We start from the raw sequence: 57,444 nt of genomic DNA on the forward strand, positions 1-57,444 counted from the left end.
CCGCACGGCGCTGCCGACCCTCGGCGGCTGGACCGACATCGATCGGATGCGCCGCGGCGCGCCCGTGATCGTGCACGGCGACGGAACCACCCAGTGGACGATCACGCACACCCGCGACTTCGCTGTCGGCTTTGTCGGGCTCTTCGGCCGGGCAGCCGCGATCGGGGACACGTTCCACATCACCGGCGACCAGGCGCCGACCTGGGACGCCATCTACGCCGCGCTCGGCCGGGCTGCCGGTGTCGAACCGGTGCTCGTCCACGTGACAAGCGAAGCCATCGCCGAGGCCTCACCGGAGCTCGGCCCTGGTCTCCTCGGCGACAAGGCCCACTCGATGGTGTTCGACAACAGCAAGCTGAAGGCACTCGTGCCCGACTTCCGGCAGTCGACGTTCTTCGAGGATGGCGCGCGCGAGATCATCGAGTGGTACGACGCGGAGGCCGGCCGCCGCACCATTGATCCCGACTTCGACGCTCTGTCCGATCGGCTCGCTGACCGCTTCGCGTTGTAACGCGGGGGACTCCCGGTTGCCGGGCCGCCGGGCCGCACCCCGGCAATTCACACCCCGCTCAGGTCGCGCTCGGCGCGTCTGCGACCCGATGCCGCGGGCTGTCCGGGTTCATCAGGGAGTGACGGCGGCCGTAGAAGAAGTAGATGGCGAGTCCGATCACGAGCCAGACACCGAACCGCACCCACGTCTCCCAGTGCAGCTGCAGCATCAGAAAGGCGGATGCCAGGACGCCGAAAGCGGGAACAAACGGCATCAGCGGCAGGCGGAACGTGCGCGGGGCATCCGGTCGCTTGTACCGGAACACGATCACCGACGTGCAGACCACAACAAATGCCGCGAGGATACCGATGTTGGTGAGGTCGGCGACCTCCTTGATCGGGAACACCCCGGCGAGGAACGCCGACGAGATCCCGGCGATCCAGGTCACGCGCTGCGGAGTGCCGTTCTTGTCGGTACCGGCGAACCACGCGGGAAGCAGCCCGTCGCGGCTCATCGAGAACCACACGCGTGTGACACCGAGGAGGAAGGTGAGCATCACCGTGAGGATGGAGAGCACGGCGAACACGGCGATGATCGTGGCGATGACCGGCAGGCCGACGCTCGTGAACGCGGACGCGAAGCCCGCTGTCGGCGAGATGTCTTGATAGTTCTGCATCCCGGTGAGCACGAGGGTGGCGGCAACGTAGAGCAGCATGGCGATGATGAGCGAGAGGATGATCGCCTTCGGCATGTGTTTCTTGCCGTCGGTTGATTCTTCGGCGGCGGTGCTCATGGCGTCATACCCGAACACAGCGAAGAACACCGTTGCCGCACCGGCGATAACCGGGCCGAAGCCGCTCGGCATGAACGGGTTGTAGTTGGCCGTGTCGATGAAGAACACGCCGAGCCCGATGATGAACAGGATCAACAGCACCTTGATCGCGACGGCGACGAGTTCGAACCGGCCAAACGCTTTGGTGCCGCGGCTGAGGATCCAGGTCACGAGGAGGCAGACGACGATGGCGGGCAGATTGATAATGCCGCCCCTGCCCTCGTCGAATGTCGAGGTCAGCGCGGTCGGCATTTCGATCCCGATGCCGGAGAGGAACGCCTCGAAATAGCCCGAGATGCCGATGGCAACGACGGCGACGATCGCGATGTACTCGAGGAGCAGGTCCCAGCCGATGAACCAGCCGATGATCTCACCCAGGGCGACGTAACCGTAGGTGTATGCCGACCCCGCACGGGGAATCATCCCGGCGAACTCCGCGTAGGACAGTGCTGCCGCGGCCGAAGCGAGCCCGGCGATGAGGAACGAGATCAGCACGGCGGGGCCTACGCCGGGCGTGCCCTCGCTGCCAGCGGCAACGAGGCCGGCGAGCGAGAAGATGCCGACGCCGATAATGCCGCCGACGCCGATCGCGGTGAGTTGCCACAGCCCGAGGCTTTTCGAGAGGCCACTGCGTTTGTTCTCTTCCTCGATGTCTTCGATCGGCTTGCGCCGCAGAACCGACTGGCTGGGATTTGCTGTTGTCATCGGAGTCCCCTGTCCGTCTCTCCACCTGCCTCTGTCCGGCTCCATCCGGCGGAGAGACCGCAGGTGGTGCCAGCGCCGGACAGAGCGTCAGTATCGCAAGCGGTTCCGGCGCCCGCAAGAACCCTTCCGCCGGAGCATCAGGCGCGTTCTTCTATCCTGACCGCCAGCTCCGCGCGGATGCCGTCGACAAACGCGTCGACATCAGCCTCCGTCGTGTCGAACGCACACATCCACCGGACTTCCTGCTTCGTGGCATCCCAGTCGTAGAAGTGGAATCGCTCGCGAAGCCGGTTGGCGGCATCCGCCGGGAGGACCGCGAAGACGGCGTTCGCCTGGGTCGGCTGGCTGAAGCCGAGGCCGCTAATCGCGCCGGTCGACACGAGCTGGTCGAGTGACCCGCGGAGCCGTGCCGCCATCTGGTTGGCGTGCTGGGCCGAGCGCAGCCACAGGTCGCCCTCGAGCAGGGCGATGAGCTGCGCAGACACGAACCTGAGCTTGGATGCGAGCTGCATGTTCAGCTTCCGGAGGAAGACCAGACCGTCGGATGCCGCCGGGTTGAGAACGACGACGGCCTCCCCGAACAGCAGGCCGTTCTTCGTGCCGCCGAAGGAGAGCACGTCGACACCGGCGTCTGTGGTGAAATCCTTCATCGGTACGCCGAGGGATGCCGCGGCGTTCGCGATCCGCGCACCGTCCATGTGCAGCTTCATGCCGCGCGCGTGCGCGTGGTCGGCGATCGCCCGCACCTCGTCGACCGAGTAGAGCGTTCCGAGTTCCGTCGACTGGGTGATCGACACGACGAGCGGTTGTGCCCTGTGCTCGTCGCCCCAGCCCCACGCCTCGAGATCGATGAGCTCCGGTGTGAGCTTGCCGTCCGGGGATGGCACGGTGAGCAGTTTGATGCCGCCGACGCGTTCGGGCGCCCCGCCCTCGTCGACGTTGATGTGAGCGGTGGATGTCGAGATCACGGCTCCCCAGCGGGGAAGCATCGACTGGAGCGCGGTGACGTTGGCGCCGGTGCCGTTGAAGACGGGAAAGACCTCGACGCCCGCACCGAAGTGCGAGGCGAAGACGTCCTGCAGGTGCGCGGTGTAGACATCCGCCCCGTAGGAGACCTGATGTCCTCCGTTGGCACTCGCGATGGCCTCGAGGACCTCGGGGTGAACACCGGCGTAATTGTCGCTGGCGAAGCCGCGCGAGCTGGGGTCATGCAGAGTTTCGGTCACCGTCTCAGCGTACTGCGACCGTTGTCGGCCATGGCGTTTGCGGGCACGCGCACGATCGCCCCTGTCGACGTGTCATCGAGACAGTCGCAGGGGCGACCGGATGCTGCCGGGTCGGGTGCTGGCGGGTCAGCTCTTGAGGGCGTCCGCCCACTTCACCCGTGCACCCATCTTGAGCAGCGAGTTCTGGTAGATCCGGGATCCGAACCAGATCACGCCGGCCGTCGACACGAGGAGGATCGCCAGCGACAGGAGCGGCTCCCACCACGCGGCGGTACCGAGGAACAACCGCAGGGGCATTCCCACCGGAGCGGAGAACGGCACGTACGACATGACGGCGAGCACCGTCGGGTTGTCGTAGAAGAAGATGACGAGGAAGTACGGGATCATCACGAGCATGGTGACCGGTGTCGTCGTCGAGCCGATGTCCTCCTGGCGGGAGACCATCGACCCCGTCGCGGCGAACAACGACGCCAGCAGCACGAAGCCAATGGCGAAGAACACCACGAACCACACGATCGGGGCGCCGAGTCCGGTGAGGAGGTCGGCTTGGCCCGTGATCGTCAGTCCGATGATCGAGAGCGCCGCGATCACCGCGATCTGCCCGAACGCGAGGATCGAGTTACCGAGCACCTTTCCGGCCATGAGCGCCTGCACCGGGATCGCCGACATCAGGATCTCGACGACCCTGGTCTGCTTCTCTTCGACGACGTTCTGCGCGATGGTCGATCCGAAGGTCATCGCAGACATGAAGAAGACGAGCCCGAAGCCCAGAGCGACCAGATAGACGATGAACGGGTTGGTTTCGCTCTCGTCCAGCAGTTGCACCGGTGGCGACACGCTCAGCTGCGAAAGCAAGCCGCTCGGAACGTCGGTGTTGGCGATCACGGCGATGCCGAGCTGGGTGGATGAATCGGGGACGATCGCCGCCTCGACGGATCCGTCCTTTACCAGCTCCTGTGCCTCCTCGACGCTCGACGCCTCGGTGATGTCGAGGCCGGATGCCCCGGCGACGGCGTCTGACGCGGTGCCGACGACAGCGACGGGGGTGTCGCTCGTGTTCTGGGCGGCGAATCCTCCGATCACGATCGAGGCGAGGACGAGGACGAGGAGCAGCCCCGTCGAAATGAGGAACGCCTTGCTGCGGAGGCGCATGGTGATCTCACGCTCCGCGACGAGCCAGGTGGCCTGTGCCGTGCTCGGTGCGGCTGGGCGGGTGCGCTCAGCGCGGTCCCGGGTGTGCGTTGTTGTCGTCACTTGATGACCTCCTTGAAGATCTCGGCGAGGGTCGGGCGTTGGGGAGCGAACGTTGCGACGTCGCCGCGGCTCACCGCTGTGCGGAGTACATCTTGCGCCGCGGCCTCGCTGTCGGCGTCGAAGAGTGCGAACCCGCCATCGAAGTCGACGACGGTGATCCCCGGAGCCTCACGCAACCAGCCGGCATCCCCACTGGTGATCAGTTCGTACCTGAGCCTCGAGTGTTCGGCCCGAAGCGCCTCACGAGACCCGTGGGCCCGGATCGTGCCGCCGGCGATGATGACGAGGTCGTCGCAGAGTCGTTCGACGATGTCGAGCTGGTGCGAGGAGAACAACACTGGTGCGCCGGACAGGGCCCGGTCCTTGAGCACACCGACAACGACGTCCACCGCCAGGGGGTCGAGGCCGGAGAACGGCTCGTCGAGGATGAGCACCTCGGGGTCGTGCACGAGGGCAGCGGCGATCTGGGCGCGCTGCTGGTTTCCGAGCGAGAGGCTCTCGACGGCGTCGTTGCGGCGTTCGCCGAGGCCGAGGCGCTCGAGCAGGTCGCCCGCGTTACGTCGCGCGGCGTCGGTCGTGAAGCCGTGCAGCCTGGCGAGGTAGACGAGCTGCTCCTCGACCTTCATCTTCGGGTAGAGGCCGCGTTCTTCCGGCATGTACCCGAAACGCCGACGGTCCTCGGGCGTGAGCCGGTGTCCGTCGAGGGTCACTGTGCCGGTGTTGGTGTTCAGCACGCCGAGAATGATGCGCATCGTCGTCGTCTTGCCTGCGCCGTTACCGCCGACGAAGCCGGTCATCCGGCCGGGGGCGACGTCGAAGTTTACGTCGGTGAGCACCTGCCTCGTTCCATACGTCTTGTTGACATCTCGAATCTCGAGCATCGCGAGCCTTCCTCTGAGTGTGGTTCAACGGTACGGGCGCGCGGTGGCGCACGGCATCCGCCTGACGACGAGTCTTTTGTCTCCGTCTCTCGGGGGATGCCGCTGGCATACGCTGGTCAGGTGCCACAACTTCCGCTGCTCGGTCGCCGACGTTCCGACCGTCCGCGGTTGCCGCGCGACGTTCTCGTGCTCGGCGTCGTTGCGTTCTTTGTGATGGTCGGCTTCGGGGTCGTTGTTCCGGTGTTGCCCGTCTATGTGGCGAGTTTCGGTGTCGGCTACGTCGAGGTGGGCGCCGTCGTTTCGGCGTTCGCCCTGATGCGGTTCGTGACGAGCCCGTTCTGCGCCCGGTTCATCGACTGGTGGGGCGAACGTGTCGTGCTCGCGGTGGGTATCGGGATTGTTGCGGTGTCCAGCGGACTCGTCGGCGTTGCATCGAGCTACGTCGAAGTGCTGCTTCTGCGCGGTGCCGGCGGCATCGGTTCCGCCATGTTCACCGTCGCGGCGATGACACTGCTGCTCGGCTCAACGCCGGCGACGCTGCGGGGCCGGGCTGTCGGCTTCTATCAGGGCGGATTTCTCATCGGTGGAATGGCGGGCCCGGCGATCGGCGGCGTGTTAGCCGCAATCTCGCTCACCGCCCCGTTCTTCTTTTACGCAGGCACGCTCGCCGTGGCCGGTCTCGTCGGGGTCATCCTGCTGCGACCGCGGACGAGAGACGTCGGTGGAAATACGCCGGTCGACGTCGTGCCGTTCCGGGTTGTGCTCCGTGACACGCGGTTCCGGGTGGCCGTCGTCGCGAACTTTGCGAACGGCTGGACGTCGCTCGGTGTTCGGAGCGCCCTTGTTCCGGTTTTGGTCGTCGATGTCCTTCTCGGCGAACCGGCGTGGACGGGAATCGCGTTTGCAATTGCCGCCGTTGCACAGACCCTCGCGCTCGCTCCCGCCGGGAAGTTCGTCGACACCGTCGGTCGCAAGCCGGCGATCCTCGGTGCGTATGCCGTAGCCGCTGTCACTGTGCTGGGCATTGCGTTTGCGCCGAACATCGTGGTGCTGACCATTCTGCTCGCGGTCTACGGTGTCGCCGCAGCGTTCATGGGAACGGCGCCCGCCGCTGCACTTGGGGAGGCGACGGCGGGAGCGAAGGGTGGCCGGCCGGTCGCTGTGTTCTCGATGGCGAGCGATCTCGGGGCGATCGTCGGCCCGCTCGTCGCGGGCTGGCTCGTCGATACCGGGTCGTTCCCGCTGGCGTTCGGCGTCGCGGCGGTGTTCCTCCTGGCTACGTCGGCCTACGCCGCGCGCATGCCGAGGGAGCCGCGCGCGGCGGCGTGAGTCTGGCCTCGCGGTGAGCGGCGGCGTGAGTGCGGCTTCGGGAGGAGGAACTTGGGTCCCGGGCCGGATAGGGCCGCGGACCCGGTGTTTTTCCTCCCGAAACGCGCCTGCTCGGGCGGACGGGTGCCGGATCCCGGCCTGACAGCGGCTCCCGGCGGAGAACCCGGGTCGGCGTGAGAGTGGCTCCCGGGGGAGAGCGCGGGTCGGCCTGAGTGTCGTTTCGGGAGGCGGAACTTGGGGCCCGGGCCGGATAGGGCGGCGGGCCCGGTGTTTTTCCTCCCGAAATAGCCGAGTTCAGGCCCCTGGCACCGCCACCCGGTTCTCGTACGCCCAGACCACGGCCTGGATCCTGTCGCGCAAACCGAGCTTCTGCAGCACCTTCGACACGTGCGACTTCACCGTCGCCTCGCCGACGAAGAGGTCGCGGGCGATCTCGGCGTTCGACAGGCCCTGCGCGACGAGCTGGAGCACCTCCGCTTCGCGATCCGTGAGGCTCTCGAGCGCGGGAGGCGGAGCACCCGTGGTGACGGCATCCGTTTCCCCTGGCGTTCCGAACCGTTCGATGACCCGCCGCGTCACGGCAGGTGAGAGCAGGGCGTCGCCCGCAGCGACCACGCGAACGGCGTCGATGAGCTGCTCGGGAGTCGAGTTCTTGAGGAGGAACCCGCTTGCCCCGGCCGACAGCGCCTCGAACAGGTAGTCGTCACGGTCGAAGGTGGTGAGGATGAGAACAGCGGATGCCAGCGAACCGTCAGCGATGATCTGCCGTGTCGCCTCCAACCCGTCGGTCCCGGGCATCTGCACGTCCATGCACACGACGTCTGGGTTGAGTTCGCGGGCCAGCGCGAGCGCCTCTGCGCCCGTGGCCGCCTCTCCGACGATCTCGAGGTCGGGCTGGGAGCCAAGGATGATGCGGAAGCCGGCCCGCACCATCTCGTGGTCGTCGGCGAGCAGTACCCGGGTTGCCGTCGTCATCGTGCCGTCTCCTGTGCGATGTGCTGTGCGTTGCCCTGTGGGCTCTCTGGCGTAACCTCTGCGTCCTGCTGCCCGGCGGACACGGGTGTGCCGTCCCTGCTGTCCGCGGCGGCACCGGAGGCTGCGCCGGCTGGAACACCGGGTCGCTCACCCGGCCCGCCACCGGGAATCGGCACTCGCGCGCGCACGAGGTACCCGCCGCGAGAGCGCGCGCCGGTCTCGAGCGTGCCCCCGATCGCGTCGATGCGCTCGCGCATGCCGATCAGCCCGAGACCTCCCGGCTGCGGACGCGACGGCACATTGCCGGTGTTCGTGACCTCGAGCTCGACGGTGCCAGGGAGATAGCGCACTCGAACGTCGGCCGTCGCTGTCGGACCCGCGTGTTTCCGCGCGTTGGTGAGCGCCTCCTGAGCGATGCGGTAGAGGCTGAACTGAACAAGGCCCGGCACGTTCCGGTGCTTCCCGATGACGTCGAGGGTCGTGGGCAACCCGGATGCCGTTGAATCTGCGACGAGCGCGGACAGCGACTCAAGACCGAGTGTCGATGCACTCGTCGACGCCCGGCTGTCCCCGGGCTCCGATTCCCTCAGCGTGTGCAGCAGCTTGTGCAATTCATCGATCGCCGTACGGGCACCGAGTTCCACGTTCGCCAGGGCGTCCCGGGCCATGGCGGGATCCGAGTCGAGCACCGTGCGGGCGGCACCGGCCTGCACTCCCATCACCGACACGTGATGGGCGACAACATCGTGCAGCTCCCTCGCGATGCGCACGCGTTCGAGCGCGACGGCCTGCTGTTCGGTGCGCTCCCGCTCACGCTCCAGTTCTGCCGTGCGGTACTCGAGCAGCGCCTTCTGTTTCGCCGACGCGTACGAACGGTCGCCGAAGTAATAGGCCCCACCGAAGTAGAGCAGGTTCGTGAGGATCTGGATCATCAGGTACGCGACCAGCGGGGAGAACGCCCCCGCCCGCGAAAATCCATCGAGGGCATCCGGATCCGTTGTCGTTCTCAGCATGGCGATCACCAGCCAGCCCAGCATCGCCGCGATGATGACCGCGCGCACGACCAGCGCCGTTCGGCGGTTGTCGACCCACGCGCCAACGGCATAGAGCGCCATGAACAGCGTGATGTTGCACATGAGCAGCTCGGGGACCTGCAGCTCTCCACCGCCGATGAACGCGCCAGACACGACGATCGCGACCGTGTTCGGGAACCATCGGCGGAACGCGAGCGACAGCGTGATGAGCACGGCCCAGATCAGGCACATCCACATCGGAGCTGGTTCGTCGTAGAGCCCGGCAACGCGATAGAGCATGAGACTGAAGAGAGTGCCGACGAAGAGTACGGCGGCGAGCACTGCGTCGGTGCGCAACTGGCTGCGTGTCACCGCCGGGCGGCGCCACGACGGATCGTTGGGGTCGACGAGAGCAACTTGAGCGGGCATCACAGTCTCACGCTAGCGATCCGGCGAGGTTCCGGCATCCGTCCCGCGACGGAGAGTATCCGTCCTGCGACGGAGACAACAGCCACTCTCCGTGCCCAGCGGACGATTTATTCAACGGATGCCGACGCCTGGAGCGAAACCCGCGACAGTGGCGGCCGCTCGGCGTCCCAGAGCCCCGTGATCGCCGTCGCGAGTGAGGCTTCGAGTCCGTTGAGTGCCTGAACGACGAAGATCGTGGCGGATGCCGTCGGCGCGGATTTCTCGAACCCGTTTGCCACCGCGCGCACCCACGTTTCTGCCGCAGCCTTCGCGGCAGCGTAGTTGGCACCCCCCGGCATCGGGTGGTCGAGCGTCGTACTCGAGACGATCGCAAGTCGGCCCGCGTCGGATGTGCGCAGGTCGTCGACGAACACCCGGGTGGTGTTGCGGAGGGTCGTGACGATGCGGGAGTGCAGGAAGTCCCAGTCCTCATCGCTCTGTCCGGAGAGTCCGCCGCCACCCCGCCAGCCGCCGACGAGGTGGATGAGCCCGTCGATCGGCCCGGTCAGGGAAGGGTCGTTGTGGATGCGTTCGCCCAACCGTGCCACCTCATCGAAGCGGGTGAGGTCGGCGACGTGGCCGACGGCATCCGGAACCTGGTCGATGAGGCTGTCGAGCCGGCCCTGGTTCGAGCCGACGGCGATCACCCGCGCGCCCGCGGCCGCGAGGTCGCGGCAGACGGCGACGCCCGCCGCGCTGGTCGCACCGGCAACGAGAACCCGGCGGCCAGAGACAGTGCGACCGGCGACACCACGTCCGGCCGCCCCGGCGCCCGCCGCCCCGGCGCCCGCCGCTCCCCGCTCAGCCACGACCCGTGATCCCCGCCGTGGACCCGATCACGTCGCCCATCTTCTTCGAGAGCGCCTCATAGAACATGCTGAGCGGGAACTCGTCGTCTCTCACCAGGTCGGTGTAGCCCTTCGGTAGCCCTGTGAGCACGTCGTCGGGAAGTCCACGAGCCCACGCGGATGCCGGGTGTGGTTCGACGGTGCTCGAGACGAGTTCGTATGCGGCGAGCCAGTGGGCAACCTTGGGCCGGTCGATCGAGCGCCAGTAGAGTTCGTCGATCGCGGTGCCGAGCGCGACGACGACGTCGGGCACCTCGGGCCAGTCGATGGTGAGCGCGGTGTCGGTCCAGTGCAGCACGTGGTGCTGGTGCAGCCACGCGAAGAGCAGCTGGCCGCCGAGCCCGTCGTAATTGCGCACCCGGCTGCCGGTGAGCGCGAACCGGAAGATCCGGTCGAAGATCACCGCGTACTGCACAAGCTTCGCGTGGGCGAGGATCTCGGTCTCCGCCTCGGTGAGCTCCGCCGGGCTCTGCGCCGACAGGGTGCGCTCGAGCTTCACCGATTCGCGGAAAGCCGTGAGATCGCAGCGCAGTTCCTCGAGCGAATACAGGAAGAACGGCATCCGCTGCTTGATCATGAACGGGTCGAACGGCAGGTCACCGCGCATGTGGGTGCGGTCGTGGATGAGATCCCACATCACGAAGGTCTCTTCGGTGAGCTCCTGGCTTTCGAGCAGTGCCTGTGCGTCCGCGGGCAGTTCGAGCCTGGTGATTTCGGCGGCGGCCTTCACCACGCGGCGAAAGCGCGCGGCCTCCCGGTCGGCGAAGATCGCGCCCCAGGTGAACGTCGGGATCGCGCGCATCGCAACGGTCTCGGGAAACAGGACGGCTGAGTTGGTGTCGTAGCCCGGCGTGAAATCGAGAAACCGAATCGGCACGAACAGGCTGTTGGAGTAGTCGCCCGCTTCGAGTTCTGCGACGAACTCCGGCCAGACCACCTCGACGAGCACGGCCTCGATCAGCCGGTCGGCCGACCCGTTCTGCGTGTACATCGGGAACAGCACGAGGTGCCTGCGCCCATCGGCGCGGTGCTGCTGCGGCTGGAACGCCATCAGGGAATCGTAGAAGTCCGGCACACCGAAGTCCGCTGCCGCCCAGCGCTCGAGGTCGACGGTGACCGCGTCGAGGTACTCGGCATCCCAGGGGAACAGCGGCGCCAGCTCACGAACCGCGCCGACGATCGTCGTGACGAATTCGCGGGCAGGGGCGTGGGCATCCGGTTCGGGAATGGATCCGTCTTTTATTTGAAGGGGGCGGATGCCGATGGCCGCGTTCTTGAGGCGGAGCCAGGCCGGGGAGGTGGCGAGGTTGCGGTCTTCAACGACCTCGGGCTCGCCAACGATCACGTGTGCGTGAAATTCAGACATAACAACCCTCCCGGCGTCGTTGCAAACGGTGTGCATCGAGCGTATCCGGGGGACCGTGAGCGTTTCTTTGACTATCGCGAGGTTTGGCTGCGCAGACGGGGATGGGCGCGCAGCTTAACTGCGCGAGCCGGTCCGGCGCCGGGTGTCCGGCCGGCGCTGGGGTCCGGCTGCGGAACTACACCGACTGCAGGAGCTGCCCCTCCGCTGTCCACGGCACGGCGGCATCGAGCCGGTCTGCCGCGAGCTTCTCCGCTGCCGCCAGCGTCGTTACCGACCGCGCGGCGGCATCCCGGTACACCGCCGAAAGGGTGCCGCCGATGCCGTCGACGCGGGTGAGGATGTCGGTCAGATCCGCGCCGGGCCGTGAGGCCATGTCGAGGTAGATCACGCCACCCGCGTTGACGATGAAGTCGGGTGCCCAGAGGATGCCGCGGTCGGCGAGTTGTTCCGCACCGCCCTGGTCGGCGAGCTGGTTGTTCGCCGCGCCGACGACGGCCGCGCAGCGCAGTTCGGAGATGACCTTCGCCGTCAGCGCGCCGCCGACTCCGCACGGCACGAACACGTCGGTTTCGAAGAGGTGCTCGTCGCCCGGGTCGATCCAGCTGGCATGAATCTCCTCGGCGAACGCGCGCCGTTCCGGGTTCACGTCCGTGACGATGAGCGACATGCCTTCGTCGCTCAATCGGCGGGCGAGTCGCGAGCCCACCTGGCCGAGTCCCGAGATCGTCGCGTGCCTGCCCGCGAGCAGCGGGCTGCCCGTCACCGTCTCGAGGGTGGCAACGATGCTCGCGTACACGCCCTGCGCCGTGGCGTCGCTGGGCTCACCCACCCCGCCGCGGTCGGCGGGCAGTCCCGAGACATGGCTGGTGCGCTCGGCGACGATCGCCATATCGGCGGCGTTCGTGCCGACATCCTCTGCCGTTTGATAGCGCCCGTCGAGGCTCTCGACCGCATCGCCGAGGTCGAGCATGGCGAGCCGTTTGCGTTCGGGATCGAGACTCTCGCCGTCCGGGACGAACACGACGGATTTGCCGCCGCCGCGATTTAGCCCCGCTGCGGCGTTCTTGAGGGTCATCCCCGCCGAGAGCCGGAGGGAATCCTCGACGGCGTCGCGCCAGGTTGGATAGTGCCACACGCGAGCGCCGCCTAGTGCGGGGCCGAGCCGGGTGGAGTGGACCGCGACGCTGATCGTGAGCCCGGATCGCACTCCGTGGGTGATCAGTACTGTCTCGTGGTCGAGTGCTGCTGCATGCAGGGCGTCGAAGGACGCGTCGGCGTGAAATGACGTCATTGTCGGATCTCCTTGTGGGTGATGCGGTTCGCCCGGGTCAGGGCAACGACTCACAGCGCGGGTAGCGCAGAAAAGTCGTGGTGCATCAATCACACCAGCCCAACTGGCCCGTGACAAGAGCCCACAAAGCTCAGGCAACACCGGCGCGGCACAACGGCGCGCGACAACGAAGAAAGCTAGCTCCAGCGCCTGTTGACCCAGCGTTCGAAGAGCCCAACGAGGGAGTCGGTCACCTTGCCCAGCACAGCGAGCAGAACGATGGCGAGCAGGATGCGGTCGATCCGCCCGTTGTATTGCGAATCGGTCAGCAGGAAGCCGAGGCCCATCGACGACGCGATCAACTCGGCAGCGACGAGGAACAGCCAGGACTGCGCGAGGGCGAGCCGCAGGCCCGAGACCACAGAGGGAAGAACGGCGGGCAGCTGCACCGTGGTGAACAGTCGAACGCCGTTGTAACCGAACGCGCGACCGGCTTCAACGAGCTGCCGGTCGACGTGACGAAGCGCTGCAGAGACGGTCGTGTAGACCGGGAAGAACGCGCCGATCGCGATGAGCGTGATCTTCGACTCCTCGCCGATCTTCAGCCAGAGGATGAGCAGCGGAATCCAGGCGAGCGACGGCACAGCCCTGATTGCGCCGAGGGTCGGCGCAATCAGGATGTCAACGAGCCGCGACAGTCCGACGAATGCCCCGAGGACGAGACCAAGTAGAGCGCCGATGGCGAAGCCGATGAGCACCCGCTGGGTGGAGATTGCGACGTACTGGCCGAGCAGGCCGCGCTGCAACAGGTCAATGCCCGCGAGCCAGACGGACGCGGGCGACGGCAGTTGCGAGGCGCTGACGAGGCCGAGTGACGTCACCAGCTGCCAGATCGCGAGCACCAGAAGCGGCAGCAGCGAGCCACCGACGATCACGAACCAGGTGCGGCGGGTCAGCGGAACCCGCCCGCGAGCAGAGTCTTCACGGCGAGCGGATGCCTCGGTGCGAGCGGCAGCAGCGGGCCTGGCCCGCACCGCAACAGGCTGCCCGGACAGACCCGCAGATGACGCAACGCCGGTACGCACCTCGTCACTGGTGGTGAGCTTGTCGGTGTTGCTCATGAGCGGTCCTGCCTGGGAAGCCTGCGGAAAGGGACGGGAGGGGAACGGATGCCGCACCCCTCCCGGGTGGGCTAGCCGATTGCGTCGGGGTCGGCCTTGGTGATGAATTCGTCGTTGATGATGGTGTCGAGTGCGTCGTCGACCACATCCTGGCTGGGTACGTCACCCGTCTCGACGAAGATGGGGCCGACAATCGAAAGCACGTCGATCTGTGCGTCCCCCGGGACCGGGTCGACGTCGAGGTTCGATCGTTCGGCGATCACCTTCGTGGCAACCGCGATGTCGAGCCCTGCGACCTCCGCGAGGATCTCGGCTGCTTCTTCCTCGTTCTCCGCGGCCCATTCGCGAGCGTGCTCATAGGCGTTGACGACGGCCTGGGCGAGGTCGGGCTTCTCCTCGATGAAGGTCTCCGTGGCGTTGAGGAAGCCGTAGGTGTTGAAGTCGACGTTGCGGTAGATGAGCTTGGCGCCCGCCTCTTCGGCGTTGGCCATGATCGGGTCGAGTCCGCTCCACGCGTCGACCGCGCCGTTCTGCAGCGCGGCCCAGCCGTCGGCATGCTGAAGGTTCTCGATGGTGACGTCCTCGGGGGTGAGCCCGGCGTCCTCGAGGGCCTGGAGCAGGAAGAAGTAGGGGTCGGTGCCCTTGGTCGCGGCGATCTTCTTACCCTTGAGCTCGGCGACATCCGTGATCGTCGAATCGGGCCCGACGACGAGGGCCGCCCACTCGGGCTGGGAGAAGAGGCCGATGACCTGGATCGGTGAACCGTTCGACCGCGCGAGCAGTGCAGCCGAACCTGCGGTCGACCCGACGTCGATCGCGTTGGCCCTGAGCGCCTCGTTGGCCTTGTTTGACCCGGCGGACTGGACCCAGTTGACCGTGACGTCCTGGTCGGCGAGGGCGTCCTCGAGCCAGCCCTTCTCCTTGATGATGAGGGAAAGCGGGTTATAGGTCGCGAAGTCAATGTTGAGGGTTCCGCCCTCTGTCACCGTCGCCGAGTCGCTGCCTTCTTTCGCAGGGGATGCTGCCTGGCCTTCGCCGGCGACGCAGCCGGTCAGGAGCAGCGCTGCGGTGGCAGCACCCGCGACGAGTGTCGCGAGGGAGAAGCGCTTGCGGTTCATGGTGACGTCCTTTGCTGAAAGAGGTGCTTTACGTGCTGTGGGCAGTTGTGGGGGAGAGCGGGGTATTCGGTACTCAGTACGGGAAGGTGGGCATCGCCGTGGTTTTCTCGACGCCGCGCGCCTCGCCGTGGCGGTCGATGCCGAGACCGGCGAGGAGGCGACCGCGCAGTTCGGCGAGCTCGGCGGATCCGCGATCACGCGGGCGCCGACCGGGAACGACGATCTCCTGAATGATCGTCGACCCCTCGAGACCGTCTTCGCGGCCGAGCAGGATGATCCGGTCGGCGAGTTGAAGCGCCTCGTCGACGTCGTGCGTGACGAGGAGCACTGTCGTCGGGGCCGCGGCGTGCACGTCGAGCAGGAGGTCCTGCATCTTCAGGCGGGTCAGGGCGTCGAGCGCACCGAACGGTTCGTCGAGCAGCAGGACGCCGGGGTTGCGTGCGAGGGCTCGGGCGAGAGACGCGCGCTGGGCCATTCCGCCGGAGATCTCGCGCGGTCGGTTGCTGGCGAACGCACCGAGGCCGACGAGGTCAATGAGGGTCGCAACGCGAGCATCGCCCTCGGCCTTCGGGGTGCCTCGTGGGAGGCCGAGTGCGACGTTCTGGGTGACACTCCGCCATGGCAAAAGCCGCGGCTCCTGAAATCCGACCGCGGTGCGGGCGTCGAACGGGGTGACGGGGGAACCGTCGATGAGGATCGATCCCGCTGTTGCGGAGTCGAGACCGCCGGCGAGGCGGAGCAGGGTCGACTTTCCGCAGCCGCTCGTGCCGAGAATGGCGAGAACTTCGCCGGCACTGACGTCGATGGTGATGTCGCGAAGGACCCGACGGGTCGCGCCGCGTTCGCCGGGAAAGTCCCGACGGATGCTCCGAACCGATACACCGAATGCGGCATCCGACCCCACGGCATCCGACCGGACGACCGCGGACCCCGCTGCCGGTCGCGTTGCGGACCCCGACACGGCGCGCAAGGCCCCGGGCGGACCGGCGTTCCCTTGGGAAGATGACATACGGTTGCTCCTCAGAGCGAGTAATCGGGGTGATCTCACGGTACTGACAAGGGCCGGGTGAGAGCAGGTGCACCGAAACACTCCGTAACACTCGCCGCACCACCCCCGCCGCAAGACCCGCTGCACCACCGGGCTGAAACAAAGGAACTGGAAATGGTCGTCGTCGACAACGCCGTGTATCTCAGGGGCAACCGGGTGGCCAGCCCGCCAAGCCTCGACGCGACCTATGAGGTTCTCCATGAGAAGGGCGGCATGGCGTGGATCGGGCTGTACCGGCCGGATAAGGAAGAGATTCGGTCGGTCGCGGCCGAGTTCGACCTGCACGACCTGATGATCGAAGACGCACTGTCCGGACACCAGAGACCCAAGATCGAGCGATACGGCGACACGCTGTTTGCGGTCTTCAAGGCTGCCCGATACGTCGATGCCGACGAGCGCGTCGAGTTCGGTGAGGTGCACGTGGTGCTTGGATCAGACTTCGCGATTACCATCCGCCACGCGGAGACACCGGACATCGCGGCCATCCGCAGGCGACTCGAGGGTGATCCCGCCCTGCTCGGAATGGGCCCCGAATCCGTGCTGTACGCGGTGATCGATGAGATCGTCGACGGGTACGCCCCGGTCATCGCCGGCCTCGAGAATGACATCGACGAGATCCAGGACGCTTTGTTCACCGAGGGGCAGGAGTCATCCCAGCGGATCTACGCGCTCAGTCGTGAGGTGATCGAGTTTCAGCGGGCCACCCAGCCGCTCGTCGGGATTTTCGAGGCGCTCGGCGAAGGAGCTGACAAGTACGGCGTTCCGGTCGAACTGCGGCGTTACCTCCGCGACGTTCACGATCACGTGCTCAGGGTGGTCGAGCGTGCAGACGCTTTCCGCGCGCTCCTCCAGAACGCACTCATGGTAAACACAGCTCTCGTCGGTCAACGCCAGAACGAGGCGAGCTTTGCGCAGAGTGAGCAGGTCAAGCGCATCTCCAGCTGGGCGGCGATCTTCTTCGCGCCATCGCTCGTTGCCTCGATCTACGGGATGAACTTCGAGTACATGCCTGAGCTCGGCTGGGAGTGGGGATATCCCTTCTCCCTGCTGCTCATGTTCGGCGGGGCTGTCGCGCTCTACATCGTCTTCAAGAAGAACAAATGGCTGTAACAGCGCCCGCTCTCGTCTGGTTCCGCGACGACCTCCGGATCGACGACAACCCGGCGCTCAGGGCCGCGGCCGACTCAGGTCGGCCCGTCGTTGCTGTCTACCTTCTCGACGAATCGTCGCCAGGGATTCGTCCTCTCGGCGGGGCCGCGCGGTGGTGGCTGCACTCGAGCCTCGAATCGCTGTCGGCGTCTCTCGCCGACCTCGGCGTGCGGCTCGTGCTCCGACAGGGGGCGGCGGGGATCGAGATTCCGCGCCTGGTGCAGGAGACCGGCGCCGGGGCGGTGTTCTGGAACCGTCGCTACGGGGCTGCAGAACGCGCCGTGGATGCCGCGCTGAAAACCGGACTTCGGCAGGACGGGCTCGAGGTCGCCAGTTTCGCCGCTTCGCTGCTCTTCGAGCCATGGACGATCACGACGGGGTCGGGGACGCCGTACTCGGTCTTCACCCCGTTCTGGCGGGCATGTCTGTCGAGTCCGCCACCGCGGGCGCCGCTCGACGAGCCGGAGGCAGTAGAGGGCTGGGACGGAGACGTGCCCACCGACCTGCTGGACGAATGGCAACTCGAGCCAACGCACCCCGATTGGGCGAACGGTCTCAGGGAGGCGTGGCAGCCGGGTGAGGCATCCGCTCATCGACTCCTCGACGAGTTTCTCGCTCACAACCTCGCCGCGTACGACGAGGAACGCGACCTGCCGGCGCAGCAGGCCACCTCGCGGCTGTCCCCACACCTGCGCTGGGGTGAGATCAGCCCGCACCGGGTCTGGGCCCAGGCCGATCTGGCTCGCCGTGGCGCCCCGGCTCGTGAGGCGGCGAGTGCCTCCCGTTTTCTTACCGAGCTCGGCTGGCGGGAGTTCTGCTACCACGTGCTGTTCGCCGCTCCGGACCTCGCGACGACGAACTGGCGTCGCGAATTCGATGCATTTCCCTGGCCGCCGCTCGACGCGGACGCGCTATCGGCATGGCAGCGGGGTGAAACAGGCATCCCGATCGTCGACGCCGGAATGCGCGAACTCTGGCGAACCGGCAGCATGCATAACCGCATCCGCATGGTCGTCGCGTCGTTTCTCACCAAGAACCTCCTCATCGACTGGCGGGAGGGTGAGCGCTGGTTCTGGGACACCCTCGTCGACGCCGATCAGGCTGCCAACGCGTTCAACTGGCAGTGGGTGGCCGGTTCGGGGGCGGATGCCGCTCCGTATTTCCGCATCTTCAACCCTGAGCTGCAGGCGAAAAAGTTCGATCCGCACGGCGAGTACATCCGGCAGAACGTTCCGGAGTGGGGAACGGATGCCTATCCAGAGCCGATCGTCGACCTTGCGGTCACGAGGAAGGCCGCGCTCGCCGCATACGACGTCGTCAAACGATCGGGCCAGCCGGCCTGAGGGCTCACTCGCTGCCGAGCAGAGCGGTCGCCGTGTGGTGCGTGAGCGTGCACACCCAGCGGTCGCCCCGACGGACGAACACGTCGGTGGTCCACTCGTCTGCGTCGGTTCGCGCACCGCGGTAGAGGGCGGTGTTGGTGATGCGAGCGGTGAGTACCGCCGTGTCTCCGAAGACGCTGACCCGGGTGTCACCGACGGTCGTCATGGCCGTGTGTCTCAGGTCACCGGACGCGACGAGGTCGAGCAGGCGTGAGCCGGGGGAGATCCCCGACGCCGAGACGATCGCCCAATCCTCCGTCACGAACTCGCGAATCCGCGCCGCGTCGTTGGCGACGATCGCGTCGGCCCAGTTGCGGGCGACCGTGAGCAGCTCGCGCACCGTGTTCTCCGTCGAAGAGACCGCCGAAGAGCTGGGTTCCGCCGCCATGGTTCACAACCCGTGCTCACTCAGCCACGGTTTCAGCACCTCGAGAAACTGCCGCGGATGCTCGACGCTCGGCAGGTGTGCCGAGTTCGCGAAGATGTGGCGGCTCGCGTGCGGGATCGTCTCGGCCAGGTACTCGAACTGGATGAGAGCCGGGGTGATATCGAACTCACCCACGGTGACCAGGGCGGGAATGTCGAGATCAACCACCCGGTCGTACGCCGGTGGTTCCAGGTCGGCCGCTGCGCCGACCGTGGCTGACCGGTGACGGAGATTCAGCCGGTTGAGTTCATAAGCGGTCCGAACGAAATCCGGGTCGAGGTCCGCTTCGTTCCGAAGTGGACCAATCGACCAGAGGCGAACCTCGAGGTCGGCAAACCTGGCATGGTCGTTCGCCTCCGACGCCCGGTCCAGCTGGGTGCAGAGCTCCTCTTCGGCGTCGGTGAGTTCGATCTCGGGGAAACCGCTTGGACCCGATCCAATGGTGACGATCCCGGCGACCCGGTCGGGAGTCTCCACAGCGACATCGAGACCGATGCGCCCGCCGCGCGATGCGCCGATGACCGTCGCCCGCAAGACGCCAAGATGGTTGAGACACGCCCTCGCGTCGTCGCGATCGGAATAGGGGTCAGGTCCGCAGGTCGTCGCGCCGAAGCCCCTCGCGTCGTATCGGATCACGTAGTGGTCTGACGCGAGAGCGTCGACGATGGGGTCCCACATGCGAAGAGTGGCTATTCCCGCGTGGATCAGGAGCAACGGCTCGTCCGACGCGTGACCGTCGGTCTCGTAATACAGCCGGGCTCCCGGCACATCCAGGTGGGGCATGCTCTGACACTACCGACGAGCATGGCCCGCGGCTAGAGGTGGTGGGCAGCGACGAACGGATGCCACCGGTGCTGACACAATGGACGAATGTCTGGGGTCCTGACGGGGTTTCTCGTGATCGGCGTGATCATCGCCGTTGGGTACGTCGTTGGTCGCACCAGTCTGCTCGGCCCACACGGGCAACCGGTGCTGGCGCGTGCAATCTTCTTTGTGCTCTCACCGTGCCTGTTGTTCACGGTTCTTGCCGAGGCAGAGGTGAGCCGCCTCTTCTCGCCTCTTCTCGTCGTCTCGCTCCTCGCCGCGGTCTCGGCGTTCGGGATTTTCATCGCTGTTGCTGCCCTGCTCTGGCGTCGGGCTCTGCCGGAGGCGACGATCGGTGCCCTTGCGGCCGGCTACGTCAACGCCAACAACATCGGCATTCCCGTTTCGGTATACGTTCTCGGTGACGCCACGTACTCGGCACCCGTCGTGCTCCTTCAGCTGTTGATCTTCACGCCCGTCGCGCTCACCCTGCTTGACGTCGGAACCGGAGGGAAGGCATCCGTCGGCCGCATTCTCACCCAGCCGTTCCGCAACCCCATCATCATCGGGTCCCTTCTCGGGCTCGTTGTCTCGCTCACCAGCGTCGAACTGCCTGACCCGGTGATCGAGCCGTTCCGCCTCATCGGTGCGGCGGCGCTGCCGATCATGCTCATCAGCTTCGGGATGTCACTGTCGGGGACGCGAGTTCTCGAGCCGGGTTCCGGCCGGAAGGACGTCCTGCTGGCGACGACGATCAAGCTCGCGATCATGCCCGTGGCCGCATGGCTCGTCGGGCGGTTCGGTTTCGGCATGACCGGCCACGAACTGTTCGCCGTCGTTGTTCTTGCCGGGTTGCCGTCCGCCCAGAACGTCTTCAACTACGCGCAGCGCTATTCCCGCGGCGTCATCCTCGCCCGAGACACCGTGCTCCTCACGACGGTTGGTTCGGTCGGCGTGCTGCTGATTGCATCCCTGCTCCTGACCTAGAAGCCCCCCAATACAGGGAGTCGTCCGGCGACGTTGCTGTCCTCGCCGCCCGACCCTGCCATGCTGGCGGAGCAGAGCTGGATCCAGCTCAATCGACCAATGGAGATCCTCGTGGAACGAACCTATGTCATCACCGGAGCAGCAAGCGGAATCGGGAAGGCGACGAAGGAGTTGCTCGAGGCCAGGGGTGCTCGGGTCATCGGCGCTGACATCGCCGGGAGTGATGTGAATGTCGACCTGACGACCCTTCAGGGCCGGGAGACCCTCGTGACCGAGGTCGAGCGACTGAGCGACGGCAGGATCGACGCGGTTCTCGCCGTGGCCGGGCTCTCGTCTCCTACCGTCGCGACCGCCGCGGTCAATTACTTCGGCGCTGTCGCCACGCTCGAGGGGCTTCGGCCGTTGCTCGCGAAGTCGGATTCTCCGCGCGCGGTGGCCGTGACCTCCATGGCGTCACTCATGCCACACGACGACGCATTGCTTGACGCGTTCCTCGACGGGAACGAGGAGGCAGCGCTCGCTCGGGCGGCCGAGCTGGCTGCGGGGTCGCCGGAGCAGGGAAGCCTCATCTACGGCTCGAGCAAGCAGGCGCTCTCCCGCTGGGTCCGCCGTCAGGCGCCAGCGGCGGACTGGGCGGGCGCAAGCATTCCGCTCAACGCTGTTGCACCCGGGGTCGTCCTCACGCCGATGACCGCATCCCTGACAGGCACCGAGGAAGCCCGCACCCAACTGGCCGGGATGGTTCCGATGCCGCTCAACGGGTTCTTCGGACCCGAGTCCGTCGCCCAACTCCTCGCCTGGCTGTCAAGCGAGGAGAACGGTCACCTCTGCGGGCAGGTCATCTTCATCGACGGCGGTTCCGACGCAGTGATCCGTGGGGACTCCACCTGGTAGCCGCTTCAGCGCCGGTTTGTGACGGGTCCACCCAGAGCAGAGCGCTCGATCGTATCGCGCTGCTCTGGTGGCCTCGCCCGCCGGTCCCTTGACGGGGGCCAGAATCGGGTCTACCGTGATCGTTCTAAACCGGTTCAGTCAGTGAATTCGCCTCGTCTGCCCCGGTCGTAACCTCACCGCGGAGGCACGATGAGCGCTCGAAAGCCCACCATCTCTGACGTGGCCAGCGCGGCCGGAGTCAGCAAGGGCCTCGTCTCGTTCGCCCTCAACGACAGGCCTGGCGTCGCTCCAGGCACCCGCGATCGCATCCTCGCCGTGGCTGACGACCTGGGCTGGCGTCCCAGCGTCACCGCGCGGTCGCTCTCCACCCGCACCTCCTTCGCCCTCGGCCTCGTCATCCGTCGCGCGGCCGAGGTGATCAGCGCAGATCCCTTCTTCCCGTCCTTCATCGCCGGTGTCGAATCAGTGCTTTCCGAAGAGGGCAGGGCGCTTGTGCTCAGCGTGGTTCCCGATGAGGGCGCCGAGCTGACCACCTACCGCACCCTCGCCGCGGACAACCGCGTCGACGGGGTGTTTCTCACGGATCTCCGCCACGACGACAAGCGGTTCGCACTCCTGGACGAGCTGGGTCTGCCCGCCGTTGCACTCGGGCACCCGGCACGAGACGTGCAGTTCCCGTTCGTCGAACTCGACGACACCTCGGGAATCCAGTCCGCCGTCAGGCACCTGGTCTCACTCGGGCACACCCGCATCGGCCACGTGGCCGGCGACCCCGCGATGATCCACGGCAGCAGGCGTCGCGTGTCGTTCGCGGATGCCATGCGCAGCGCCGGTCTCGACGCATCGCTCGTCGTTGAGACGAACTTCTCGGTGGCTCACGGGGCGGATGCGACGCGTCGCCTTCTCGACGGACCCCACCCACCGACGGCCATCGTCTACGCCAACGATCCCATGGCGATCGCCGGACTGGGGGTGGCGCAGCAGCGCGGTCTCAGCGTTCCCCATGACCTGTCGATCACAGGGTTCGACGGCACCGATATTTCGGGGTACGTCTTCCCGGCGCTCACGACGATCACGAGCGACCCGGTCGAATGGGGCCGGGTAGCGGCCAGAACACTTCTCGATCGGATCACGACGGGAACCGCGTCCAACGTGGCGCTCCCTCCCGCCCGACTCCTGGTCCGGGAATCCACAGCACCACCCCCCGCACCTCGCGGCGCTGTCGCCGCACACAGATAAGGAGAACTCCCGTGCACCGACGCACTCTCACCACGGCAACCGCCACAGTTGCGGTCACCATCTTCGCGCTCACCGCCTGCTCCGCTGGCGGCGCGGGCAATTCCGATGCCCTCACCTCAACGGGCGACATCACCATCTGGTATTCCAACAACGAGCAGGAAGTGGCCTGGGGAAAAGCCATGGTCGAGGCCTGGAACGCCGACCACCCCGATGAGCAGATCAAGGGCCAGGAGATCCCCGCTGGAAAGTCGAGCGAGGAGGTCATTGGCGCCGCCATCACGGCAGGGACTGCGCCGTGCCTCGTCTTCAACACTGCTCCGTCTGCGGTCGGCCAGTTCCAGAAGCAGGGAGGCCTCGTCGACCTGGCGTCATTTGACGATGGCGCTTCCTATGTCGAAGAACGGTCGGGCGACGCTGCCGAGCAGTACGTCTCACCCGACGGCGGGTACTTCCAGATGCCGTGGAAGTCGAACCCCGTGATGATCTTCTACAACAAGGACATGTTTGCCGCGGCTGGACTCGACCCGGAGAACCCGGCCCTGTCGACGTACGACGATTTCCTCGCCACGTCGAGGACGCTCGTCCAATCGGGGGCGGCACCGTTTGCGATCCACCCGGCGCCGACGAGCGAGTTCTTCCAGGCTCAGTTCGACTTCATGCCGCTGTACGCCGCCGAGACCGGCGGGACCGGCCTGGTCGAAGACGGCGAGGCGACTTTCGACAGCGAGGAGGGGCTCGACGTCGCCACCTTCTGGAAGACCATCTACGACGAGGGTCTCGCGGGCAAAGAGCAGATCCAGGGGGATGCCTTCGCCAGCGGCCAGTCGGCCATGGCGATCGTCGGACCGTGGGCGATCGCCGTTTACGGTGAAGACGTGAACTGGGGTGCCGTCCCGGTTCCGACCCAGGACGGTACCGCGGCCGAGGAGACCTACACCTTCAGCGACGCCAAGAACGTCGGCCTCTATTCGGCGTGCGAGAACCAGGCAACGGCGTGGGAGGTGCTGAAGTTCGCGACGAGCGAGGAACAGGACGGGCAACTGCTCGAGCTGACGGGCCAGATGCCCATGCGCTCCGACCTTCCTGAAACCTACGCTGACTACTTCGAGGCGAACCCGGCATACACAATGTTCGGTGACCAGGCCGGCCGAACGATCGAAGTCCCGGCTGGTCCGAACACCGTAGAGATGCTGCAGGACTTCCGCGATGCATACACCAAGGCCGTCATCTCGGGTGATGGCGACCTTGAAGATGCCCTCAATGATGCTGCCGAGAAGGTCAACGCCCTCGCGAGTGAGGGTTAACCCATGTCGAGCGATACGCTCGGCCGTTCTCCGGGGGTTCGCAGCCCCCGGAGAACGTCAGGGAAGGCATCCCGAAAACTACCGGTACGGCAACGCGTCTTCGGCAAGCATCCGCTCGGTGCGCTGTTCAGTGCGCCGTACCTGATCTTCGTGCTGCTTGTCTTCGCATACCCGCTCATCTTTGCCGGCTACATTTCGGTGCACGATTACTTCTTCTCGGCACCGGGCGCGGTCGTCGACCGGCCGTTCACCGGAATCGAAAACTATGTCACAGCGCTGACCGACCCACGCGTACTGCGCAGCTTCCTCAACGTCGGTATTTTCCTCATCATCAATGTGCCGCTCACCGTTGTGCTGTCGCTCGTGCTCGCCACCGCGCTCAACAAGGTCGTGCATTTCCGGGCGTTCCTGCGCGTCTCGTACTACATTCCCTACGTCACAGCGAGTGTCGCCGTCGTTGGAGTCTGGCTGTTCCTCTTCAACGGAAACGGGCTCGTGTCCACACTCCTCGGGCCGCTCGCGCCCGATCCGGCCTGGCTCATCAACCCGTACTGGGCGATGCCGACCATCGCGTTGTTTGTCACGTGGAAGCAGCTTGGCTTCTACATCCTGCTGTACCTCGCCGCACTCCAGAACGTGCCGAACGAACTGTACGAATCCGCGTCGACCGACGGGGCAGGGGCCGTCCGATCCTTCTTCTCGGTGACCATCCCCGGTGTCAGATCGGCGACGGTGCTCGTTCTCCTCCTCGCAACGGTGACAGGGGCGAACCTGTTCACCGAGCCGTATCTCCTGACCGGAGGCGGTGGACCCAACGGAGCATCGGCATCCCCGGTGCTCATCATGTACCAGCAGGGAATCCAGCAGGGAAAGCCGGGCTACGCGGCGGCCATCGGTGTCGTGCTGGTGATTTTCGTCCTCGTGGTCGCGCTGCTGCAGTACCGCTACGCCGGTGGAAGGGATGACAAGTGATGGTTCAGAGACATCGCATTCCAGGCCAGCTCAGTCGCGGGCAGTCGATCCTCCGCGGAATTGTGCTCGCCATCGGCGCCGTGCTCTTCCTGTTCCCGTTCTACTACATGGTGATCGGTTCACTGCAGGCAGCGCCAGACACGTCACTCGGGGGCATCTTGCCCTCCCCAGGGAACATCACGGTCGAGAACTACGCGAACATCAACGAGCGAATCAACCTGTTCTCCGGCCTCGTCAACTCAGGCATCTTTACGGGCGGCGTTCTGCTGGGCACAACCGTGTTCGGTCTCCTCGTCGGCTACGCCCTTGCGGTGCTCGAGTGGCGCGGGCGCGGAGTCATCTTTGCCCTGGCCCTTCTCGTGCAGGTCGTACCGTTCCAGCTGCTCATGATTCCGCTCTATGTGATGATCGCGAGGGACTACGGACTCGGTGACACCCACCTCGGCATGATCCTCCCGTTCGCGATCAACTCGACAGCGGTGATCATCTTCCGCCAGTACTTCCTGCAGGTTCCGAAAGAACTGTTCGATGCCGCGCGGATCGACGGCGCCGGAGAGTTCCGACTGCTCTGGCAGGTGGCGATTCCGTTGGTCCGTCCTGCGCTGCTCACCGTCATTCTGCTGACTTTCATCGGCCCGTGGAACGAGTTCCTCTGGCCGTTCCTCATCACCAAGGAGGCGAGCCTGCAACCACTCGCTGTGTCGCTCGCGAACTTCATCTCGAACGTCGCGTCATCAACGTCGAATCCCTTCGGCGCGATGCTCGCCGGCGCTGTCGTGCTCGCGGCTCCCGTGGTTGTTCTCTTCATCGTTTTCCAGCGGTACTTCGTCTCGACCGACATCGGGTCGGGCGTGAAAGGGTGACCATGCCAACCGAGTCGAGTTCGTTCCCATACACGCTCTCCCGGGTCGGCGTCGTGATGACTCCGGAGCTGGGGAACGACCTCGAGGCGGAGGGCGTGCTCAATCCGGGGTCCGGCCGAGGACCGGACGGAGAGCTGTATCTCCTGCCCAGAATGGTGGAGAGGGGCAACATCTCCAGAGTGGGTCTTGCGCGGGTCGTGGTCGAGAACGGCCTCCCGGTCGGCGTGAACCGGGAGGGCGTCGTGCTGGCGCCCGAGCGCGGCTGGGAGCGCGGCGTTGGCAACGCCGGCGTCGAGGACCCGCGCGTCACCTGGATCGAGGAACTCGGCCTGCACGTGATGACCTATGTTGCGTACGGTCCGCTCGGGCCGCGCAGTGCGATCGCGACGTCTGGTGACCTCCGCGACTGGACCAGGCTCGGGCCAGTGCACTTCGAGTACGACGACGCGCTCGACACCGACCTCAATCTGTTTCCGAACAAGGACACAGCGTTCTTCCCCGAGGCGGTCACCGGGCCGGACGGCATCCGGAGCTTTGCAGTCCTCCACCGACCGATGTGGGATCTCGACGAGATCAGGCCCGGCCAGGGAATTCGGGTGCCGCGGGGCGTCGAGGATGAACGGCAATCGATCTGGATCAGCTTCGTGCACGCGGACGACGTTGCCCGTGACATCCGTTCTCTCACGCACTGGGCCGGTCATCGACTGCTCGCAGCGCCGGAATTCGCGTTCGAGGCGCTCAAGATCGGGGGAGGGCCACCGCCGGTGCGGGTGCCTGAGGGCTGGTTGGTGCTGCACCACGGTGTGACAGGAGTGCTCGCGCGGGCGTTCGACCAGCAACAGAACGTCAACTACGCAACCGGCGGCATGATTCTCGACGCGGAGGAACCGTGGCGGGTGACCGCGAGGACCGCGGTCCCGCTGCTCGAAGCCGAGACCGATGATGAGCGTTCCGGCATCGTTCCGAATGTTGTTTTTCCGACGGCGATCGAGGAGATCGACGGCGCACGGTTCGTGTTCTACGGGATGGCCGATACAAAGATCGGCGTCGCACGGCTTGAGAGCGTATGATGACGGCGACTCGGGATTTGATCCGATACAACGATGGCGTTGGAGGGATTGTGGCGAACTCACTGGTACGGCGGCTGGCGGCAGTGGCCGCGAGTGTCGTACTGCTCGCGGGGAGTATCGGGCTTGCCGCTCCGGCCACGGCCGACACTCCGCAGCTGAGCAACCTCTCTCACCTCGACTTTCTCCTCGACGACGTGACGCCAGCCGACACGGCCGAGCACACCACGTGGCGCCTGGCAGAGGAACCAGCCCTCGTCATGCCGTGGACCTACGCTGATGCCCGCGGCGGCGGAACTTTTGAGCGGGTCGGCGGCGGTCCGCTCGACCCGGCCACCGGGTACTGGGGACAGGGCGCATTCAACGCGGACGATGTTGCACGAGCGGCGGTCGTCTACCTCAGGCACTGGACACAATTCGGCGACGAGTCCTCGAAGCAGAGCGCGTACGAGTTGCTCAGGTCGACGGCATACCTGCAGACGGCATCCGGGCCGAATGCCGGAAACGTCGTGTTGTGGATGCAGCCGGACGGCACGCTCAACCCGAGCGCAGAGCCCGTCGAACTGCCCGACCCATCCGACTCGGGGGAAAGCTACTGGCTTGCCCGATCGCTCTGGGCATTCGGTGAGGGGTTCGCGGCCTTCCAGGAGAGCGATCCTGAGTTCGCCGAGTTCCTCTCCGACCGTCTCACGCTCGGTGTTGCCGCCCTCGAACGACAGACGCTCTCGAGGTACGGCGAATACCTCACGGTCGACGGAGTCAAGCTGCCCGCATCGCTGATCACGAATGGTGCGGATGCCAGTGCCGAAGCAATTCTCGGGCTGTCGGCGTATCTCAGTGCGTCGCCGGGTGATGAGCGGGTGCGCGACGCGACCAGCAAGCTGGCGGAGGGCGTCGCCGCGCTCGGCGCGGGCGACGCTCGCAACTGGCCGTACGGCGCTGTGCTCCCGTGGGCCGAGTCGCGCTCGATCTGGCACGCCTGGGGATCGCAGATGCCGGCGGCGCTCGCCGAGGCATCCGTCGTTCTGGCTGAACCTGCGCTGCTCGAACCGGCCATTACCGATTCGGCGGTGTTCGATCCGATCCTTCTCACCGCCGGCGGGCCGGACAACGGCTGGAATCCCGCTCCCGTCGACCGTACCCAGATCGCATACGGCGTCGACTCACGACTGCAGTCGCTTGTGGCGGTGTCTGAGGCCGCCGGGCTGCCAGGCCTCCTCGACCTCGCCTCGCTCGTCGGCAGCTGGTATTTCGGCACCAACGCGTCGGGTACCGCCGTCTACGACCCGTCAACCGGTGTGACGTTCGATGGCGTCGCAGCAGACGGGACCGTCAACCGCAACAGCGGAGCCGAGTCGACGATCCACGGGCAGCTGTCGATGCTCGCCCTCGATGCCAATCCCGAACTCCGGGATCGCACACTCGGGCTGACCACCGTTGTCTCGCGAGAGGGAGCCACCGTCGTCGAGGCCGAATCGGCGACATCCACGACCGGCAAAGTCCTCACGCCCGAGTCGACCTGGACCGGTGAGTCTCAATACTCGGGGAGCGGATACCTGGAACTCGCGCGAGGTCGCTCAGCGACGTTCTCCCTCGGATCCTCGACCTCAGCGCGACTGATCGCTCCCGTCGTCTTCTCAGCGGCGAATGGAAAGGCGAGTTCGCTGTGGCGCAGCGGCTACGTCCCGCTCGGACTGCTGAAGCATGGCGTCGGCGCGCAGGGCGTTACCGCGGTGCCCGGTGCGCTGCTTCCGCAGTCGCTGCCGATCGCGGCACCGTCCAAGAGCTCCACGGTGTCTGTCACGGCGGTGACCGGGCCAGTCAAGGTCGACGCACTGATCGTTCGGCCGCTCTTCTCCCGGCTGAAATTCGCCGGGCCGAGCCAGAGCACCGAGCTCGTGCACTCAGCGAGCGCTGTGACGCAGCGGGTCTCGGTGAACGCCGGTGGCGGCGCTGGCACTCTCACCAGCTACGACTCGCGTGGTGTCGTTGTGGCTGTGCACTCCATCAGCGGTGTCGCCCAGATTTCGGTGAAACCGGGCGGGTTCGCCATAGTGACCAAGGGGTAGCTGCCAGGACTCCACAGGCCAGACGCAACCGAGGCCAGACACAATCGAGGCCAGACGCAACAGGTGCGTCTGGCCTCGGTTGTGCGTGAACCGGATTACTCGGCGTCGAGGTCGCTCTCGAGCAGCGCGACCAGTTCGTCGAGGGCCTTGTCGGCTCCGTCGCCTTCGGCTGCGAGTGTGACCGTCTCACCGTTCGTCGCACCGAGGCTGATGATGGAGAGGATGCTCGCCGCGTTGAGCGGCCCGCTGTCACCCTTCGCGATGGTGACCTTGACCGGCTGGCGCTTCACCGCGTCGATGAACAGTGAGGCGGGACGGGCGTGGAGACCGACACGGCTGCCGATGACTGCTGAGCGTTCTGGCATGGAGATTCCTTTACTGGGTTGAACCGGGTTGAACTGGGTTGAACTGGAGTGGATTGACGACGAGTGGAGATGGCGCCGGGGTCAGACCGTCGCCGGGATGCCCTGTTCGACCGCTGTGGCATCCGTCGTCGACGTCTCATCGGCGATCGGGCGACGCCGGACGAAGCGCTTGAGCAGGATGACGAGGCCCGCTGAGACGATGGTTCCGACGAGGATCGCGAGGACGAACATACCGAAGTTGCCGATTGCGAAGAAGACGAAGAAACCGCCGTGCGGCGCCTGTGAGGTCACTCCGGTGCCCATGATGATTGCGCCGGTGATCGAGCTGCCCACGATTCCGGCCGGGATGACCCGGAGCGGGTCCGCGGCGGCAAACGGGATCGCGCCCTCCGAGATGAACGCGGCACCGAGCAGCCAGGCCGCCTTGCCGTTCTCGCGTTCGGCGGCACTGAACAGCCTGCGGTCGACGAGCGTCGCGAGAGCGAGGGCGAGAGGCGGGACCATTCCGGCTCCCATGACCGCGGCCATGATGGCCCACGGTGCCTGGTTCTCGAACGATCCGGCGCTGAGTCCTGCAACGGCGAAGGCGTATGCGACCTTGTTGACGGGGCCACCGAGGTCGACAGCCATCATCGCGCCCAGGATCAGGCCGAGCAGTACGGCCGAGGTTCCGGTGAGTGAGTTGAGCCAGGTGCTGAGTCCGGTCATGAGCGCAGCGATAGGTCCGCCGAGCAGCACGATCATGAGCCCTGAAGCGAAGATCGAGCCGACGAGCGGGATGATCACAACGGGCATGAGGCCGCGGAGCCAGCGGGGCACGTTGATACGCCCGATGGCCCACGCGATGAATCCGGCGAGCAGACCACCGACGAGTCCACCGAGGAAGCCCGCGTTCATGACGAGGGCGACGGCTCCAGCGGTGAACCCGACGGCGATGCCGGGACGGTCAGCGATGGCGTACGCGATATAGCCCGCCAGTGCAGGGACCAGGAATCCCATCGACGCGTTGCCGATGACGTATGCCACAGCACCGAGGTACTGGCCGAGCCCGCCATCGGGAAGGTTCAGCAGGCTGTTGCTGAGCACAATCTCGCCGGCGTTGTCGGTGATCCGGTAGCCGGCCAGCAGGAAGCCGAGCGCGATCAGGAGACCGCCTCCGGCGACGAACGGGATCATGTAGCTGACGCCGGTGAGCAGGTATCGCTTGAGCTTCTGGCCGATGTGCTCGTTCCTGGTGTCGTCGCCGGCCGCTGCGGGTTCGGCGCCGCCACCCGAGACGCGGCGGGCGTTGGGGTCCTTCGCCGCGTCGAGTGCCTCGGCGATCATCTTGTCCGGTTCGTCGATGCCGCGCTTCACCGGTGCCTGTACGAGCGGCAGCCCGGCGAAACGATTCTTGTCGCGGACGTCGACGTCGACGGCGAAGATCACCGCTGACGCCCGCCCGATGACCGACGGGTCAACCGGCGTGACGCTCGACGAGCCCTGGGTCTCGACGTGCAGTTCGACGCCGGCCCGTTTCGCCGCTGCGGCGAGGGCGTCTGCCGCCATGTAGGTGTGCGCGATTCCGGTGGGGCATGCGGTCACCGCGATGAGTACGGGCTTGTCCTGGGTCGTGGAGGGGGCGGATGTCGCGGTGCCGGTGGTCGCGGCGGTGCCGGTGCTCGTGGCGGCGGCAGTGCCGGTCGCGGCATTCGACTCGGCAGCGGGTGGGGCCGCCGGAGCGAGGGCTTCATCGACGAGGTCGACGACCGCCTGTGGCGTCGGGGCGCTGCGGAGTGCCGCGGTGAAGTCCTCACGGATCAGCGAGCGCGCGAGGGTCGACAGCAGTGCCAGGTGGGCCTGGTCGGCGCCGGCCGGCGCCGCGATGAAGAAGATGATGTCAGCGGGGCCATCGTCCGAACCGAAGTCGACTCCAGGGTTCGGGCGGGCCATGACGAGCGTCGGTACCGTGACCGCTTCTGAACGGCAGTGGGGGATCGCGAGGCCGCCCGGAATCCCGGTGTCGGTCTGGGACTCCCTGGCCCACGCGTCGGCGAAGAGCGCGTCGACATCGGTCGCCCTGCCGTTCTGGACGACGAGCGTCGCGAGTGTGCGGATGACCGTTGCACGGTCGGTTCCGAGGTCCTGGTCGAGGATGACCAGTTCCGGTGTGATGAGAGATGACATGAGACGAGAATCCTTCAATGTGGTGGTACGGGAACGTCGTGTGAAGAAGGGCGCTACTCGGTAAGAGTGCGACGGGTACGGGTCACGGCAATAGGGCCGGAAGCCGCCTGTTCAAGGGTGGGAACCTGTGAACCGGGAAGAGAGGCGGCTGCCGCGCCGTGGGCGACGGCCTGGGCCAGGCACCCCGCGGCGTCGTCTCCGCGTTCGGATGCCAGGAGGAAGCCAGCGAGAGAGCAATCTCCCGCGCCAACGGTGCTGCGGGCGACAATTCGTGGGGCGGACGCCCGCACCACCTCGGTTGTGCTCACAAGAACGGCCCCGCGGGAGCCGAGCGTGACGAGCGCAGCGTCGAGGCCATGTTCGAGCACGCGGCTTGCGACCTCGACGACGGCGTCATCGTCGAAGCCCAGCGACTCAGGGTCATCGTCCGGCACGGTGATGCCGAGCCCTGAGGCGAGTTCCCACAGTTCCTCGGCGTTCGGCTTGATCAGGTCGACGGTTTCGGCCGACGCGAGCAGTGCGGTGAGCGGTGCGCCCGAGCTGTCGACGGCGATGCGGGGTGCCTGGACGCCGTTGCGTGAGGCGGCCGTTCGGACGGCACTCACGATGCGCGCGTAGAAGTCCGTTGGGATCCCCGGAGGCAGCGATCCCGCGAGAACCAGCCACGTGGCATCCGCCGACCGCGAGACGATCGCCTCGAGGAGGGCGTCGGCCGTCTCGTCGGTCAGAGGCGCGCCAGGTTCGTTGACTTTGGTGGTCGTTCCGTCGGGCTCGGTGAGCGTGGTGTTCGAACGGATCGGGCTCGTCACCGGAATTGTCAGGGCGGGGATGCCGTCGGCCTCGAGGGCCATGACCATCGGATCTGCCGGTGCACCGGGGAGCACCGCGAGAGTGTCGACTCCGGCCACATGGAGCGCGCGGGAGACGTTGACGCCTTTGCCGCCGGGTTCCTGGACGGCACTGGCAGCTCGTTGCACCTGCCCGCGTTCGAGCGGTGCGGTGAGTTCCACCGTCCGGTCAAACGACGGGTTGAGCGTGACTGTGAGAATCATGCGACGATTACCTCCACGTCGTCGGCGTCGAGCGCCGCTGAGAGTGTCCCGATTGGGTCGGTGTCTGAGATGAGGGTGTCGAGTTCCCGGAGTTCGGCGAACCGGTAGAGCGCTTCATCGCCGAGCTTCGACGAGTCGACGAGCGCGACAGTGCGCCGTGCGGCGCGAACCATGGCGGCCTTGACGGTCGCCTCGCGCTCCTCCGGGGTGCTGAGTCCGAAGTCGGCGGAGAGGCCGTTGGCTCCGAGGAACGCGATGTCCGGGCGCAGGTGTGCGAGCTGTTCGAGGGTGCTGCCGCCGACCGCGGCGCTCGTGACCCCGCGCACACTGCCACCGAGGAGGTGCAGATCCAGCGCCGGGTTGTGGTGCAGCAGTGCAGCGATCGGGACGGAGTTCGTGATGACCGTCATGCTCGACGGGCCGTGGCCGCGCCACTCGGCGAGGAGCTCGGCCAGGGCACCGGTTGTCGTGCCGGCGTCGAGGAGGATCGAACCACGGAAGTCGTTGCCGAGCAGTCCGAACGCGGCACGCGCAATCGCCAGTTTCGCGTCGCGCGCTTTGCCGGAACGGTCGGCGACCGTTGATTCGACGAGGCTGGTCTTACTGGTGGCAACGGCTCCGCCGTGCACCCGGCGAAGTGAGCCCTGGCGTTCGAGGATGTCGAGATCGCGACGCACGGTTTCCGCGGTGACCGAGAGAGCGTCGGCGAGCCCCGCCACTGTGACGCGTCCGCTGCTGTGGAGAAGCCTCGTTATTCGCTCGTGGCGTTCAATGGCATACATGTCGACGCTGACCCCTCGGACTTCTCTGAACCGGAACCCGTCCGGGGGTAACCACCGCCCGGACGAATCTTTGTTTCAGTGACTTTATGCCCGATTGTGTGGGAACGCAAGCGAAAACACAGAAAAACCAAAACTGCGCGCGCTGGAAGAACGCTGCAGCCGGAAGAGCACTGCAGCTGGAAGAGCACTGCAGCTAGAAGATCATGGGCCGGTCGTCCTCGTCTTCGGTGGGCAGATCAAGTTCGACCATGACGGGAACGTGATCGCTCGGGGCCTCACCCTTGCGTTCGTTCCGGTGAATCGAGGCTGCCGTGACGAGCTCGGCGAACTCGGGTGAGCCGAGGATGAAGTCGATCCGCATGCCCTCGTTGCGGGGGAAACGCAGTTGCTTGTAGTCCCAGTAGGTGAATCCCTCAGGCACCAGCGGGCGCACGACATCCGTCAGGCCGATCTCACCGAAAGCGGCGATGGCCTCGCGCTCAGGCGGGGAAACGTGTGTGGACAGGCCGGGAACGATGCTCGGGTCGCCCATGTCACTGTCGAAGGGGGCGACGTTGAAGTCACCCATAAGCGCGAGCGGGACGCCAGGGTTCTTCGCGAGCCAGTTCGCCGTGTCGTTCTTCAGCGCGGCGAGCCAGTCGAGCTTGTAGACGTAGTGCGGGTCATCCAGCGAGCGGCCGTTGGGGACGTACAGGCTCCACAGCCGCACGCCGTTGATCGTCGCACCCATTGCCCGTGCCTCTTTCGGGAGGTCAGGGCCTTCCTGGCCCTTGAGGAAGCCGGGCATGCCTTCAAACGTGGTCGTGACATCCTCGAGCGGGAGCCTGCTGGCGATGGCAACGCCGTTCCACTGGCTGAAGCCGTGGATCGCGACCTCGTACCCTGCCGCCTCGAACGCCTCGAGCGGGAACTGCTCTGGCTTGCACTTGATCTCCTGCATCGCGAGCACGTCGATGTCTTCCCGCACCATCCAGTCGACGGTGCGTCCGACGCGGGCGCGGATTGAATTGACGTTCCAGGTGGCGATTCGCATGCGTCAACGCTAGCCGAGACCTGTGACGGTTCTGTTCGCCCGTGTTTCTCAGTTCTCGGCTCTCAAGTTCTCGGTTCTCGGCTCGAACGGGTTCTGTGGGCCAAGATGGGACAATGGCGTCACTCTCTGTCGGTTACTCGGCCATGCTCTCGCAGTTCGCCCCGCAGGAGGCCGTCGCGCTCAGCGCGTACGCTGAACAACACGGCTTCGATGGTGTGATGGCGGCTGACCACTTCCAGCCGTGGGTTCCGCAGCAGGGACAGTCGTCTTTCGTCTGGAGCGTGCTTGCCGCGCTCGGTGAACGGACGACGGGTAACTTCGGTCCTGGCGTCACGGCTCCGACCTTCCGCATGCACCCTGCCGTGGTCGCGCAGGCGTCGGCCACGCTCGCGGCCATGTATCCGGGCAGGCACTGGCTCGGGCTCGGCTCGGGCGAAGCGCTCAACGAACACGTCGTCGGCGCGTATTGGCCAGAGGCGCACGAGCGCATCAGCCGCATGTTCGAGGCGGTCGACGTGATCAAGAAGTTGTTCGCGGCATCCGTCGCCGGTCGGGACGCCAAACACACGGGCCCGTTCTACAAGCTCGAATCCTCCCGGCTGTGGACCATGCCGGAGGTTGCCCCGGAGATTCTCGTCGCCACCTCGGGGCCCGTCACGGCCAAGCGTGCGGGAAAGACCGTGGACGGGCTCATCACTGTCGAGGCCCCTCGCGAGAAAGTGGCAATGCTGCTCTCTCGCTTCGATGAGGGTGCACGGTCGGTCGGCAAGGACCCATCCGGGATGACCAAGGTGGTTCAGTTGCACCTCTCCTGGGCGCCGACCGACGAGGAAGCACGTCGCAACGCCGTGCTGGAATGGCCCAACGGCGGCATGCGGTTCCCGAAGTCCGACATCCGCTCACCGTTCGAGTTCGAGCAGATGGCGCGCATGGTGCGGGCGGAGGATTTCGACGGTCGCATGGTGATCTCCTCTGATCCGGACGTGCACCGGCGGCATATCCAGTCCTACATCGACCTCGGGTTCGACCGGGTGTACCTCCACAACGTCGGGCGCAACCAGCGCGAGTGGATCGAGACCTTCGGCCGCGACGTTCTTCCCTCCCTCAAGCGATAGGCGCACAGTGCTGACAGTATTTCCCCTCGACGGTATCGGCGAGGTCGCGTCGGGCGACGACCTTGCCGCCCTGATCGCTGTCGCCGCTGACGGCGCACTCGCGGACGGTGACATCCTCCTCGTCACCTCGAAAATCGTGTCAAAGGCCGAGGGGCGGCAGCTCAGCACTGCCGACCGGGAAGATGCCATCACCGCGGAAACCGTGCGCGTCGTCGCGCGGCGTGAGCACCCCGGTGGTGTCACGCGCATCGTCGAGAACCGCCTGGGTCTGGTGATGGCGGCGGCCGGTGTTGACGCGAGCAACACCCCCGACGGCACGATCCTGCTGCTGCCCGTCGACCCTGACGCGTCGGCTCGTGCGCTGCGCGCCGAGCTTCGTGCACGCCTCGGTGTCGTGGTCGGCGTCATCGTGACCGACACTGTCGGCAGGCCGTGGCGCGAAGGACAGACGGATATCGCGATCGGGGCTGCAGGCATCCGTGTCGTCGACGATCTTCGCGGGCACACTGATGCGTCTGGTCGCCCACTCACCGTCACTGCTGCCGCTGTCGCTGACGAACTCGCGGCGGCCGGCGACCTGGTCAAGGGAAAGACGAGCGGTCGACCCGTTGCCGTCGCGCGCGGAATGGCGCGGTTCGTGACCGATGAGGACGGGCCGGGTGCCCGCGCCCTTGTGCGCGATGCGGAGAAGGACATGTTCCGGCTCGGCAGTGATGAGGCGTACGCCGCGGGTTTTGCCGCCGGTGTTGCTGCTGCGGGAGGAAATACCGGGAGTCCATCGGCTGTGCCGGCGCCGACCCCCTGATTCTCCGCCCGAAGCACACCCGGGGGTGGGTGTTGGGGGTCGGGCTGTGTGGTGCGAGAAGCCTGGCGGTGCGGTGCGGTGCGGTGCGGATGGCGGTGTCGCCTCGGGAGGAAATACCGGGAGTCCATCGGCTGTGCCGGCGCCGACCCCCTGATTCTCCGCCCGAAGCACACCCGGGGGTGGGTGTTGGGGGTCGGGCTGCGNGAGGAAATACCGGGAGTCCATCGGCTGTGCCGGCGCCGACCCCCTGATTCTCCGCCCGAAACACACCCGGGGGTGGGTGTTGGGGGTCGGGCTGCGCCGTGCGAGAAGCCTGGCGGTGCGTCGCGGGTGCCGTGCGCTGCGGGAGGTCGGCGGCGGGGTGCGGATGTCCGGGGCCGGGTCTCCGCAGCGCGGCCTCGGCCGCCGGCGCCGTCGCTTCCGGAGGAAATACCGGGGGCCCATCGGCTGTGCCGGCTCCGACCCCCTGATTCTCCGCCCGAAACGCGGCTGGTGGCCGGGGTGTGGGGCGTGCGGTCGAGGGGGTGGGTGCTGGAGTCGCAGAGCGCGACTACGTCGTGTCGAACGCGATCAGCGGTCGTCCGGTGCGCGGGTGCTCGAGCACATCGGCGCGGACCCCGTAGACGTCGCCGATGAGTTCAGGGGTGAGAACGGATGCCGCATCACCGGCGGCGACAACGCGCCCGGCACTCAGCACGATGACACTGTCGGCGTACGCCGCGGCGATATTGAGGTCGTGAAGTGCCGCGACAGCGGTGATCCCCGCCGCGGTCTGGGCCCTGACGAGTGAGAGCAGGCTCAATTGCGCCCGCACGTCGAGGTGGTTGGTCGGCTCGTCGAGGAGGAGCAGCCGCGGTTGCTGGGCGAGAGCCCTGGCGAGGTGCACCCGCTGGCGCTCGCCGCCCGAGAGCGTGTCGAACGGACGGTCGGCGAAGGAGTCCATGCCGACGGCGGCAAGGGCATCCGCGACGATCTGCCTGTCGACCTCGCTCTCGCTCGAGAACCTGCCGATGTGCGGCGTCCGGCCGAGCATGACCACCTCGGTGACCGCGAGGCCGGTGTCCGAATCGCCGTGCTGCTCGCTGAGTGCAACGATCCTCGCGCGGTCCCTGCGTCGAAGCCCGAGCAGGTCGGCGCCGTCGAGCAGCACAGCACCGCTGTCGGCGGGAAGCGTGCCGACCAGGAGGTGCAGCAGCGTCGACTTTCCCGCACCGTTTGGGCCGATGACGGCACCGAACGACCCGACGGGCACCGTGATGTCGACGCCGTCGACGATGAGCCTGCCGTCGCGGCGGAACAGGAGCCGACTCGCCGCGAGCGCAGAAACGTCGGCGGCGGCATCCGCGGTCGAGGAGGATGAGGCGGTCAGGTCGGTCACGAGACCCTCCTGCCCCTGAGCAGCAGGATGGCGAACACCGGGGCACCGACGACGGCAGTGAGGATGCCGACGGGCAGTTCTCGCGGGTCGAAGAGCGTGCGTGCGCCGGTGTCGATCCAGAGCAGAAAGATGGCCCCGGCGAGCGCGGAGAGAGGCAGCACGACCCGATTGCGCTGCCCCACCACAAGTCGAACCGCGTGCGGCAGGATGAGGCCGACGAAGCCAATCGAGCCGGAGACCGAGACCATGGCACCGGTCAACAGCGCCGTGGCGATGAGGAGCGTCCACCGGGTCGAATTCACGCCGACACCCAAAGCGGATGCCGCGTTGTCACCGAATGCGAAGGCGTCGAGCGTGCGGCCGGTGAGCATGAGCGGGATGCCGACGATCAGGAGGGCGCCGAGTCCGATCGCGACGGCGGGCCAGCGCGCACCGCTGAGCGAGCCGAGCAGCCAGCTGAGGATTTCGCGGTAGGTGTCGCCGGTTGCCGACCAGAAGATGATGAGGCTCGTGAGCGCGCCGAAGAAACTCGACACCGCGAGGCCGGCGAGCACGGTGCGGGTCGGCGTGAGTGAACCGATCGCGCCCGCGAGCAGCAGGGTGCCGACGAGGGCTGCGACGGCTCCGCCGAACGCCGCGACGGGCAGGAGTACCCCGAGGCCGAGCAGGATCACGGCGACGGCACCGAGCGACGCCCCCGACGAAAGCCCGAGCAGGTACGGGTCGGCGAGCGGGTTACGGGTGATCGCCTGCATCACGGTGCCGGACAGCGCCAGACCAGCGCCAACCGCCGCAGCGGTGAGGACGCGAGGCATGCGCAGTTCCCAGACGATGCCGTCGCGCAGCGGTGACAGCGCTTCGCCGCCGAGCGCCGTCGGCGAGAACCCGAGGTGGCCGAGGATCGACCCCCACACCTCCGTCGGCCGGATCTCGGCCGGGCCGAAGGTCACGGCGAACACGATCGACACGAGGAGCACGGCCGAGAGGGCGACGACCCAGACAGCGGTCGGCAGCCCGCGCCGGATCCGGCGGTGAGGTCTCCCCACCGCCGGTACCCCGGTCTCGGCCGCCAGTGTCACAGCTTCAGGTCCGCCAGCTGGTCAGCGATCGTGGATGCCGCTTCGGCGTTCCGCACGCCGGCCTCGCCCGTCGCAAACGGAACAGTGACGTATCGCTTGTTCACGACGGCGTCGAGTTGGGCGGTCGCCGGGTTGGCCTCGAGCACGCCGATCTTCTTTTCGGCGCTGCCCCAATCGGAGACGACGAGCACGATCACATCGGGGTTGGCGTCGACGACGGCTTCCCAGTTGAACGACGTCCAGGTCTCGTCAACGTCTGCCGCGATGTTCGTGAGCCCGACGGCATCCATGATCATCTGCGGTGCGCCGGATCCGGCACCGACGTACGGGGTGTCTGATCCGCTGGAGAACCAGAGTGCACTGACGTCGTCGACCGGCTCGATCTTCTCGAGCTGCTCTTTCTGTTCTGCAACGAGTTCGGTGGCCGCATCGCTCACGTCGAAGATGGAACCGACCTCGAGAATCTGGTCAAACACATCGTCAAAACTCAGCGATTCGGGTGCGTATTCCGCTTCCTGGCACGCGGCAGGAGACACGTAGGTGTTCACCCCGAGTGACTGAAGCGTTGGCCGATCGCCAGCGCCATCCGCTGAGAAGTTCGATTCCCAGCCGGCATAGATGAAGTCGGGTTCGAGGTCGAGGACGGCTTCCTGGCCCGGCACCTTGTCGCTGATCACCGGAACGCCGGTACCGCCCAGATCATCGGGCAACGGGCCATCGGGGAATGCCCGACCGATCAGGCTGTCCTCGAGGCCGAGCGCGAGGAGCATCTCCGTCGTCGTGGACTTGATGGTCAGCACGCGCTCCGGCGCCTGCTCGATGGTCACCTCTGTGCCGCAGTTGTCGAGGGTGAGCGGATAGCTCGCCGCTTTCGGGGCGGCCGATTCCGACGGTGGGGCGGATGCCGCCGGGCCGGCACACGCGGAAACCGCGAGGAGCGAGCCGGCAATACCGATCGCAGCAAGAGCTCGAGAGAAACGGGGGGCAGGGTTACGAAGAGTCATGTGACCTCGGATCGAGTGTGCGGGGTGAGAGAGCACAACAAGTACTCGTCTCGACCAGCCACCCAAATCCGGGCAAGCTCGACCGGTCATAACCAACCGGCGGTCTTCCTCCAGACTACAACTCCCGCACCAGCCGACGGAACTTCGTTCAGGACAGGATGTCCTTGGTCGAGAACCGGCCGTACGCGAGGGCGAAGAACACGGCGATGTAGCCGGCCTGGAGAAGCGCATTGGTGCCGAACGCGCTCAGGTCAGCGGGCTGGCTCAGGATCCCGGCGAAACCGAGCCAGTGCTGGGTGAACAGCCAGGGGTGCAGCCACTCCAGCTGAGGGAGAGCACCAAGGATCTGGGAGACAACCGAGACGACGACCGTCGCAGCCATGGCGCCGACCGGAACCGTGGTGAGCGTCGAGATGAAGAGGCCGATCGCGCACAGGCCGAGAAGCGACACGGTGACATAGGCCGCGACGAGAAGCGATCTCAGCACGGACTCACCGACGCCGATGGTCTCGCCCGACAGCAGCGTCACCGGCCCGACCGGGAACAGGAGCGCGCCGATCAGTGCCCCGACAGCCACGAGTGTCAGCGTCGCCGCAAGGCAGAACGCCGCCGCTCCCGCGTACTTGACGAGGAGCAGTCGCAGTCGGCCGGCCGGCGACACCAGCAGGTAGCGCAGCGTGCCGAGTCCTGCTTCGCCGGCGATCGTGTCTCCGGCGACCACCCCGATCGTGAGCGGGAGGAAGAGGGGGATAGCGACGACCGTCGCCGTGAATCCGACGAACAGCCCGTTCTGGGTCACCCGGTCGAGAAACGGCGGCCCATCGCCCGGGTCGAGCTCGCTCGCCGTCAAGCGGACGGCAACGGCGAGAAGGATCGGGATGAGCGCGACGGCAGCGAGCATTGCCCAGGTGCGTCGCCGCCGGAACAGCACGGTGAGTTCGCTTCCGAGAAGGTCAAGGCCGAGGGCGGGGCGTGCGCGCCCGGCGGAGGGCTGCGCCGTGTTCAGAGGGTCGACTGCGGCCCCGGCGTTCCGCGGCGCCCTCGTGTTCGATGCGGGCGGCGTCGGAGCGAGGTCAGGAGACGACATCGAATCCCTCCCCGGTCAGCGCCACGAACCGTTCCTCGAGACTGGCTTCCTCGAGGCCGTACCCGCGGACGCGGACGCCCGCCTCGAGCAGTGCTGGCAGGATCCGGTCGGGATCGAGGTCGGTTGTCGCCGGGAGGAGGGCGGATACTTCGGCGTGCGAGTCGACCTTGCCCTCGCGTCTCGGTATGAGCCCGAAACGGGCAAGCACGCTCTCGGCGGTCTCGGCATCCGGTGTTCGCACCCGTACGTGGGACTCGCCGGCGCCCCGAAGATCATCGAGCGAGCCCTGGGCCACGATGCGGCCTGCACTCATGATCGCGGCGTGGGTGCACATCTGCTCGACCTCGGCCAGCAGGTGGCTGGAGACGAACACCGTGGTGCCCTCCGCAGCGAAGGAACTGACGAGGTTGCGCACCTCGCGTGTTCCCTGTGGATCGAGCCCGTTGGTTGGTTCGTCGAGCACCAGGAGGTCCCGCGGGGAGAGGAGCGCATTGGCGATGCCGAGCCGCTGCTTCATACCGAGCGAGTACGCGCCGGCCTTTTTCGTCGCGGCGTTCGTGAGTCCGACCCGCTCGAGTGCGGCGTCGATGCGCGCAGCGCGGGTTCGACGCGGTGCGTGCCGGTCCGCAGTGTCGAGCCGGTGCAGGTTGGCGTATCCCGAGAGAAACGGATAGAACGCCGGGCCCTCCACCAGCGCACCGACCCGGGGGAGTACGTCGCGCAGCCGTTCCGGCATGCTCTCGCCGAGCACCCTGACCTCCCCCTGGCTTGGACTGACGAGGCCGAGCAGCATGCGGATGCTCGTGGTTTTACCTGATCCGTTGGGGCCGAGGAACCCGAACACCGAGCCGCGGGGCACGGCGAGATCGATCGCATCGACGGCGGTCTGGGTTCGGAACCGTTTGGTCAGGCCCGAGCTCTCGATGGCGAGGTCGGGTGAGGCCCCGGCGGATGCCGTCACTCTGCGTTCGCAGCCGCCTGGAGCCTGTCCACGGTCACTGACCCGGCGAACACGCGGCCATCGTCAGTGAGGAACACGTTGAGAAGTGACGTGGAGAGAAGTCGCCCGCCGTCGACCTTTGTGGTCAGCTGGTCGAGCATCGGGTTGTCTTCGAAGCCTTCGGGGGCGCTACCGGCTGGCAAGGCCACAACGGTCTCCCATCCGGTTCCGGTCGTGACAAGACCACTGCCGTCGTCGGGCTTCGGTCCGCCGTCGGATGCCGGTGGCATCGAGGGGAACGGCTGTTCCTCGACGGTGACGCCGTCGCCCGGTGTGTACGTGAACAGGTCAGCGGCTGGCTCCGAGAGATCGATTGACGAGAAGCCGACCTGGAATGCCGGCTCGTCCTGGCCCGCAGCCGCGACGGAAACCTGAAGCGGAAGCCCGGTCTCGGAGTCGACGGCGATCGACACCGACTCGGCGAGAGTTCCGGATGCCTTCGGCGTGAGAATGAGCTCGTACACGGTCCGTCCGGCGACGCGGGCATCGGTGCCGACCGTGACGAGCGTGGTCGGTTCGAGTTCGGTCAGGAGCTGGTTCGCCAGTTCAGCGGGGTTCATCGTCTCGTCGGCGCGGCCGTCGAGTTTGTTCTGGAGCGAAGACTCCAGGTCAGCGGGGATGGCGACGTGGGTCGCGACGTTCGATTCGGAGTCGTAGTACCAGGCATCGGTGCCGTTCAGCACCGCGATGCGCTCTGCGAGCTGGTCCTTGACCTGGATCCTGACGTTGTTGTCACCCGACACGTACACGTTGCCTTCGTGGGTGCCGCTGAGCAGTTCGAGTGCGCTCGAGACGAGTTCGCTCGACTCTTCGGCCGAAAGACCGGAAGCCCCGCTCATGGAGGAGGTCATGCCGGTAGCGGCATCCACGGCGGGCAACCCGAGTTCGGCGGTCTTCGTCACTGTTCCGGAGAACGAGTCCTCTGTGCTGTCGGAGATCAGGAGGAGCACCTCCTCCGCCGTCTTGTCCGGCAGGTCGACGGCTGCACCAGCGGAGAGCGGCACGGCGACGATACCCGCGGCGACGAGCGCCGGTACTGCGAGGGCGGGAAGCCACTTGAGAGAGTTACGCGACACGATCAACATCCTTCGGATCGAAGTGGTGAGTCATAATACGCCGAGGACCTGAGTTTTCGTCGACATGATTTAACCCACGTCGCGAAGTGCTCGACTAACCCACGTCGAAATGCTCGACGGAGCTCTCGCGGTCGATGAGATAACGGTCGTCCTCCGGGTAGAAGACCGCCACCGCGATGTCATTCCCGGCGAACGCGGAGATGCGTTCCCGGCTTTCCCACCACGACAGAGTGCGGACCTCGCATCGACCGTCGGGAAGGTCCCGGAAGACCGCGATCGCGCCGAGGTTTCCCGGCGTTGTCCGGTACTCGCTCAGGCCGGTCTTCTCCAGGTATGCGGTGTAGTTCTCGCGGTCGTCCGGTCGAATCCAACCGCGCCAGGACCGCATGACGGATCCTCGATGTGCGTCAATCATGGCCGAGCTCTTTCCGTAGGGTTTTCCCGACAGTTCTACGCCCTCACCGCGACGTTCGCGAGGGCATCCGCGACGAAATCGAACTCACCACTGAGGACACCGGCCGTGACGCGAACAAACGAGCCGGCATCGGGCGACGACAGATACGGCGTCCCGCCGGCCACACGGATGCCTGCCGCTGACAACTGCACGAGCGCGCTTCGTTCGTCGTCGACGGCGATCCAGGTATTGAGGCCGTCGGCGAGGGTGGCGTTGTACCCGTGTCTTCCGAGTGCAGCGGCGAGCTCCTTCTGCCGGGAGAAATACACCATTCTCGCCTCGTTGACCGCGGTGACCGATGCGTTCTCGGTGAGCAGCTCGGTGAGGATCGTCTGGACCATCCGGCTCGTCCACCCGGTCGTCAGCATCCGTCTCGACACAATGCGATTGACGAGTTCTTCCGGCCCGCCGAGTGCGGCGATGCGCAGGTCGGGGCCGTGTGTTTTCGAGAAGCTGCGCACGTGGAGCACCTGCCCGGGGATGTAGGCACCGAGGCTGACGTCGGGTTCGGTGCTGATGCCGGCCGAGTGGTCGTCCTCGATCACGACGGCGTCGCCGGCGTGACGGGATGCCGCGATCACCGCGGCCAGTTCGCGCGCGCGATCCTGGGTCATCGACGCGCCCGTGGGATTGTGTGCGCGCGGTTGGAGCAGCACGGCGCGTGGCGATGACGTGAGGGCTCTGGCCAGTGCGGAAGGACGCATCCCGAGGTGATCGAGGGGGACAGGCACGGGTACGGCGCCCAGAGAATCGAGGAGGTCGAAAAACGGCGGGAAGGTGGGATCTTCGATGACCACGCGATCGCCGAACCTCACGACCTGTTCCAGCGCGCGCGAAACACCGTCGAGCGCCCCGTCGACCACGGTGATCTCGTCGGCGTTGTAGGGCCAGGTTCGTCTCAGTTCCTCGGCGAGGGCGGGGATCACCGGCTGGTCGGTGTAACTGAACGTCGTTGCATGCTCGGACAGGCGCGAGAGAGCCGGCCCGAGCAACGGGAGCAGGGAGTCGTCGGGCGTGCCGCGTGAGAGGTCGATGCGGGTTTGCTCGGTGTACCCGGCCATACGCTGCATGCGCGGACTCAACCAGGGCATGGCAGCCTGACGCACAAAGCTGCCACTGCGGCCGCGAGACACGATGAGGCCGACGGTGGTCAGTGCCTGCCACGCGGCACTCACGGTCGCCGGGCTCACGGCGAGTTCTGCGCCGAGCTCCCTGACCGTCGGGAGGCGGTCACCCGGTGCCAGTTGCCCGGAATTGATGAGCCGGGCGAGAGCGGCCGCGATGCCGCGGGGCGAACGATCGTCGATGAGTTCTGCGTACGACTCAGGCATCGGGAGAACCCCATCCGGGTTTTTGGGTATTTACGAATGCGTCACAGAGGGAAACAATGGAGAAATGTTCAACTCGAATAATAACAAATGAGCGGAACGGCACCACACACCTCACGCTGACACCGAAACCCACGGTTCACCCGAGGCAGACAGACAGAAACACCTACCGCTCAATGACGACACGGAGGCTAGAGATGACTGTAGTTCGCGCGGCTATCACCCAGACAACCTGGACCGGCGACAAGGAATCCATGATCGCGAAGCACGAACAGTTCGCGCGGGATGCGGCTGCCCAGGGAGCGCAGATCATCTGCTTCCAGGAGCTGTTCTATGGACCGTACTTCGGAATCACCGAGGACAAGAAGTACTACGAGTTCGCTGAACCGGCGGACGGTCCCATCGTCCAGCGATTCGCGAAGCTCGCGAAGGAGCTGAACCTCGTGATGGTTCTGCCGATCTATGAAGAGGACATGCCCGGCGTGTACTACAACACAGCGGTCGTCGTGGATTCCGACGGGACCATCCTCGGCAAGTACCGCAAGCACCACATCCCCCACCTCGAGAAGTTCTACGAGAAGTTCTACTTCCGCCCGGGCAACCTCGGATACCCCGTCTTCGACACCGCGGTCGGGCCCGTCGGTGTGTACATCTGTTACGACCGCCACTTTCCAGAGGGCTGGCGAGAACTCGGCCTCAACGGGGCACAGATTGTCTTCAACCCGAACGCAACGAAGCCCGGTCTCTCGAATCGGCTCTGGGACCTTGAGCAGGCGACCGCAGCTGCGGCGAACGGGTACTTCGTCGCGGCTCCCAACCGGGTCGGAACGGAAGACAACGAGTACGGCGACCTCGCAGTGACGTTCTACGGCACGAGCCAGTTCGCCGACCCGCAGGGCAACTTCGTCGGTGACAGGGGCAGCGCTGAGCACGAGGACATCGTCATCCGTGACCTCGACCTCGACATGATCAAGAGAGTCCGCGACGACTGGCAGTTCTACCGCGACCGCCGGCCCGAGTCCTACACGTCGATCCCGAAGCCGTAACCGGACCAGGCGAGGAGGCATCATGAAGACCCTCATCAAGAACGGCACCGTCGTGAACTCGACGGGATCGGCACCGGCAGACGTGCTGATCGACGGCGAGACGATCGCCGCGGTGCTCGCTCCAGGTTCGACCCTGCTCGGCTTCGACATCGAGAACAATGTCGACACGGTGATCGATGCAGCGGGAAAGTACGTCATCCCCGGGGGAATCGACGCACACACCCACATGCAGATGCCGTTCGGCGGAACCGAAGCGAGCGACACCTTCGAGACGGGTACCCGTGCCGCCGCACACGGCGGCACAACGAGCATCGTCGATTTCGTCGTGCAGTATGCGGGTGAGAACGTCCTCGATCAGTACGCACTGTGGCACGACAAGGCGCGGAGTAACTGCGCCATCGATTATGGGTTCCACCAGATCCTCAGTGACGTGCAGGACTCCTCGCTGACGGCCATGGACGAACTCGTGAAAGAGGGCGTCTCGAGCTTCAAGCTCTTCATGGCGTACAAGGGAGTCTTCCTGTCGGACGACGGCCAGATCGTCAAGGCCATGCAGCGTGCGGCTGACAACGGCTCGATGATCATGATGCACGCCGAGAACGGCAGCGTGATCGACCTGCTCGTGCAACAGTCGCTCGCCGCGGGCAACACCTCGCCGTACTACCACGGCATCACCCGGCCCTGGCAGGCGGAAGAGGAGGCCACCCACCGCGCGATCATGCTCGCCAACCTCACGGGTGCACCGCTCTACGTCGTGCACGTCAGCGCGAAGCAGGCGGTCGAGCAGATCGCCATGGCCCGCGACAACGGGCAGAACGTGTTCGGCGAAACCTGCCCGCAATACCTCTATCTCTCGCTCGAAGACCAGCTCGGAGCGACGAGCGAGGAGTGGGGTGACTTCGAGGGCGCCAAGTGGGTGTGCTCGACACCGCTGCGTTCGAAGCACGAGGGACACCAGCACCACATGTGGCAGAGCCTGCGCACGAACGACATCCAGATGGTCTCCACCGACCACTGCCCGTTCTGCATGAAGGGCCAGAAAGACATGGGCCTCGGCAACTTCGCGAAGATCCCGAACGGTATCGGCAGCGTCGAGCACCGGATGGACCTGCTCTACCAGGGCGTCGTCGACAAGAAGATCTCGCTCGAACGCTGGGTCGAAGTCACGTCGACGACCCCGGCGCGGATGTTCGGCATGTACGGCAAGAAGGGAGTGCTCCAGCCGGGCGCAGACGGTGACGTCGTCATCTATGACCCGAACGGTCACACCTCCATCGGTGTAGGAAAAACCCACCACATGAACATGGACTACTCCGCCTGGGAAGGGTACGAGATCGACGGTCACGTCGACACTGTCCTCTCCCGCGGAAAGGTCATCGTCGACGACAACCAGTACCTGGGATCCAAGGGTGACGGACAGTACGTCCCCCGCGGCCTCAGCCAGTACCTGATCTGAGGGCACCCATGGACTTCGGAGCCGTACTTCAAACCAACCCGCCCGCCGCACGAACCGTCCATCTGGCCAAGCTTGCCGAGCAGTACGGGTTCAGTCATGTCTGGACCTTCGATTCGCACCTGCTCTGGCAGGAGCCGTATGTCATCTACAGCCAGATCCTCAACGAGACCAAGCGCATCACCGTCGGCCCGATGGTCACGAATCCGGCGACGCGTGACTGGACGGTGACCGCGTCGACATACGCCACGCTCAACGAAATGTATGGCAACCGGACAATCTGCGGGATCGGCCGGGGCGACTCGGCGGTGCGCACGACCAACGGCGCTCCGACCAACCTCAAGACGCTCCGCGAATCGATCCACGTCATCCGTGAACTGGCGAACTCCCGTCCCGTCGAGTACCAGGGCGCTACGGTGCAGTTCCCGTGGAGCGTCGGCTCCCAGCTCGATGTCTGGGTTGCGGCATACGGCCCGCTCGCGCTCAAGCTCACCGGCGAGGTCGGAGACGGGTTCATCCTCCAGCTCGCCGACATCGACATCGCCAAATGGATGATCAAGACGGTTCGGGATGCCGCCGAAAACGTCGGCCGTGACCCGATGTCGATCAAGTTCTGTGTCGCGGCACCGATGTACATCGGCGACGACCGGGAGCACATGCGAGACCAGTGCCGCTGGTTCGGTGGCATGGTCGGCAACCACGTGGCCGACATCGTCGCCAAATATGGAACGGGCGGTGCGGTGCCGCAAGCGCTGACCGACTACATCCAGGGCAGGGAATCGTACGACTACAACGAGCACGGCAGGGCAGGAAACACCCACGCCGCCTTTGTGCCTGACGAAATCATCGACAGGTTCTGCGTGCTCGGTTCGACGAGTGACCACATCGAGAAGCTCGAAGAACTGAAGAGCATCGGCGTCGACCATTTTGCGGGGTACCTCCAGCACGACAACAAGGAGGAGACCCTCCGCGTTTACGGTGAGACCGTCATCCCCGCGCTCAAGGAAAAGATCGTGGCGACGACATGACCGCCGAAAACCTGGCCCCGGCAATCCGGCGGCGCCGCGGGGCGCCGGCCAGGGAGGCTGCGCGCTGGGGATACGGGGTGCTCGGCATCCTCGTGATCGCCGCGCTGTGGGAACTGTACAAGTTCCTGGGGCCGGTTGATGGCGTCGTCATAGGCGAGATGCGGGTGCTTCCGCGCACGACCGACCTCGCCATGCCGCACACCTGGGACATGCTCGCGCGGCTGTTCGAGCCCGTCACCCGGTCGTCGACGGCAAACCCGCTGTGGCTCGAGGTGGCGCTCGCCGCCCTCGTGACGCTCGGCATCGCGGCCGTTGGCTGGCTCGTCGGCATCGTCGTCGGGTTCGCGCTCGCACTGGTCATGCAGCGGTGGCGGCTGGCCGAGTGGGGCCTCCTGCCCTGGATCATCCTCAGCCAGACGGTTCCGCTCATCGCCTTTGCCCCCGTCGTGCGCAGCTGGGGCTCTCGAATCGAGATCGGCGCCTTCGAATGGCAGGACTGGATGAGCGTCGCGGTGATCGCGTCGTACCTCGCGTTCTTTCCGATCGCGGTCGGCGCGCTCAAGGGGCTCCAGTCGCCAGACACCATCCACACCGAGCTGATGCGCAGCTACGGCGTCGGCTGGTGGAAGACCCTCGTGAAGCTGAGGATTCCGGCATCCGTTCCCTACCTCCTGCCCGCGCTCCGGCTCGGGGCAGCCAACGCCGTCGTTGGCGCCGTCGTCGCCGAGGTCTCGACGGGAATGCAGGGTGGAATCGGACGCATCCTCATTCAGTACGCGGGCCAGGCCAGTGGCGACCCGGCGAAGGCGTGGGGACCCATCTTCGGTTCCATCGTGCTCGGGCTCGCCGCGGCAGGCTCGGTCGCCATCCTCGGCGCCATCCTCAGGAACTACCGACGAGTGGAGATCACAGCGTGACTCAGCCAATCGAATCCACCACGGATGCCGCAGGGCGAACCGCCGCCGTCGCGGTGAGTGCGGTCGACAAAACCTTCGACACCCGCTCCGGCCGGGTCGACGCGCTCACCGCCATCGATCTCACAGTGTCTGCCGGCGAATTCGTTTCGCTCATTGGGCCGTCCGGCTGCGGCAAGTCGACGCTCATGCGGCTCATCGCCGATCTCGACCAGCCGACGGCCGGGAGCGTCACGGTGTTCGGCAAGAGCGCGAAACAGGCCAGGCTCGACCAGGACTACGGAATCGCCTTCCAGCAGGCCGGCCTCCTGCCCTGGCGTACCGTCGCAGCGAACGTCGGTCTCCCTCTCGAACTGCACGGTGTGTCCGGCGCTGACCGGGCGGCCAGGATCTCCGAGCTTCTCGAGATGGTTGGGCTCACCGACTTCGCGGACCGCTACCCCGACCAGCTTTCGGGCGGGATGCAGCAGAGGGTGGCGATCGCGAGGTCGCTCGCGGAGAAGCCCGACCTCCTGCTCATGGACGAACCGTTCGGCGCGCTCGATGAGATGACCCGCGAACGGATGCAGACCGAACTGCTTCGGATCTGCGCCGAGACCGGTGCCGCCGTCGTGTTCGTCACCCACTCCATCCCAGAAGCGGTCTACCTCTCCGACCGGGTGGTTGTGATGTCGCCCCGCCCCGGTCGCATTCAGGAGATCGTGCCGATGGTGCTCAACCGGGACCCGGCTCACGCCGAGGCGCTCCGCGAGGAACGCGCATTCTTCGATGGGGTCACCGCCGTCCGTGAGGCACTCCACGCGGGGTCGCCAGTGCCGACGGGCGCTCGCGGAGTGGAGAACCGCTGATGGCCCTCACGATCCCGCAGCGGTCTCGGTCATCGGCGAACGCTGAGACCACCCTCAGGGTCGTCGCACCCGTCGCCGTCGGTGTGATTGCGCTGGGGATCTGGCAGCTTCTCGTCAGCGTCGGCGGGGTCAGCGACTACCTGCTGCCGAGTCCTGCAGCGATCGCCGGGCAGTTTGTCGAGTTCTTTCCGTCGATGGTGTCCGCCACCGGCATCACCGGGCTGAACGCGCTGCTCGGTCTCGTTGTCGGCTCGATCCTCGGCATCCTGCTCGCGGCTCTCGCTGCGGCCTCGCGCCCGATCGATGGGATGAGCGCACCGGTCGTTGCGTCGCTCGCCGTCATTCCGATCGTCGCGCTCGCCCCGGTGCTCAACTCGATGTTCGGCGCGGACAGCCAGTTCGGCAGGCAGGCAATTGCGGGACTTGCGTCCTTCGTTCCCGTGTTCATCAACACCCTCCGTGGATTCCGGCAGACCCTGCCGGTTCACCGTGACCTGATGAAGGTCTACGCGGCGAGCTCCACCCAGATCGTTCGCACGGTGACGTTGCCGACCGCCGTCCCCTTTGTGTTCACCGGCATCCGGATCGCCTCGAGCCTCGCGGTGATCTCCGCGCTCGTCGCCGAATACTTCGGCGGCCCACGCGGCGGGCTCGGCGGACTGATCTCGACGTCGGCGGCGTCGAGCGCCTACCCGAGAGCCTGGGCATACGTGGTCGCGTCGATCGTGCTCGGGTTGCTCTTCTTCCTCGTCACGCTCGCTCTCGAACGGCTTGCCACCCGGGGCAGACAGCGCTCATGAGTGTCCTCAGCCCGCCGGGCTGACGGCCTATCCTGCACCACCTTCAAGCACCACGCATGAAAGGACAGACCATGAAACACAGCACACGTCGCCTCGCGACGGTGGGTGCGTTCGCCGTCTCAGCGGCGCTCGTACTCTCCGCGTGTTCGGCACCAGCAGACACAGGGTCAGACTCCGACGCCGACGGTGGAGGCGAACTCACCGAGGTGAAGCTGCAGCTGCAGTGGCTGCCGCAGGGCCAGTTCGCCGGGTACTTCGCCGCCCTCGACCAGGGCTACTTCGAGGAGGAGGGCCTCGACGTCGAAATCATCCCGTCCGGCGGCGACATCGTCCCACAGGATGCCCTGGCCAACGGCGATGTCGACTACGCGATTGCCTGGGTGCCCAAGGTGCTCGGCTCGATCGAGGCCGGTGCGAACGTCACGAACGTCGCCCAGATTTTCCAGCGCTCGGGAACGCTCCAGGTCTCGTGGGCTGATTCCGGGATCGAATCGGTCGCCGAATTCGAGGGCAAGAAGATCGGCTCATGGGGATTCGGTAACGAGTGGGAGATCTTCGCGGCCATGGCCGCCGAGGGCCTCGACTCGTCAACCGTCGAGATCATCACCCAGGACTTCAACATGAACTCCTTCCTGCAGGGTGACATCGACGCCGCGCAGGCCATGACCTACAACGAGTACGCGCAATTGCTCGAGACGCCGAACCCGGACACCGGCGAGCTGTACACCGAGGAGGACTTCAACGTCATCAGTTACCAGGACACCGTCGGTGCGATGCTTCAGGACGCCATCTGGGCAGACACCGAAAAGCTCGAGAGCGATGAGGAGTACCAGGACACCACTGTTTCGTTCCTCAAGGCCGTCATCAAGGGCTGGGTCTATGCGGCCGAGAACCCGGAGGAAGCCTCCGAGATCACGCTCGACGCCGGTTCCGGCTGGGGTCCGAGCCACGAACTGTGGATGGTCAACGAGACCAACAAGCTGATCTGGCCTGCTGAGAACGGCATCGGAATCATCGACGAAGCGGCGTTCGACAAGACGGTGCAGGGTGCGCTCTCCGCCGTCAACGAGTCAGGCGCTGCGCTCATCACCGAAGAGCCGCCGGCTGGCGTCTGGACGAACGAGTACATCCAGGAAGCGCTCGATGAACTGGAGGAGGACGGCGTCGATACCACCGGCGACAGCTTTACTCCGATCGAGGTCACCCTCGAGGAGGGCGGCAACTAGAAGCACCACAAGCCGGTCCCGGGCGGGGAGCTCTCGCTTTCCGCCCGGGCCCGGCACACGCACCAACGCGAAGGAGATGTTGTGGCACTCACGCTCACATCAGAAAGCAATCAGACAACAGCCGACCTCGATCGCGCCCACGTCTTTCACTCATGGTCGGCCCAGGGAACGCTGAAACCCCTCGTCGTCGCCGGTGGCCTCGGCACCCACGTATGGGACTTCGAGGGCAACCGCTACCTCGACTTTTCGAGCCAGCTGGTCAACGTGAATATCGGCCACCAGCATCCGGCGGTCATCGCTGCGATCAAGGAACAGGCTGACCAGCTCACGACGGTCGCACCGTCCACGGCGAACCTCACGCGTGGCGAAGCAGCCAGGCGCATCACGGATCTCGCCCCCGAGGGATTCTCGCGGGTCTTCTTCACCAACGGCGGTGCGGATGCCAACGAGAACGCCATTCGGATGGCGCGCCTGCACTCGGGGCGAGACAAGGTCCTCTCCACCTACCGGTCGTACCACGGCAACACCGGCGCTGCCATTGTCGCGACGGGGGACTGGCGGCGAATGCCCAACGAGTTTGCGCGCGGGCACGTGCACTTCTTCGGCCCGTACCTCTACCGCTCCGAGTTCTGGGCCTCGACCCCCGAGGAAGAATCGGCGCGGGCCCTTCACCACCTCGAACGGGTCATCCAGGGCGAGGGCGCCCAGACGGTCGCCGCGATCCTGCTCGAGTCCATCCCGGGCACCGCCGGTGTGCTCGTTCCGCCGCCCGGCTATCTCGCGGGGGTGCGCGCACTCTGCGATCGATACGGCATCGTGCTCATCCTCGACGAGGTGATGGCGGGGTTCGGCCGGGCCGGACGCTGGTTCGCGTTCGAGGGATACGACGTCGTCCCTGACCTCATCACGTTCGCCAAGGGGGTGAACTCGGGGTACGTGCCGGCGGGAGGCGTCATCATCTCCGACGAGATCGCCTCCGATTTCGACGAGACGGTCTTCCCGGGGGGACTGACCTACTCCGGGCATCCGCTCGCCATGGCGTCGATCGTCGGCGCCCTCGACGCGATGGCCGACGAAGGCATCGTCGAGAACGCGGCGACAATCGGACGCGAGGCCATCGGGCCAGCACTCGCGGAACTCGCCGACAAGCACGATGTCATCGGCGAGGTGCGCGGTGAAGGGGTGTTCTGGGCGATCGAACTGGTCGCGGATGCCGCCACCCGCGAGCCGCTTCCCGCCCCGGTCATGGGAAGCATCAAGGCGGCGCTCGTCGGGCGCGGGCTGCTTCCGTTTGTGCAGGACAACCGTATTCACGTGGTACCGCCGTGCACGGTGACGGCGGACGAGGTCGGCGAGGCGATGGACAGCTACGACGCCGTGCTCACAGAAGTTTCGAAAGGACAGTCATGACCAGCTACATCAACCACTTCATCGGCGGAACGCTCGTCGAGGGGGAGTCACAGCGAACCTCACCGGTGTTCGACCCGGCAAAGGGCACGAGCGATAAGGACGTGCGACTCGGCAGCGTCGCCGACGTCGACAGTGCTGTCGCCGCGGCCGCTGCGGCGTACCCCGCCTGGCGGGATGCCTCGCTCGCCAAGCGCCAGTCGGTGATCTTCGCCTTCCGTGAACTGCTCAACTCACGGAAGGACGAGCTCGCCCAGATCCTCACCTCCGAGCACGGAAAGGTCCTCTCCGACGCGGCGGGTGAGATCGCCCGCGGTCTCGAAGTCGTCGACTTCGCGACGGGGATCCCGCACCTGCTCAAGGGGGAGTACTCCGAGAACGTGTCGACGGGGGTCGACGTGTACTCGGTGAAGCAACCGCTCGGTGTTGTCGGCATCATCAGCCCGTTCAACTTCCCGGCGATGGTGCCGCTCTGGTTCTTCCCGATCGCCATCGCGGCCGGAAACACGGTCGTGCTCAAGCCAAGTGAGAAGGACCCGTCGGCAGCGAACTGGCTCGCCGAGCTGTTCACGGAGGCCGGGCTGCCCGACGGCGTCTTCAATGTGGTCCACGGCGACAAGGAGGCAGTCGACGCACTGCTGGAGCATCCGGTGGTCAGGTCGATTTCGTTTGTCGGTTCAACGCCGATCGCGAAGTACATCTACGAGACGGCGGCGAAAAACGGCAAGCGGGTGCAGGCGCTCGGAGGTGCGAAGAACCACATGCTCGTGCTCCCGGACGCTGACCTCGACCTCGCCGCCGACGCGGCAGTCAACGCGGGCTTCGGTTCGGCGGGCGAACGGTGCATGGCGATCAGCGTTCTGCTCGTCGTCGACAGCATCGCCGACGACCTCATCGCGAGGATCAGCGAACGGATGTCGACACTCACGACAGGGGACGGCCGCCGGTCCTGCGACATGGGGCCGCTCATCACGAGGGCGCACCGCGACAAGGTCGCGTCCTACCTCGACGTCGCCGAAGCCGATGGTGCGAGCATCGTCGTCGACGGGCGCACGGTCGAGGTCGACGGCGATGCCGACGGATTCTGGCTCGGCCCTACGCTGATCGACCGGGTGCCCCTCAGCTCCACCGTCTACACGGACGAGATCTTCGGGCCTGTGCTCAGCGTCGTCCGGGTGGAGAGCTACGCGGAGGGCCTCGAGATCATCAACAGCAGCAGGTACGGGAACGGCACGGCCATCTTCACGAACGACGGCGGAGCCGCGCGCCGGTTCCAGCGTGAGGTGACCGTCGGCATGGTCGGAATCAACGTGCCCATTCCTGTCCCCGTTGCCTACCATTCCTTCGGTGGCTGGAAGGAGTCAATGTTCGGTGACTCCAAGGCGTATGGACCCCTCGGCGTTCACTTCTTCACGCAGGAGAAGGCGATCACGAGTCGCTGGCTCGACCCGAGCCACGGCGGCCTCAACCTCGGCTTCCCCGAACACGATTGATCGACCGGCGAGCCGGCTGGCCTCATGGTCGGCCGGCTCGTGGTCGGATCACGTCCAGCGCGGTGTCGTGTATGCGGCAGGGTCCTCGACGGGATTGTGGGCGTTCTGCAGCCGGACGGCCTCGGCGCGCAGCGCTTCAGCGACCGTCCGCACGGCGAACCGCTCAGCCTTTTCCGGTCGCATGAGCGCGACGATGTTCCGGGATGCCTCCACTCCCGTGAGCGGGCGCGTCACGATTCCGCGTTCCGGTCCGGATGCGGTGAAGCGCGGAACGATGCCGATCCCGATTCCAGCTGCAACGAGCGCTTCGGAGACGCGGTTGTCGGTGACGCGTTGCACCACGTTCAAGTGGGCGCCGGTCGCAGCTTCGATCTCGTGCATGAGTCCGTCGAACGGGTAACCGTGCGGAACCCCGATCCAGGGCTCGTCAACGAGCTGGTCGGGCGTGAGCATGTTGACACCGGCCAGGCGGTGGCCGACAGGCAGGGCAACATCGAGCGGTTCGGTCAGCAGGTGGAGATTGCGGAGTCCCTTTCCGCTCCAGGCGCGGGTGCCAGGCATCGAATGGGCAAGCACGATGTCGAAATCGACCGTGAGTGCCGGGAAGTTGCCGCTGTCGGGGTCGCGGTCGGTGAGCGTCACTGTCGGACCGTGGGAATCTGCCAGCGTGGAGACCACGCCGGGTAGGAGCATCTGCCCCGCTGTCGGAAATGTCGCGACAGAGACAGTGCCCGTTGCGTCGTTGCGGTACTCGTCCCACACCGCGTGTGCGCGTTCGAGGGCGATGGCGACATCGGTGGCGCTGTGTGCGAGCGCCCGTCCGGCATCCGTGAGTGAGATTCCGCGACCGTTGCGTTCGGTGAGCGGCACTCCGGCTTCGCGTTCGAGCACCTTCAGCTGCTGGGATACCGCGGACGGGGTGCGGTGGGTGGCTGCGGCAACAGCGGCGATGCTGCCCCGGTCGGCTAACTCGCGGAGAAGCTCCAGGCGACGAACGTCCATGTAGCTATGCTACCGATTCGCCTAAGAAACATTCGCTTGTTCTGAATAGTTGACGCGGGCACTATTGAGCTGTATCCAACGGCCGTCGCCGTTCACCACAGAAAGGGCCGGATTCGTGTTCGTATTCTTCGCAGGAATTGCAGTCCTGAGTGCCGCCGCAGCTATCGGCAGCCTCGTCGTTGTGAAACGTGACGGCTACCGCCAGGTGCCAACCCGCACCTGGGCACCGTTGCCGTAACGGCAGCACCGCCGAAATCCGCGCCCTCCCAGGCCGATCCCGTAGCGCCAGATGCGGTTGATCACTGGGGGAGGCGCGTTTTTCGGTTCTCAAAGAAATAGAGGAGCACCACACATGCGCGCATGGCAGTTCACCAATACCCACGAACCACTCGTTCTCGCCGAGGTTGCCGAGCCCACAGCGGGGCCAGGCCAGGTCGTCGTCGACGTGAAGGCGGCAGGACTCTGTCACTCCGATGTGGGCCTGATGGAGGACGAAGGCTGGCTCGCCCTGCTCGCGAAGACGCCGATCACCATCGGGCACGAAGTGGCCGGTGTTGTCAGCGAAATTGGCGATGGCGTCACAGACTGGGCAGTTGGCGACCGGGTCGGCATTTGCCCGACCACCGAACTCGGCGCTCCGGGGTATGCCTTCGACGGTGGTTTCGCCGCGAAGACCGTCATCGGCCAGGAAGCGCTCGTTCGCATTCCGGATTCCGTGTCATTCGCATACGGCGCAGCCGGAACCGACGCGGGCATGACCTCCCACCACGCCGTCATTGCGAACGGTCAGGTGACGAAGGGCACGAAGCTCGGGATCATCGGCTTCGGTGGGCTCGGTCAGATCGGTGCTCGTGTTGCCGTTCTCGCCGGTGCTGACGTCTATGTCGCCGAGGTCAATGAAGACGTCTGGGAGAACGCGCGTGCAGCCGGGGTGACCGATGTTCGGAAGAGCATTCGGGACTTCGCTGACGTTGGGCTTGATGTCATCGTCGATTTCGCTGGTTTTGGCGTCACAACGGCGGATGCCATCGAAACCGTGCGTGCGGGCGGCCGTGTCGTGCAGGTCGGGATGGGTCGCCTCGAGGCCACCATCAACACCCGGGTGCTCATCACCAACAACGTCACGCTTGTCGGGTCGGTCGGTGGCACGAAGGATGACGTGCAGGGAGTGTACGACTACCTCGCCACCGGAGATTTGAACCCGACGGTGACCGAAATCGGCTTCGACGAGATCGCTGACGGCATCGAGCGCCTCGCAAACGGGAAGGTCATCGGCCGGCTCGTCGCCACGTTCTGAGACTGACACCGCGAAGCAACTTTTGCCGACTGCCGCCGTCGTTCCCCGTTCGGGGAGCGACGGCGGCACTGCCATGTGGCGAGCCTCCCGCGGCTACAGAAGCCT

Annotated in this window: 52 protein-coding genes (1 of these 52 cut by a window edge); 24 read left to right on the forward strand and 28 right to left on the reverse strand. The window is 66.0% G+C overall.

Going from position 1 to position 57,444, the window contains the following annotated elements; all coding sequences use genetic code 11:
• Positions 1–511 carry the 3' portion of an NAD-dependent epimerase/dehydratase family protein gene (locus AC1C2M_RS14710; protein ID WP_495437326.1) on the forward strand. It extends 473 nt beyond the left edge of the window, so only the last 511 of its 984 coding nucleotides appear in the window; its start codon lies off the left edge, out of view; the stop codon is at positions 509–511.
• Between the two features lie 58 nt (positions 512–569).
• Here the strand turns inward: AC1C2M_RS14710 and AC1C2M_RS14715 are convergent, their stop codons facing one another.
• From AC1C2M_RS14715 to AC1C2M_RS14730, 4 genes are all read right to left on the reverse strand, one after another.
• Entirely contained in the window at positions 570–2,027 is a 1,458-nt protein-coding gene (locus AC1C2M_RS14715; protein WP_495437327.1) for an amino acid permease, read from the reverse strand.
• Positions 2,028–2,164: 137 nt separating this feature from the next.
• Positions 2,165–3,253: a threonine aldolase family protein gene (locus tag AC1C2M_RS14720; protein WP_495437329.1), complete on the reverse strand. Its 1,089-nt coding sequence runs from the start codon at positions 3,251–3,253 to the stop codon at positions 2,165–2,167.
• Between the two features lie 126 nt (positions 3,254–3,379).
• The gene (locus AC1C2M_RS14725) at positions 3,380–4,507 is read right to left on the reverse strand and encodes an ABC transporter permease (protein WP_495437330.1); all 1,128 of its coding nucleotides are present in this window, start codon (positions 4,505–4,507) and stop codon (positions 3,380–3,382) included.
• On the reverse strand, positions 4,504–5,388 hold the full coding sequence (locus AC1C2M_RS14730) for an ABC transporter ATP-binding protein (RefSeq protein ID WP_495437332.1): 885 nt from the start codon (positions 5,386–5,388) through the stop codon (positions 4,504–4,506). The genes AC1C2M_RS14725 and AC1C2M_RS14730 overlap by 4 nt, the downstream gene beginning before the upstream one ends.
• A 120-nt stretch (positions 5,389–5,508) precedes the next feature.
• Between AC1C2M_RS14730 and AC1C2M_RS14735 the strand changes: the two genes are divergently transcribed.
• Positions 5,509–6,717: an MFS transporter gene (locus AC1C2M_RS14735; protein ID WP_495437334.1), complete on the forward strand. Its 1,209-nt coding sequence runs from the start codon at positions 5,509–5,511 to the stop codon at positions 6,715–6,717.
• Positions 6,718–7,011: 294 nt separating this feature from the next.
• On the opposite strand, the gene AC1C2M_RS14740 is transcribed toward AC1C2M_RS14735, so the two are convergent.
• The 8 genes from AC1C2M_RS14740 to AC1C2M_RS14775 all read right to left on the reverse strand — a co-directional run bounded on the left by AC1C2M_RS14740 (position 7,012) and on the right by AC1C2M_RS14775 (position 15,905).
• Positions 7,012–7,692, reverse strand: a complete 681-nt coding sequence (locus tag AC1C2M_RS14740; RefSeq protein WP_495437335.1) for a response regulator — start codon at positions 7,690–7,692, stop codon at positions 7,012–7,014.
• Complete coding sequence (locus tag AC1C2M_RS14745) at positions 7,689–9,134, reverse strand: sensor histidine kinase (protein ID WP_495437565.1); 1,446 nt, start codon at positions 9,132–9,134, stop codon at positions 7,689–7,691. The genes AC1C2M_RS14740 and AC1C2M_RS14745 overlap by 4 nt, the downstream gene beginning before the upstream one ends.
• 107 nt (positions 9,135–9,241) lie before the next feature.
• A complete protein-coding gene (locus AC1C2M_RS14750; RefSeq protein ID WP_495437337.1) occupies positions 9,242–9,982 on the reverse strand; it encodes an SDR family NAD(P)-dependent oxidoreductase in 741 nt (246 codons plus the stop codon).
• Positions 9,975–11,387 (reverse strand): DUF6421 family protein, encoded by a 1,413-nt coding sequence (locus AC1C2M_RS14755; protein WP_495437339.1) that lies wholly within the window; start codon positions 11,385–11,387, stop codon positions 9,975–9,977. The genes AC1C2M_RS14750 and AC1C2M_RS14755 overlap by 8 nt, the downstream gene beginning before the upstream one ends.
• Positions 11,388–11,562: 175 nt before the next feature.
• Positions 11,563–12,678 (reverse strand): Glu/Leu/Phe/Val dehydrogenase family protein, encoded by a 1,116-nt coding sequence (locus tag AC1C2M_RS14760; RefSeq protein WP_495437340.1) that lies wholly within the window; start codon positions 12,676–12,678, stop codon positions 11,563–11,565.
• 176 nt (positions 12,679–12,854) lie between these two features.
• On the reverse strand, positions 12,855–13,778 hold the full coding sequence (locus AC1C2M_RS14765) for an ABC transporter permease (RefSeq protein WP_495437342.1): 924 nt from the start codon (positions 13,776–13,778) through the stop codon (positions 12,855–12,857).
• Between the two features lie 71 nt (positions 13,779–13,849).
• Complete coding sequence (locus AC1C2M_RS14770) at positions 13,850–14,896, reverse strand: aliphatic sulfonate ABC transporter substrate-binding protein (RefSeq protein ID WP_495437344.1); 1,047 nt, start codon at positions 14,894–14,896, stop codon at positions 13,850–13,852.
• 73 nt (positions 14,897–14,969) lie between these two features.
• The gene (locus AC1C2M_RS14775) at positions 14,970–15,905 is read right to left on the reverse strand and encodes an ABC transporter ATP-binding protein (protein ID WP_495437346.1); all 936 of its coding nucleotides are present in this window, start codon (positions 15,903–15,905) and stop codon (positions 14,970–14,972) included.
• 153 nt (positions 15,906–16,058) lie between these two features.
• Between AC1C2M_RS14775 and AC1C2M_RS14780 the strand changes: the two genes are divergently transcribed.
• Positions 16,059–17,054 carry a magnesium and cobalt transport protein CorA gene (locus AC1C2M_RS14780; protein WP_483406086.1) on the forward strand — a complete coding sequence of 332 codons (996 nt, stop codon included), beginning with the start codon at positions 16,059–16,061 and terminating at the stop codon, positions 17,052–17,054.
• Positions 17,045–18,436, forward strand: coding sequence for a cryptochrome/photolyase family protein (locus tag AC1C2M_RS14785; protein ID WP_495437347.1), 1,392 nt, complete (start codon positions 17,045–17,047; stop codon positions 18,434–18,436). The genes AC1C2M_RS14780 and AC1C2M_RS14785 overlap by 10 nt, the downstream gene beginning before the upstream one ends.
• 4 nt (positions 18,437–18,440) lie before the next feature.
• On the opposite strand, the gene AC1C2M_RS14790 is transcribed toward AC1C2M_RS14785, so the two are convergent.
• Together AC1C2M_RS14790 and AC1C2M_RS14795 are read right to left on the reverse strand one after the other, a co-directional pair.
• The gene (locus tag AC1C2M_RS14790) at positions 18,441–18,815 is read right to left on the reverse strand and encodes a nuclear transport factor 2 family protein (RefSeq protein WP_495437349.1); all 375 of its coding nucleotides are present in this window, start codon (positions 18,813–18,815) and stop codon (positions 18,441–18,443) included.
• A 51-nt stretch (positions 18,816–18,866) separates the two neighbouring features.
• Positions 18,867–19,685: an alpha/beta fold hydrolase gene (locus AC1C2M_RS14795; RefSeq protein WP_495437351.1), complete on the reverse strand. Its 819-nt coding sequence runs from the start codon at positions 19,683–19,685 to the stop codon at positions 18,867–18,869.
• 87 nt (positions 19,686–19,772) lie between these two features.
• On the opposite strand from AC1C2M_RS14795, the gene AC1C2M_RS14800 reads away from it, so the two are divergent.
• The 8 genes from AC1C2M_RS14800 (at position 19,773) to AC1C2M_RS14835 (ending at position 29,101) form a co-directional block, all read left to right on the forward strand.
• The gene (locus AC1C2M_RS14800) at positions 19,773–20,693 is read left to right on the forward strand and encodes an AEC family transporter (protein ID WP_495437353.1); all 921 of its coding nucleotides are present in this window, start codon (positions 19,773–19,775) and stop codon (positions 20,691–20,693) included.
• Positions 20,694–20,804: 111 nt separating this feature from the next.
• A complete protein-coding gene (locus tag AC1C2M_RS14805; protein ID WP_483406081.1) occupies positions 20,805–21,587 on the forward strand; it encodes an SDR family oxidoreductase in 783 nt (260 codons plus the stop codon).
• Between the two features lie 189 nt (positions 21,588–21,776).
• Entirely contained in the window at positions 21,777–22,826 is a 1,050-nt protein-coding gene (locus AC1C2M_RS14810; protein ID WP_495437354.1) for a LacI family DNA-binding transcriptional regulator, read from the forward strand.
• 11 nt (positions 22,827–22,837) lie between these two features.
• Positions 22,838–24,130 (forward strand): extracellular solute-binding protein, encoded by a 1,293-nt coding sequence (locus AC1C2M_RS14815; RefSeq protein ID WP_495437356.1) that lies wholly within the window; start codon positions 22,838–22,840, stop codon positions 24,128–24,130.
• 3 nt (positions 24,131–24,133) lie between these two features.
• Positions 24,134–25,102, forward strand: coding sequence for a carbohydrate ABC transporter permease (locus AC1C2M_RS14820; RefSeq protein ID WP_495437357.1), 969 nt, complete (start codon positions 24,134–24,136; stop codon positions 25,100–25,102).
• Positions 25,102–25,965, forward strand: coding sequence for a carbohydrate ABC transporter permease (locus tag AC1C2M_RS14825; RefSeq protein WP_495437358.1), 864 nt, complete (start codon positions 25,102–25,104; stop codon positions 25,963–25,965). The genes AC1C2M_RS14820 and AC1C2M_RS14825 overlap by 1 nt, the downstream gene beginning before the upstream one ends.
• A gap of 2 nt (positions 25,966–25,967) precedes the next feature.
• Positions 25,968–27,035, forward strand: coding sequence for a glycoside hydrolase family 130 protein (locus AC1C2M_RS14830; RefSeq protein WP_495437360.1), 1,068 nt, complete (start codon positions 25,968–25,970; stop codon positions 27,033–27,035).
• A 50-nt stretch (positions 27,036–27,085) separates the two neighbouring features.
• Positions 27,086–29,101, forward strand: a complete 2,016-nt coding sequence (locus AC1C2M_RS14835; protein WP_495437362.1) for a hypothetical protein — start codon at positions 27,086–27,088, stop codon at positions 29,099–29,101.
• 95 nt (positions 29,102–29,196) lie between these two features.
• Here AC1C2M_RS14835 and AC1C2M_RS14840 read toward each other — a convergent pair whose 3' ends face one another.
• The 5 genes from AC1C2M_RS14840 to AC1C2M_RS14860 all read right to left on the reverse strand — a co-directional run bounded on the left by AC1C2M_RS14840 (position 29,197) and on the right by AC1C2M_RS14860 (position 34,499).
• Positions 29,197–29,466: an HPr family phosphocarrier protein gene (locus AC1C2M_RS14840; RefSeq protein ID WP_483406074.1), complete on the reverse strand. Its 270-nt coding sequence runs from the start codon at positions 29,464–29,466 to the stop codon at positions 29,197–29,199.
• An 81-nt stretch (positions 29,467–29,547) separates the two neighbouring features.
• Positions 29,548–31,632 (reverse strand): PTS fructose transporter subunit IIABC, encoded by a 2,085-nt coding sequence (locus AC1C2M_RS14845; RefSeq protein WP_495437363.1) that lies wholly within the window; start codon positions 31,630–31,632, stop codon positions 29,548–29,550.
• A gap of 53 nt (positions 31,633–31,685) precedes the next feature.
• Positions 31,686–32,684 (reverse strand): 1-phosphofructokinase family hexose kinase, encoded by a 999-nt coding sequence (locus AC1C2M_RS14850; RefSeq protein ID WP_495437364.1) that lies wholly within the window; start codon positions 32,682–32,684, stop codon positions 31,686–31,688.
• On the reverse strand, positions 32,681–33,466 hold the full coding sequence (locus tag AC1C2M_RS14855) for a DeoR/GlpR family DNA-binding transcription regulator (protein ID WP_495437365.1): 786 nt from the start codon (positions 33,464–33,466) through the stop codon (positions 32,681–32,683). Before AC1C2M_RS14855 ends, AC1C2M_RS14850 begins: the two co-directional genes overlap by 4 nt.
• 193 nt (positions 33,467–33,659) lie before the next feature.
• Complete coding sequence (locus AC1C2M_RS14860) at positions 33,660–34,499, reverse strand: exodeoxyribonuclease III (RefSeq protein WP_483406070.1); 840 nt, start codon at positions 34,497–34,499, stop codon at positions 33,660–33,662.
• A 113-nt stretch (positions 34,500–34,612) separates the two neighbouring features.
• On the opposite strand from AC1C2M_RS14860, the gene AC1C2M_RS14865 reads away from it, so the two are divergent.
• Positions 34,613–35,614 (forward strand): TIGR03557 family F420-dependent LLM class oxidoreductase, encoded by a 1,002-nt coding sequence (locus AC1C2M_RS14865; RefSeq protein WP_495433594.1) that lies wholly within the window; start codon positions 34,613–34,615, stop codon positions 35,612–35,614.
• A gap of 7 nt (positions 35,615–35,621) precedes the next feature.
• Positions 35,622–36,419: a coenzyme F420-0:L-glutamate ligase gene (locus AC1C2M_RS14870; protein WP_495437366.1), complete on the forward strand. Its 798-nt coding sequence runs from the start codon at positions 35,622–35,624 to the stop codon at positions 36,417–36,419.
• A 550-nt stretch (positions 36,420–36,969) separates the two neighbouring features.
• Here AC1C2M_RS14870 and AC1C2M_RS14875 read toward each other — a convergent pair.
• The 8 genes from AC1C2M_RS14875 to AC1C2M_RS14910 all read right to left on the reverse strand — a co-directional run bounded on the left by AC1C2M_RS14875 (position 36,970) and on the right by AC1C2M_RS14910 (position 44,828).
• The gene (locus AC1C2M_RS14875; RefSeq protein WP_495437367.1) at positions 36,970–37,797 is read right to left on the reverse strand and encodes an ABC transporter ATP-binding protein; all 828 of its coding nucleotides are present in this window, start codon (positions 37,795–37,797) and stop codon (positions 36,970–36,972) included.
• Positions 37,794–38,876 (reverse strand): putative F420-0 ABC transporter permease subunit, encoded by a 1,083-nt coding sequence (locus AC1C2M_RS14880; protein WP_495437368.1) that lies wholly within the window; start codon positions 38,874–38,876, stop codon positions 37,794–37,796. Before AC1C2M_RS14880 ends, AC1C2M_RS14875 begins: the two co-directional genes overlap by 4 nt.
• Complete coding sequence (locus AC1C2M_RS14885; RefSeq protein ID WP_495437370.1) at positions 38,873–39,880, reverse strand: putative F420-0 ABC transporter substrate-binding protein; 1,008 nt, start codon at positions 39,878–39,880, stop codon at positions 38,873–38,875. Before AC1C2M_RS14885 ends, AC1C2M_RS14880 begins: the two co-directional genes overlap by 4 nt.
• A 148-nt stretch (positions 39,881–40,028) precedes the next feature.
• Positions 40,029–40,967, reverse strand: a complete 939-nt coding sequence (locus tag AC1C2M_RS14890) for an ABC transporter permease (protein ID WP_495433599.1) — start codon at positions 40,965–40,967, stop codon at positions 40,029–40,031.
• Positions 40,954–41,928 (reverse strand): ABC transporter ATP-binding protein, encoded by a 975-nt coding sequence (locus tag AC1C2M_RS14895; protein ID WP_495437371.1) that lies wholly within the window; start codon positions 41,926–41,928, stop codon positions 40,954–40,956. The genes AC1C2M_RS14890 and AC1C2M_RS14895 overlap by 14 nt, the downstream gene beginning before the upstream one ends.
• Positions 41,925–43,043 (reverse strand): LolA family protein, encoded by a 1,119-nt coding sequence (locus AC1C2M_RS14900; protein ID WP_495437373.1) that lies wholly within the window; start codon positions 43,041–43,043, stop codon positions 41,925–41,927. The genes AC1C2M_RS14895 and AC1C2M_RS14900 overlap by 4 nt, the downstream gene beginning before the upstream one ends.
• Positions 43,044–43,137: 94 nt before the next feature.
• Positions 43,138–43,458, reverse strand: coding sequence for a hypothetical protein (locus AC1C2M_RS14905; protein ID WP_495437374.1), 321 nt, complete (start codon positions 43,456–43,458; stop codon positions 43,138–43,140).
• Positions 43,459–43,493: 35 nt separating this feature from the next.
• Positions 43,494–44,828, reverse strand: a complete 1,335-nt coding sequence (locus AC1C2M_RS14910) for an aminotransferase-like domain-containing protein (RefSeq protein ID WP_495437375.1) — start codon at positions 44,826–44,828, stop codon at positions 43,494–43,496.
• A 194-nt stretch (positions 44,829–45,022) separates the two neighbouring features.
• Here AC1C2M_RS14910 and AC1C2M_RS14915 point away from each other — a divergent pair, with 194 nt between their 5' ends.
• The 9 genes from AC1C2M_RS14915 to AC1C2M_RS14955 all read left to right on the forward strand — a co-directional run bounded on the left by AC1C2M_RS14915 (position 45,023) and on the right by AC1C2M_RS14955 (position 55,040).
• On the forward strand, positions 45,023–45,871 hold the full coding sequence (locus tag AC1C2M_RS14915; protein ID WP_495433600.1) for a nitrilase-related carbon-nitrogen hydrolase: 849 nt from the start codon (positions 45,023–45,025) through the stop codon (positions 45,869–45,871).
• 19 nt (positions 45,872–45,890) lie between these two features.
• A complete protein-coding gene (gene hydA / locus AC1C2M_RS14920) occupies positions 45,891–47,327 on the forward strand; it encodes a dihydropyrimidinase (protein WP_495437566.1) in 1,437 nt (478 codons plus the stop codon).
• Between the two features lie 8 nt (positions 47,328–47,335).
• Positions 47,336–48,352 (forward strand): TIGR03842 family LLM class F420-dependent oxidoreductase, encoded by a 1,017-nt coding sequence (locus AC1C2M_RS14925; RefSeq protein WP_495437377.1) that lies wholly within the window; start codon positions 47,336–47,338, stop codon positions 48,350–48,352.
• Positions 48,349–49,269 (forward strand): ABC transporter permease, encoded by a 921-nt coding sequence (locus tag AC1C2M_RS14930; RefSeq protein ID WP_483406058.1) that lies wholly within the window; start codon positions 48,349–48,351, stop codon positions 49,267–49,269. Before AC1C2M_RS14925 ends, AC1C2M_RS14930 begins: the two co-directional genes overlap by 4 nt.
• Positions 49,266–50,114 carry an ABC transporter ATP-binding protein gene (locus AC1C2M_RS14935; protein WP_483406057.1) on the forward strand — a complete coding sequence of 283 codons (849 nt, stop codon included), beginning with the start codon at positions 49,266–49,268 and terminating at the stop codon, positions 50,112–50,114. The genes AC1C2M_RS14930 and AC1C2M_RS14935 overlap by 4 nt, the downstream gene beginning before the upstream one ends.
• Positions 50,114–50,914 (forward strand): ABC transporter permease, encoded by an 801-nt coding sequence (locus tag AC1C2M_RS14940; RefSeq protein WP_495437378.1) that lies wholly within the window; start codon positions 50,114–50,116, stop codon positions 50,912–50,914. Before AC1C2M_RS14935 ends, AC1C2M_RS14940 begins: the two co-directional genes overlap by 1 nt.
• Before the next feature lie 71 nt (positions 50,915–50,985).
• Positions 50,986–52,140 (forward strand): ABC transporter substrate-binding protein, encoded by a 1,155-nt coding sequence (locus AC1C2M_RS14945; protein ID WP_495437380.1) that lies wholly within the window; start codon positions 50,986–50,988, stop codon positions 52,138–52,140.
• A gap of 81 nt (positions 52,141–52,221) precedes the next feature.
• Positions 52,222–53,550, forward strand: a complete 1,329-nt coding sequence (locus AC1C2M_RS14950) for an aspartate aminotransferase family protein (RefSeq protein WP_495437381.1) — start codon at positions 52,222–52,224, stop codon at positions 53,548–53,550.
• Complete coding sequence (locus tag AC1C2M_RS14955; RefSeq protein ID WP_495437383.1) at positions 53,547–55,040, forward strand: CoA-acylating methylmalonate-semialdehyde dehydrogenase; 1,494 nt, start codon at positions 53,547–53,549, stop codon at positions 55,038–55,040. Before AC1C2M_RS14950 ends, AC1C2M_RS14955 begins: the two co-directional genes overlap by 4 nt.
• A gap of 48 nt (positions 55,041–55,088) precedes the next feature.
• Here the strand turns inward: AC1C2M_RS14955 and AC1C2M_RS14960 are convergent, their stop codons facing one another.
• Positions 55,089–56,042 carry a LysR family transcriptional regulator gene (locus AC1C2M_RS14960; protein WP_495437385.1) on the reverse strand — a complete coding sequence of 318 codons (954 nt, stop codon included), beginning with the start codon at positions 56,040–56,042 and terminating at the stop codon, positions 55,089–55,091.
• 352 nt (positions 56,043–56,394) lie between these two features.
• Between AC1C2M_RS14960 and AC1C2M_RS14965 the strand changes: the two genes are divergently transcribed.
• Positions 56,395–57,339: a zinc-binding dehydrogenase gene (locus AC1C2M_RS14965; RefSeq protein WP_495437387.1), complete on the forward strand. Its 945-nt coding sequence runs from the start codon at positions 56,395–56,397 to the stop codon at positions 57,337–57,339.
• Positions 57,340–57,444 lie beyond the last annotated feature (105 nt).

This window comes from Mycetocola sp. Y444 (assembly GCF_059445295.1).

Coding starts and splice junctions, on each gene's coding strand:
- AC1C2M_RS14715 (WP_495437327.1), bottom strand. CDS start 2,027: ATGACAACAGCAAATCCCAGCCAGTCGGTTCTGCGGCGCAAGCCGATC.
- AC1C2M_RS14730 (WP_495437332.1), bottom strand. CDS start 5,388: ATGCTCGAGATTCGAGATGTCAACAAGACGTATGGAACGAGGCAGGTG.
- AC1C2M_RS14740 (WP_495437335.1), bottom strand. CDS start 7,692: ATGACGACGGCAACCCGGGTACTGCTCGCCGACGACCACGAGATGGTG.
- AC1C2M_RS14745 (WP_495437565.1), bottom strand. CDS start 9,134: ATGCCCGCTCAAGTTGCTCTCGTCGACCCCAACGATCCGTCGTGGCGC.
- AC1C2M_RS14755 (WP_495437339.1), bottom strand. CDS start 11,387: ATGTCTGAATTTCACGCACACGTGATCGTTGGCGAGCCCGAGGTCGTT.
- AC1C2M_RS14760 (WP_495437340.1), bottom strand. CDS start 12,678: ATGACGTCATTTCACGCCGACGCGTCCTTCGACGCCCTGCATGCAGCA.
- AC1C2M_RS14765 (WP_495437342.1), bottom strand. CDS start 13,778: ATGAGCAACACCGACAAGCTCACCACCAGTGACGAGGTGCGTACCGGC.
- AC1C2M_RS14770 (WP_495437344.1), bottom strand. CDS start 14,896: ATGAACCGCAAGCGCTTCTCCCTCGCGACACTCGTCGCGGGTGCTGCC.
- AC1C2M_RS14775 (WP_495437346.1), bottom strand. CDS start 15,905: ATGTCATCTTCCCAAGGGAACGCCGGTCCGCCCGGGGCCTTGCGCGCC.
- AC1C2M_RS14780 (WP_483406086.1), top strand. CDS start 16,059: ATGGTCGTCGTCGACAACGCCGTGTATCTCAGGGGCAACCGGGTGGCC.
- AC1C2M_RS14785 (WP_495437347.1), top strand. CDS start 17,045: ATGGCTGTAACAGCGCCCGCTCTCGTCTGGTTCCGCGACGACCTCCGG.
- AC1C2M_RS14795 (WP_495437351.1), bottom strand. CDS start 19,685: ATGCCCCACCTGGATGTGCCGGGAGCCCGGCTGTATTACGAGACCGAC.
- AC1C2M_RS14800 (WP_495437353.1), top strand. CDS start 19,773: ATGTCTGGGGTCCTGACGGGGTTTCTCGTGATCGGCGTGATCATCGCC.
- AC1C2M_RS14810 (WP_495437354.1), top strand. CDS start 21,777: ATGAGCGCTCGAAAGCCCACCATCTCTGACGTGGCCAGCGCGGCCGGA.
- AC1C2M_RS14820 (WP_495437357.1), top strand. CDS start 24,134: ATGTCGAGCGATACGCTCGGCCGTTCTCCGGGGGTTCGCAGCCCCCGG.
- AC1C2M_RS14825 (WP_495437358.1), top strand. CDS start 25,102: ATGGTTCAGAGACATCGCATTCCAGGCCAGCTCAGTCGCGGGCAGTCG.
- AC1C2M_RS14830 (WP_495437360.1), top strand. CDS start 25,968: ATGCCAACCGAGTCGAGTTCGTTCCCATACACGCTCTCCCGGGTCGGC.
- AC1C2M_RS14840 (WP_483406074.1), bottom strand. CDS start 29,466: ATGCCAGAACGCTCAGCAGTCATCGGCAGCCGTGTCGGTCTCCACGCC.
- AC1C2M_RS14845 (WP_495437363.1), bottom strand. CDS start 31,632: ATGTCATCTCTCATCACACCGGAACTGGTCATCCTCGACCAGGACCTC.
- AC1C2M_RS14850 (WP_495437364.1), bottom strand. CDS start 32,684: ATGATTCTCACAGTCACGCTCAACCCGTCGTTTGACCGGACGGTGGAA.
- AC1C2M_RS14855 (WP_495437365.1), bottom strand. CDS start 33,466: ATGTATGCCATTGAACGCCACGAGCGAATAACGAGGCTTCTCCACAGC.
- AC1C2M_RS14860 (WP_483406070.1), bottom strand. CDS start 34,499: ATGCGAATCGCCACCTGGAACGTCAATTCAATCCGCGCCCGCGTCGGA.
- AC1C2M_RS14865 (WP_495433594.1), top strand. CDS start 34,613: ATGGCGTCACTCTCTGTCGGTTACTCGGCCATGCTCTCGCAGTTCGCC.
- AC1C2M_RS14885 (WP_495437370.1), bottom strand. CDS start 39,880: ATGACTCTTCGTAACCCTGCCCCCCGTTTCTCTCGAGCTCTTGCTGCG.
- AC1C2M_RS14890 (WP_495433599.1), bottom strand. CDS start 40,967: ATGTCGTCTCCTGACCTCGCTCCGACGCCGCCCGCATCGAACACGAGG.
- AC1C2M_RS14905 (WP_495437374.1), bottom strand. CDS start 43,458: ATGATTGACGCACATCGAGGATCCGTCATGCGGTCCTGGCGCGGTTGG.
- AC1C2M_RS14910 (WP_495437375.1), bottom strand. CDS start 44,828: ATGCCTGAGTCGTACGCAGAACTCATCGACGATCGTTCGCCCCGCGGC.
- AC1C2M_RS14915 (WP_495433600.1), top strand. CDS start 45,023: ATGACTGTAGTTCGCGCGGCTATCACCCAGACAACCTGGACCGGCGAC.
- AC1C2M_RS14925 (WP_495437377.1), top strand. CDS start 47,336: ATGGACTTCGGAGCCGTACTTCAAACCAACCCGCCCGCCGCACGAACC.
- AC1C2M_RS14930 (WP_483406058.1), top strand. CDS start 48,349: ATGACCGCCGAAAACCTGGCCCCGGCAATCCGGCGGCGCCGCGGGGCG.
- AC1C2M_RS14940 (WP_495437378.1), top strand. CDS start 50,114: ATGGCCCTCACGATCCCGCAGCGGTCTCGGTCATCGGCGAACGCTGAG.
- AC1C2M_RS14945 (WP_495437380.1), top strand. CDS start 50,986: ATGAAACACAGCACACGTCGCCTCGCGACGGTGGGTGCGTTCGCCGTC.
- AC1C2M_RS14955 (WP_495437383.1), top strand. CDS start 53,547: ATGACCAGCTACATCAACCACTTCATCGGCGGAACGCTCGTCGAGGGG.
- AC1C2M_RS14960 (WP_495437385.1), bottom strand. CDS start 56,042: ATGGACGTTCGTCGCCTGGAGCTTCTCCGCGAGTTAGCCGACCGGGGC.
- AC1C2M_RS14965 (WP_495437387.1), top strand. CDS start 56,395: ATGCGCGCATGGCAGTTCACCAATACCCACGAACCACTCGTTCTCGCC.